Source organism: Streptomyces sp. NPDC005202 (assembly GCF_040608235.1).
Taxonomy (GTDB): domain Bacteria; phylum Actinomycetota; class Actinomycetes; order Streptomycetales; family Streptomycetaceae; genus Streptomyces.
The window spans coordinates 1-56726 of sequence record NZ_JBEXHW010000019.1; the positions used below are offsets into that span (position 1 = coordinate 1).

The 56726-nt window shown below is 69.7% G+C and carries 52 protein-coding genes, 1 tRNA gene and 4 pseudogenes (1 of these 57 running past the window's edge); 43 read left to right on the forward strand and 14 right to left on the reverse strand.

The genetic code is table 11. The features are described 5' to 3' along the window. Window positions 1-575 precede the first annotated feature (575 nt). Both ABZV31_RS24275 and ABZV31_RS24280 read left to right on the forward strand, forming a co-directional pair. Window positions 576-1229 carry a hypothetical protein gene (locus ABZV31_RS24275; RefSeq protein ID WP_355897485.1) on the forward strand — a complete coding sequence of 218 codons (654 nt, stop codon included), beginning with the start codon at window positions 576-578 and terminating at the stop codon, window positions 1227-1229. Window positions 1230-1264: 35 nt separating this feature from the next. Beyond that, a complete protein-coding gene (locus ABZV31_RS24280) occupies window positions 1265-2419 on the forward strand; it encodes an ImmA/IrrE family metallo-endopeptidase (RefSeq protein ID WP_355897488.1) in 1155 nt (384 codons plus the stop codon). 546 nt (window positions 2420-2965) lie between these two features. Here the strand turns inward: ABZV31_RS24280 and ABZV31_RS24285 are convergent. Beyond that, window positions 2966-3442, reverse strand: a complete 477-nt coding sequence (locus tag ABZV31_RS24285) for a hypothetical protein (protein WP_355897491.1) — start codon at window positions 3440-3442, stop codon at window positions 2966-2968. Between the two features lie 494 nt (window positions 3443-3936). Here ABZV31_RS24285 and dnaA point away from each other — a divergent pair. Then, window positions 3937-4674 (forward strand): annotated as a pseudogene (dnaA, locus tag ABZV31_RS24290) (chromosomal replication initiator protein DnaA); the annotation flags it as partial. A gap of 1334 nt (window positions 4675-6008) precedes the next feature. Here dnaA and ABZV31_RS24295 read toward each other — a convergent pair. Then, the gene (locus ABZV31_RS24295; protein WP_355897493.1) at window positions 6009-7103 is read right to left on the reverse strand and encodes a DUF1152 domain-containing protein; all 1095 of its coding nucleotides are present in this window, start codon (window positions 7101-7103) and stop codon (window positions 6009-6011) included. Window positions 7104-7183: 80 nt separating this feature from the next. Between ABZV31_RS24295 and ABZV31_RS24300 the strand changes: the two genes are divergently transcribed. From ABZV31_RS24300 to ABZV31_RS24375, 16 genes are all read left to right on the forward strand, one after another. Beyond that, on the forward strand, window positions 7184-7924 hold the full coding sequence (locus tag ABZV31_RS24300) for a GntR family transcriptional regulator (RefSeq protein WP_355897496.1): 741 nt from the start codon (window positions 7184-7186) through the stop codon (window positions 7922-7924). 278 nt (window positions 7925-8202) lie between these two features. Next, window positions 8203-8640 (forward strand): ATP-binding protein, encoded by a 438-nt coding sequence (locus ABZV31_RS24305; protein ID WP_355897499.1) that lies wholly within the window; start codon window positions 8203-8205, stop codon window positions 8638-8640. Between the two features lie 89 nt (window positions 8641-8729). Further along, window positions 8730-9458, forward strand: coding sequence for a GntR family transcriptional regulator (locus tag ABZV31_RS24310; RefSeq protein WP_355897502.1), 729 nt, complete (start codon window positions 8730-8732; stop codon window positions 9456-9458). A 116-nt stretch (window positions 9459-9574) separates the two neighbouring features. Next, window positions 9575-9925 (forward strand): hypothetical protein, encoded by a 351-nt coding sequence (locus ABZV31_RS24315; protein ID WP_355897505.1) that lies wholly within the window; start codon window positions 9575-9577, stop codon window positions 9923-9925. Window positions 9926-10184: 259 nt separating this feature from the next. Then, a complete protein-coding gene (locus ABZV31_RS24320) occupies window positions 10185-10622 on the forward strand; it encodes an ATP-binding protein (protein WP_355897499.1) in 438 nt (145 codons plus the stop codon). A gap of 89 nt (window positions 10623-10711) precedes the next feature. Next, complete coding sequence (locus ABZV31_RS24325; RefSeq protein ID WP_355897502.1) at window positions 10712-11440, forward strand: GntR family transcriptional regulator; 729 nt, start codon at window positions 10712-10714, stop codon at window positions 11438-11440. 116 nt (window positions 11441-11556) lie between these two features. Continuing rightward, window positions 11557-11907, forward strand: coding sequence for a hypothetical protein (locus ABZV31_RS24330; protein WP_355897505.1), 351 nt, complete (start codon window positions 11557-11559; stop codon window positions 11905-11907). Window positions 11908-11912: 5 nt separating this feature from the next. Further along, a complete protein-coding gene (locus ABZV31_RS24335) occupies window positions 11913-13286 on the forward strand; it encodes an FtsK/SpoIIIE domain-containing protein (RefSeq protein WP_355897508.1) in 1374 nt (457 codons plus the stop codon). A gap of 83 nt (window positions 13287-13369) precedes the next feature. Beyond that, a complete protein-coding gene (locus ABZV31_RS24340; protein WP_355897511.1) occupies window positions 13370-13999 on the forward strand; it encodes a DUF2637 domain-containing protein in 630 nt (209 codons plus the stop codon). A gap of 19 nt (window positions 14000-14018) precedes the next feature. Next, window positions 14019-14210 (forward strand): hypothetical protein, encoded by a 192-nt coding sequence (locus ABZV31_RS24345; protein ID WP_344016206.1) that lies wholly within the window; start codon window positions 14019-14021, stop codon window positions 14208-14210. Continuing rightward, entirely contained in the window at window positions 14210-14401 is a 192-nt protein-coding gene (locus ABZV31_RS24350; protein ID WP_355897515.1) for a mobile element transfer protein, read from the forward strand. Before ABZV31_RS24345 ends, ABZV31_RS24350 begins: the two co-directional genes overlap by 1 nt. Before the next feature lie 9 nt (window positions 14402-14410). After that, window positions 14411-14605: a hypothetical protein gene (locus ABZV31_RS24355; RefSeq protein ID WP_355897518.1), complete on the forward strand. Its 195-nt coding sequence runs from the start codon at window positions 14411-14413 to the stop codon at window positions 14603-14605. A gap of 14 nt (window positions 14606-14619) precedes the next feature. Then, entirely contained in the window at window positions 14620-14871 is a 252-nt protein-coding gene (locus ABZV31_RS24360; RefSeq protein ID WP_355897521.1) for a SpdD protein, read from the forward strand. Window positions 14872-15001: 130 nt separating this feature from the next. Then, window positions 15002-16303 carry a replication initiator gene (locus tag ABZV31_RS24365; RefSeq protein WP_355897524.1) on the forward strand — a complete coding sequence of 434 codons (1302 nt, stop codon included), beginning with the start codon at window positions 15002-15004 and terminating at the stop codon, window positions 16301-16303. Next, window positions 16300-16512 carry an excisionase family DNA-binding protein gene (locus ABZV31_RS24370; protein ID WP_355897527.1) on the forward strand — a complete coding sequence of 71 codons (213 nt, stop codon included), beginning with the start codon at window positions 16300-16302 and terminating at the stop codon, window positions 16510-16512. The genes ABZV31_RS24365 and ABZV31_RS24370 overlap by 4 nt, the downstream gene beginning before the upstream one ends. Next, window positions 16512-17681, forward strand: a complete 1170-nt coding sequence (locus tag ABZV31_RS24375) for a tyrosine-type recombinase/integrase (RefSeq protein ID WP_355897530.1) — start codon at window positions 16512-16514, stop codon at window positions 17679-17681. Before ABZV31_RS24370 ends, ABZV31_RS24375 begins: the two co-directional genes overlap by 1 nt. A 49-nt stretch (window positions 17682-17730) precedes the next feature. Here the strand turns inward: ABZV31_RS24375 and ABZV31_RS24380 are convergent. Further along, window positions 17731-17804, reverse strand: a tRNA-Gly gene (locus ABZV31_RS24380). Between the two features lie 521 nt (window positions 17805-18325). On the opposite strand from ABZV31_RS24380, the gene dcd reads away from it, so the two are divergent. After that, the gene (gene dcd / locus ABZV31_RS24385; RefSeq protein WP_355897533.1) at window positions 18326-18901 is read left to right on the forward strand and encodes a dCTP deaminase; all 576 of its coding nucleotides are present in this window, start codon (window positions 18326-18328) and stop codon (window positions 18899-18901) included. Window positions 18902-18971: 70 nt separating this feature from the next. Continuing rightward, window positions 18972-19481, forward strand: a complete 510-nt coding sequence (locus ABZV31_RS24390) for a phosphoribosyltransferase (protein ID WP_355897749.1) — start codon at window positions 18972-18974, stop codon at window positions 19479-19481. A gap of 290 nt (window positions 19482-19771) precedes the next feature. On the opposite strand, the gene ABZV31_RS24395 is transcribed toward ABZV31_RS24390, so the two are convergent. From ABZV31_RS24395 to ABZV31_RS24410, 4 genes and pseudogenes are all read right to left on the reverse strand, one after another. Next, on the reverse strand, window positions 19772-20293 hold the full coding sequence (locus ABZV31_RS24395; protein WP_355897536.1) for a hypothetical protein: 522 nt from the start codon (window positions 20291-20293) through the stop codon (window positions 19772-19774). A gap of 547 nt (window positions 20294-20840) precedes the next feature. Next, window positions 20841-21851, reverse strand: a complete 1011-nt coding sequence (locus ABZV31_RS24400; protein WP_355897539.1) for a Yip1 family protein — start codon at window positions 21849-21851, stop codon at window positions 20841-20843. Window positions 21852-21959: 108 nt separating this feature from the next. Then, a pseudogene (locus tag ABZV31_RS24405) lies at window positions 21960-23182 on the reverse strand (hypothetical protein); the annotation flags it as partial. A gap of 17 nt (window positions 23183-23199) precedes the next feature. Further along, window positions 23200-24062: pseudogene (locus ABZV31_RS24410) on the reverse strand (VCBS repeat-containing protein); the annotation flags it as partial. 132 nt (window positions 24063-24194) lie between these two features. Here ABZV31_RS24410 and ABZV31_RS24415 point away from each other — a divergent pair. Next, window positions 24195-24521 carry an antibiotic biosynthesis monooxygenase gene (locus ABZV31_RS24415; RefSeq protein WP_355897542.1) on the forward strand — a complete coding sequence of 109 codons (327 nt, stop codon included), beginning with the start codon at window positions 24195-24197 and terminating at the stop codon, window positions 24519-24521. 163 nt (window positions 24522-24684) lie between these two features. Here ABZV31_RS24415 and ABZV31_RS24420 read toward each other — a convergent pair whose 3' ends face one another. After that, complete coding sequence (locus ABZV31_RS24420) at window positions 24685-26961, reverse strand: (Fe-S)-binding protein (RefSeq protein ID WP_355897545.1); 2277 nt, start codon at window positions 26959-26961, stop codon at window positions 24685-24687. A 197-nt stretch (window positions 26962-27158) separates the two neighbouring features. Here ABZV31_RS24420 and ABZV31_RS24425 point away from each other — a divergent pair, with 197 nt between their 5' ends. The 5 genes from ABZV31_RS24425 to ABZV31_RS24445 all read left to right on the forward strand — a co-directional run bounded on the left by ABZV31_RS24425 (window position 27159) and on the right by ABZV31_RS24445 (window position 32751). After that, the gene (locus tag ABZV31_RS24425; protein ID WP_355897548.1) at window positions 27159-28427 is read left to right on the forward strand and encodes an MraY family glycosyltransferase; all 1269 of its coding nucleotides are present in this window, start codon (window positions 27159-27161) and stop codon (window positions 28425-28427) included. Window positions 28428-28520: 93 nt separating this feature from the next. Further along, window positions 28521-30365, forward strand: coding sequence for a molecular chaperone DnaK (gene dnaK, locus ABZV31_RS24430; RefSeq protein ID WP_355897551.1), 1845 nt, complete (start codon window positions 28521-28523; stop codon window positions 30363-30365). Further along, on the forward strand, window positions 30362-31084 hold the full coding sequence (gene grpE, locus ABZV31_RS24435; protein WP_355897554.1) for a nucleotide exchange factor GrpE: 723 nt from the start codon (window positions 30362-30364) through the stop codon (window positions 31082-31084). Before dnaK ends, grpE begins: the two co-directional genes overlap by 4 nt. Before the next feature lie 39 nt (window positions 31085-31123). Continuing rightward, window positions 31124-32293, forward strand: a complete 1170-nt coding sequence (dnaJ, locus tag ABZV31_RS24440; RefSeq protein WP_355897557.1) for a molecular chaperone DnaJ — start codon at window positions 31124-31126, stop codon at window positions 32291-32293. Window positions 32294-32298: 5 nt separating this feature from the next. Further along, window positions 32299-32751, forward strand: a complete 453-nt coding sequence (locus ABZV31_RS24445) for a helix-turn-helix domain-containing protein (protein ID WP_355897750.1) — start codon at window positions 32299-32301, stop codon at window positions 32749-32751. A gap of 138 nt (window positions 32752-32889) precedes the next feature. Here the strand turns inward: ABZV31_RS24445 and ABZV31_RS24450 are convergent. After that, window positions 32890-33458, reverse strand: a pseudogene (locus ABZV31_RS24450) (PA14 domain-containing protein); the annotation flags it as partial. Between the two features lie 295 nt (window positions 33459-33753). On the opposite strand from ABZV31_RS24450, the gene ABZV31_RS24455 reads away from it, so the two are divergent. Together ABZV31_RS24455 and ABZV31_RS24460 are read left to right on the forward strand one after the other, a co-directional pair. Next, window positions 33754-34860, forward strand: a complete 1107-nt coding sequence (locus ABZV31_RS24455; RefSeq protein WP_355897753.1) for a substrate-binding domain-containing protein — start codon at window positions 33754-33756, stop codon at window positions 34858-34860. A 586-nt stretch (window positions 34861-35446) separates the two neighbouring features. Further along, window positions 35447-36370, forward strand: a complete 924-nt coding sequence (locus ABZV31_RS24460; protein WP_355897560.1) for a helix-turn-helix transcriptional regulator — start codon at window positions 35447-35449, stop codon at window positions 36368-36370. Between the two features lie 38 nt (window positions 36371-36408). Here the strand turns inward: ABZV31_RS24460 and ABZV31_RS24465 are convergent, their stop codons facing one another. Further along, window positions 36409-37506 (reverse strand): helix-turn-helix transcriptional regulator, encoded by a 1098-nt coding sequence (locus ABZV31_RS24465; protein ID WP_355897563.1) that lies wholly within the window; start codon window positions 37504-37506, stop codon window positions 36409-36411. Between the two features lie 116 nt (window positions 37507-37622). Between ABZV31_RS24465 and ABZV31_RS24470 the strand changes: the two genes are divergently transcribed. Then, window positions 37623-37808 (forward strand): hypothetical protein, encoded by a 186-nt coding sequence (locus ABZV31_RS24470; protein WP_355897756.1) that lies wholly within the window; start codon window positions 37623-37625, stop codon window positions 37806-37808. Further along, the gene (locus ABZV31_RS24475; RefSeq protein WP_355897566.1) at window positions 37805-38140 is read left to right on the forward strand and encodes a hypothetical protein; all 336 of its coding nucleotides are present in this window, start codon (window positions 37805-37807) and stop codon (window positions 38138-38140) included. The genes ABZV31_RS24470 and ABZV31_RS24475 overlap by 4 nt, the downstream gene beginning before the upstream one ends. Before the next feature lie 148 nt (window positions 38141-38288). On the opposite strand, the gene ABZV31_RS24480 is transcribed toward ABZV31_RS24475, so the two are convergent. Next, window positions 38289-38705 (reverse strand): TIGR03618 family F420-dependent PPOX class oxidoreductase, encoded by a 417-nt coding sequence (locus ABZV31_RS24480; RefSeq protein ID WP_355897569.1) that lies wholly within the window; start codon window positions 38703-38705, stop codon window positions 38289-38291. A 131-nt stretch (window positions 38706-38836) separates the two neighbouring features. Between ABZV31_RS24480 and clpB the strand changes: the two genes are divergently transcribed. Together clpB and ABZV31_RS24490 are read left to right on the forward strand one after the other, a co-directional pair. Then, window positions 38837-41434 carry an ATP-dependent chaperone ClpB gene (gene clpB / locus ABZV31_RS24485; protein WP_355897759.1) on the forward strand — a complete coding sequence of 866 codons (2598 nt, stop codon included), beginning with the start codon at window positions 38837-38839 and terminating at the stop codon, window positions 41432-41434. A 250-nt stretch (window positions 41435-41684) separates the two neighbouring features. Then, window positions 41685-42215, forward strand: a complete 531-nt coding sequence (locus ABZV31_RS24490; RefSeq protein ID WP_355897572.1) for a YbjN domain-containing protein — start codon at window positions 41685-41687, stop codon at window positions 42213-42215. A 12-nt stretch (window positions 42216-42227) separates the two neighbouring features. Here the strand turns inward: ABZV31_RS24490 and ABZV31_RS24495 are convergent, their stop codons facing one another. Together ABZV31_RS24495 and ABZV31_RS24500 are read right to left on the reverse strand one after the other, a co-directional pair. Next, the gene (locus ABZV31_RS24495; protein WP_355897762.1) at window positions 42228-43340 is read right to left on the reverse strand and encodes a hypothetical protein; all 1113 of its coding nucleotides are present in this window, start codon (window positions 43338-43340) and stop codon (window positions 42228-42230) included. A 142-nt stretch (window positions 43341-43482) separates the two neighbouring features. Continuing rightward, window positions 43483-44691 (reverse strand): pyridoxal phosphate-dependent aminotransferase, encoded by a 1209-nt coding sequence (locus ABZV31_RS24500; RefSeq protein ID WP_355897575.1) that lies wholly within the window; start codon window positions 44689-44691, stop codon window positions 43483-43485. Window positions 44692-44820: 129 nt separating this feature from the next. Between ABZV31_RS24500 and ABZV31_RS24505 the strand changes: the two genes are divergently transcribed. The 8 genes from ABZV31_RS24505 to ABZV31_RS24540 all read left to right on the forward strand — a co-directional run bounded on the left by ABZV31_RS24505 (window position 44821) and on the right by ABZV31_RS24540 (window position 53409). Beyond that, the gene (locus ABZV31_RS24505; RefSeq protein ID WP_355897578.1) at window positions 44821-45138 is read left to right on the forward strand and encodes a hypothetical protein; all 318 of its coding nucleotides are present in this window, start codon (window positions 44821-44823) and stop codon (window positions 45136-45138) included. Between the two features lie 339 nt (window positions 45139-45477). Then, on the forward strand, window positions 45478-46077 hold the full coding sequence (locus ABZV31_RS24510; RefSeq protein ID WP_355897580.1) for a DUF2617 family protein: 600 nt from the start codon (window positions 45478-45480) through the stop codon (window positions 46075-46077). A gap of 144 nt (window positions 46078-46221) precedes the next feature. Next, window positions 46222-47862, forward strand: a complete 1641-nt coding sequence (locus ABZV31_RS24515) for a polyamine aminopropyltransferase (RefSeq protein ID WP_355897583.1) — start codon at window positions 46222-46224, stop codon at window positions 47860-47862. 306 nt (window positions 47863-48168) lie between these two features. Next, on the forward strand, window positions 48169-49179 hold the full coding sequence (locus tag ABZV31_RS24520) for an SRPBCC domain-containing protein (RefSeq protein ID WP_355897586.1): 1011 nt from the start codon (window positions 48169-48171) through the stop codon (window positions 49177-49179). 50 nt (window positions 49180-49229) lie between these two features. Beyond that, window positions 49230-50018, forward strand: a complete 789-nt coding sequence (locus tag ABZV31_RS24525) for an aldose 1-epimerase (protein WP_355897589.1) — start codon at window positions 49230-49232, stop codon at window positions 50016-50018. A gap of 33 nt (window positions 50019-50051) precedes the next feature. After that, window positions 50052-50600: an orotate phosphoribosyltransferase gene (gene pyrE, locus ABZV31_RS24530; protein ID WP_355897592.1), complete on the forward strand. Its 549-nt coding sequence runs from the start codon at window positions 50052-50054 to the stop codon at window positions 50598-50600. 177 nt (window positions 50601-50777) lie between these two features. Further along, window positions 50778-51809, forward strand: coding sequence for a class II fructose-bisphosphate aldolase (fbaA, locus tag ABZV31_RS24535; protein ID WP_355897595.1), 1032 nt, complete (start codon window positions 50778-50780; stop codon window positions 51807-51809). A 97-nt stretch (window positions 51810-51906) separates the two neighbouring features. Continuing rightward, on the forward strand, window positions 51907-53409 hold the full coding sequence (locus tag ABZV31_RS24540; protein WP_355897597.1) for an MFS transporter: 1503 nt from the start codon (window positions 51907-51909) through the stop codon (window positions 53407-53409). Between the two features lie 657 nt (window positions 53410-54066). On the opposite strand, the gene ABZV31_RS24545 is transcribed toward ABZV31_RS24540, so the two are convergent. Next, the gene (locus tag ABZV31_RS24545) at window positions 54067-54483 is read right to left on the reverse strand and encodes a DUF3151 domain-containing protein (RefSeq protein ID WP_355897598.1); all 417 of its coding nucleotides are present in this window, start codon (window positions 54481-54483) and stop codon (window positions 54067-54069) included. A 572-nt stretch (window positions 54484-55055) separates the two neighbouring features. Here ABZV31_RS24545 and ABZV31_RS24550 point away from each other — a divergent pair. Together ABZV31_RS24550 and kynU are read left to right on the forward strand one after the other, a co-directional pair. Beyond that, complete coding sequence (locus ABZV31_RS24550; RefSeq protein ID WP_355897601.1) at window positions 55056-55988, forward strand: tryptophan 2,3-dioxygenase family protein; 933 nt, start codon at window positions 55056-55058, stop codon at window positions 55986-55988. After that, on the forward strand, window positions 55981-56726 hold the 5' portion of the coding sequence (gene kynU / locus ABZV31_RS24555; protein ID WP_355897604.1) for a kynureninase. 490 nt of this gene lie beyond the right edge of the window; only the first 746 of its 1236 coding nucleotides appear in the window; its start codon is at window positions 55981-55983; its stop codon lies off the right edge, out of view. The genes ABZV31_RS24550 and kynU overlap by 8 nt, the downstream gene beginning before the upstream one ends.

The following is a 56726-nucleotide window of genomic DNA, read 5'->3' on the forward strand; positions in this document are numbered from 1 at the left end:
CAGCTACCTCGCCGGCCTCCACCTGCGCGCCTCAATGATCTGGATCAAGGACCTCACCCGGACCACCAATTGATCACGACTCAATACGCGCCCTAGTGGAGCAGAGCCCGGCGCCTACGACCGTTGTGGCCCCGCAGTGGCGTGTGATCGAACTCGTCACTGTGGCCCACGTCCAGATGCTTGCCGAGGATCGCAGCGGTGCAGCCCAGTCGCTGGACATCGCCATCCAGGAGGCGGTTACACAGCGGCTCCCTCACCAGCTTCAGCGCACTCGACGGCGAAGCACCAGCGCAAGCTGGCCCAAGGCATCGACGCCGAGGTCCGTGCCCAGCGCCAAGATGCTGCGGCGGCCAAGCAACACGCCCGAGAGGCGTAAGAGCTGGCTCCCGCGTGTGGGATCCGGCTCGCTTGGCCGGATCCCTGGGGCGCTGAGCTGCCCGTTTGAGCCAGAGAGTGACCTCTGCACCTGCATGCGGGCTGGCTGCCGCACTGCTGACCTGCCCAATTTCTTGATTTTCCACCTCATCTGAGGGAGGATTTCCGGAAGTCGAGTAGGGACCGTCGAGAGGCTGGTCATGACTGTCGTGCATGCAGAGGACCTCGGGGTCCGTGATCGGCTCGCCGAGCTGGGGCTGTCGGTCGACGAGATCGAGAACGCCCTGCGTCGAGCCGAGGCGGAGCGCAACTTCTGCACGCCGCTGGATCCGGTCTCGCTGCCCGGCAACATCTTCTGGGGGCGCACCATCCGCTTCCTACGGGAGGCGTACATCCCTGAGGGGTGGACCAGCGTCAGCCCCTGCAACGTTCCGCTGCTCGTCGCACCCTCTGGCAACTTCGCGATCACTGCCTCCAGCGGCAGTGCGGAGACCGGGTACGCGGCGCTCACGCCATCCACCCGCTACCCGAAGGGCAGTGCGGTGATCAAGCGGGTGGAGACCAACCGCCAGCTGCTGCTGCCGTTCGGCGAGACCGAGGTGCAGCCCGAGCCGCACGACGCCGGCGACGGCATCCCGACCTGGTTTCTGCTGTACCACCACTCGAAGACCGATCAGGGAACCCGGCTCCACGCGGAGCTGTCGTTTCCCAATGACACGGGCAACCGTGGCAAGATCAGCAGCTGGTACGAGCGGATCATCCTGCCCTGGATCGACTTCGAGGGCTTCACTCCGTTCGTCGATGACTCCGACGACCAGGGCGGCATTGACATCCCGATCGAACGCCTGGCCTGACCGTCCCACCCCGACCTCCCTACTTGGCTCCTCCCATGACCACCGCATCCCGGCTGGTGCTCGCGCGCAAGCGCCGAGGACTGACCGTCACCCGACTCGCCCAACTGGCCGGCCTGACGCCGCGCAGGCTGTCCGACTTCGAGAACGGACGGGCCACACCCAGCCCTCCGTCGCTGGAGGCGATCGCGACAGCGTTGAAGTTCCCCTCGTCGTTCTTTACCGCCGAGGAGGTCGCCGAGCTGACCGTGGACTCGGTCAGCTTCCGCGCGCTGAGCAAGATGACTGCCTCACAGCGGGACATCGCCCTCAGCTCCGGGCGGCTTGCTCGTGTGCTCCAGGACTGGATCGGCGGGCACTTCCGGCTGCCCGCTCCCGACATCCCATCGTTGACCTCCTTCAGCCGTCTGGGCTCGAACGAAGACCAGATTCCCCACCCAGGGGAGGCAGCGGGCGCTGACTGGCCGGCGGAGGAAGCCGCCGCCCTTGTGCGCGCCCGCTGGGGCCTCGGGAACGCACCGATCCCGAATGTGGTGCACCTCCTGGAGGCGCATGGCGTCCGTATCTTCTCCCTGTCCCGGGACTGCCTCGAGGTCGATGCCTTCTCCTTCTGGGACCGCGGTATCCCGTTCGTGCTGCTCAGCACCGAGAAGACCGCGGAACGCGGCCGCTTCGACGCCGCCCATGAACTCGGCCACCTCGTCCTGCACGGCGAGGAGCAGATGCCTCACGGTCCGCAGGCCGAGGCCGAAGCCCACCGCTTCGCCGCCGCCTTCCTCATGCCGCGAGCGGACGTGCTCGCCCATGCCCCGCGCGGCGCGAGCACTCAGTGGATCCTTCAGGCCAAGCGTCGCTGGAAAGTCGCCGCCATGGCCCTGGCCCACCGGCTGCATGAACTGGGCCTGACCACCGAGTGGCAGTACCGCACTCACTGCGTGGAACTCGGCCGCCTCGGCTACCGCAAGGCTGAACCTCGTAGTGGGGTGGCTCGTGAGACCTCCCAGGTGCTCGCCAAGGTGTTCACCGCCCTGCGCAACGAGGGGACGCGACGCGCTGATGTGGCCCGCGAGCTGCACCTCCAGCCTGCCGACCTCAATGACCTGATCTTCGGGCTCGTGGTAACCGCTCAGGAGGGGGAGGGGCAACGCCACGGCGGCACGGTAGGCCGGCCCCGACTGTCGGTAGTCCGCTGAGGTCCGCGGCGAGGGACCAGACTTAGCCCGTCCAGTGGAGCACCTGGAAAGTCGGCGCCCCGTCTCGGGTGCTCGTCCAATGCCGTCCTGCCGTGGCTACGGTCAGATCCTCGGCGGTTCTTGCAGTGCCCACCATCGCGGGCAGCCTCAGGTCAGGCGAACTGGCGCTTTGCATACGTGATTTCACAAGAGAGTGGCGCAGCTCACACGGAACGCGTCTCACTATTCGAGACGATCCGCCTGTGCGGCTCGCCCAATCGTCCTGCAAGGGCTGCTTGCGGCGAGGTTCATCTGCCCTTAGGGCACGCGGAGGGCACGCCGCCCCAGAATTGGACTAGACAACAAACAACACTGACCTGGGGTTTCAATATGGAGCGGGTGACGAGAATCGAACTCGCGCTCTCAGCTTGGGAAGCTAAGATGATCTACGGGGCACCCCTGTCTCTGACGTGCTGAAAGACCTTGATCGCTGCATCTCGTGGTGCTGTCGCTTTCCCTGTGATTCTCCGCTGGTCCCCGCCCGTTCTGGCACGCATGTGGCACGGGCTATGCCGGGTTCCCGTTCCAGTCATCGAGGTGATCACGGGCTACGTCAAGGAACTGTGCGACCGCGGTGGATGCAGCTCCGAGCGAGGCCGCTACCTCGCGGTATCGAATCAGGGGCCCTTCCGTAATGATCGTCAGATCGTCACTGTCCACTGACATGAAGGGGCTACTTCTGACCAGTCCGATGTAGCTTTCCAAGTTGCCCAACGCGTCACCGCACTTTTCAAGAACGGCATACGCCTCCTCGGCTACGACCTTCGGACCGGCAAGCCTCACGCGGATCGCGGCATCCCCCATTGGGTCGAGTCGGGTGAGCAGGTCCTGTAGCGCCGGAATCTCGCCGCGACGCTCATCTTCCCCGATGCTTTGGCTGTAGGCCGCCACCGAGTTGGCGGCGTCTTGGATCTGGCTTACTGCCAGACGGGCCGTTTTGGCGAACTCCTGGTACGAGTCCATCCGTGTCTGCCGGACGGACATGCCGTAACCGTCGGCACCCGTTCTCGCGGCAGCACCCACGGTCCCTCGGCTGGAGTGACGCGCGGCGGCGACAGTGGCCACCCCTCCTACCAGGGCGCCCCCCAGGGCTGCAATGGCGGCGATGAAGGCCGTGTTCACGCCCTCAGATGCAAGTTGAACAGCTATCACAGATCTTGCTCCAGTAGCCCTGAGATCCCAAGTATGCGGATCGCACGGTACAGAGTCACTCCGGTGCTGTAGAGAGCGCGATTTCGCCATGCACGGGCGGCACCTTCACGAGCCCAAGGCATTGAAGTCTGGCCTCATCCTTATCAGGTCGATCATTGGGCACTGGCGACGTAGGTCAACCCGTCCCGGCTTTCGGCTGACTGGCCGCTGGGGTTCTGCGTTGGCCGACGCTGTTCGTGCTTGTTGGTGTCAGCCGCTGATGTCAGGAATCGAGGCACTCTTGACACGGTTGGCTTGTGCCCTCTGGCCTTGCGTTTAACGAGGGCTCCGAGGAGTTCACCAACGAGTTCATCAACTCCATCCGCGACGGCACAGCTTCCGCAAGCGGTACCGCGAGATGGACATCCTGCTCGTCGACGACATCCAGTTCCTCGCGGACAAGGAGTCGACCCAGGAGGAGTTCTTCCACACGTTCAACACGCTCCACAACGCGAACAAGCAGATCGTGCTCTCCAGCGACCGGCCGCCCAAGCAACTGGTCACGCTGGAGGGCCGGCTGCGGAACCGTTTCGAGTGGGGTCTGATCACCGACGTACAGCCGCCCGAGCTGGAGACCCGTATCGCCATCCTTCGTAAGAAGGCAGTGCAGGAGCAGCTCAACGCCCCGCCGGAGGTCCTGGAGTTCATCGCCTCCCGCATCTCGCGCAACATCCGCGAGCTGGAGGGGGCGCTGATCCGGGTGACGGCGTTCGCGTCGCTCAACCGGCAGCCGGTGGACCTCGGTCTCACCGAGATCGTCCTCAAGGACCTCATCCCCGGCGGCGAGGACTCGGCCCCGGAGATCACCGCGACCGCGATCATGGGCGCCACCGCCGACTACTTCGCCTCACCGTCGAGGACCTGTGCGGCACCTCGCGCGGCCGCGCCCTGGTGCGGCGCGCCAGATCGCCATGTATCTGTGCCGCGAGCTGACGGACCTCTCGCTGCCGAAGATCGGCGCGCAGTTCGGCGGCCGTGACCACACGACCGTCATGCACGCCGACCGCAAGATCCGCGCGCTGATTCGAGCGACAAAGGCTTTGACCTGCCGCGTTTTGTCGCCGCCGTGGTTTCTCGGGCACGTCCTTGATATCGGAGGCGAAGGATCTACAGCAATGACCCTCGAAAAGACCATGATCACAATAAAAACTTCGGAACGAGGGGCTTGAGGGTGCACGTTTTCCGGAACGATCAGGCATCATGGGGGTGTCGGCGCGGTTCGCGCCTTCCGATCGCCTTGCGGAGCGCCCTTCGGGGTACGAGCGGGGCTGATCGCTGCGAGTCAGGGGCCGATCATGCTTCAAGGAGGCTCTATAGACCCGCTGCTGGTCGGTGACGCTTGATCGTGGGTCCGGTTGTCAGTGCCGACCGATATGCTTCTGCCGTCCACTTCCGGTCCATCCCGAGCTTCGGACACGAGAGCCGAAGACCCCCGGTACGCCAGGGGTTAGCACGACCGGACTGGAAGTGTGACATGGCAGATCTGCGAAAGCCGGAAGAGCCGGACCGTGATCACGGGCGTGGCCCCACAAAGGCCGAGATCCTGATCGCGATCCTCACGGCTATCACGGCGCTCGCAGGCTGTGTGGAGCAGCTGGCGCGATAGCGTGCCGAACGTTTGATGGTAAGCCGGACGGTGGCAGGCCCAAGCAAAGCGGGCCCGGCCGTTACGTAGTCGGCCGGACCCACTCAACGACTCCACGCATGAGCCCGGCTCTGGTCTCTCACCACCAGGGCTGGGCTCTTCTGCCTGGAGCCCGCTTGTGACTCGCTCGCTACCGCGTTTCCGCTGGCAGCGTCGAAGTGGAAACTTCACTTCGTGTAGCTACAGCTCCGACTATAACTCGCTGGTCCCCGCTGGTCCTACCTGGTCCTCACAGGTTTTGGAGTGTCTTCGGTGCCTTGTCAAGCGGTATCGGGCTCCAGATTGCAGGCCGCACCTGCTGTTCTTCCCTCACCACTGCCCTCCCCAGCTTCCATCCCGTCTGCCGTCGACCCACACACCGTGGAGCGGGCGTGGTTCCTGGCGTCCAGGTGGAGCGCGCCACTGTACGAACGACCTGGACGCCAGGAGCCGCGTCTGCTCGGCTTCGCCTGGGTCGACGGCAGACGGGATGGAAGCTCCCGCGCACGCCACTACTCGGCCGGCACTCGCGAACGGCGCCCCGTCCATCTCGGAGCCTGAGCGCCCCCGCCGGAGGCATGTCTTTGGCCCGCGGTGACTTCCTCGCATCTGCCCGCAGCCCGCAGCGCGCCGCTTGGCGCGGCCAGCCGGGGCGAAGACAGAGGCAGGCCGCGCCGTCGAGCGGCGCGCGCCCGCGCCGTGCGCGGGCCTTGAACCCGTGAAGAAGGTTGTTACTCAGGCGACCGCTGGGATGCGCCACAGGGGCGCGTCGTACTGCTCCGGCCGGCTGTTGATGAGGAGTTGGCGCAGGTCATCGCGCTGCGAGCCGCTGAGGTTCAGGGCCTCGGTGATGCGGCGGAACGTCGTGTGGGTGACTCCGCGGGCTCGGGCTTCGGCCTCGAACTGGTCGAGCTGGGCCGAGATTGCTTCCGGGCCCAGCTTTGTCGGCTGCTGGTCGTTGAGCCACAGGGCCTTGTTGCGCTCGTAGTCGATCTCCGAGTAGCCGCAGATCTCGCGGCTGTGGGCTTCGGCCTCGTCGAGAGTCTCTGTCGCCATGATGGCTCGGGCTAGTTGGTTGCGGCTGACGGCGTCGTCCAGGTCGACCTTATGCACCCTGGGGCTGTCGTCCGTGAGTGGAACGGGAAGTCCCGCGTCCCGGATCTCGCACGTTCCTCGGACGCCCCTGGCCGCTGCCGCGAGCACCCCGGTGGCCTCGGATGGGTGCCATTCCAGGACGGAGCTGATCGCGTCCACGTCTCTCGCGGTGAACGTGTGGATGACGGGGCCCAGCATGCCGTCCACGTCTTCCGGCGGAAGTTCGCCGTCCAGGCCCGGCCCCGCCACCAGGAGCCGCACGGGCGCGTTCACCTGGCAGCACGCGGCAAGCGTGAGGGCGTCGGCGAGTGGGCTCTTCAGCGTGGGCTCGTCGCCCCGCGCGAGGATGTCCCCGCCCACGTCCAGGAGGTCGATCGACTCGGGCTCCAAGTGGCTCACCAAGTCTTCGAGTTGGTGCGTGAGGCCTTCGGCTCCTTGGTAGGGGTCGAGTAGCGCGAACGTGTGCGGGAGCTCCGCTGCGAGTCGGGGGAGCGTGGAGCCTGCGGGTGCGATCGGGCGGGCTTCCGCCGGCACTGACCAGACGGCCGGGGTGATGCGTTGCAGGCCGGTGAAGTCGGAGGCTCGCCGCGGGCCCGGTAGAGGGTCAATCAGGAGGCGGTCCCACGCGTACGTGAGGATCACCGCCTGGTCCTCGTCGCCGTACAGGGCGGCGTGAAGCATGGCGGCGGCGACTGCGTCGCCTCCTCCTCCTGCTGCGACGATCAACCGCGTCATGCGATCAGCCTACGGGGTCCCAGGTTGACCACTCACCCTATAGTGGCCAGAGGCCATAGCCACTTGGACTAGGAGGGCAGATGCCTCAGATCGAAGAGGCTCAGCCGAAGTATCTCCAGATCGCGCACTACATCCGCGATCAGATCCTTCGGGGTGACCTGCGACCGGGGGACGAGGTGCCGTCGGAGCGGCAACTCGCCGCGGACTGGAAGGTGTCCCGGCCCACGGCCGCGCGGTCGCTGGAAGCGCTGAGTCATCAGGGGCTGGTCGAGAAGCGCCAGGGGTCGGGTACGTATGTGCGGAGCCTGGAGGTCAATCGGCGGGCCCGTGAGCTGTACGGGCGTGCCCGGCAGACCGGGAAGATCTACACGCCCGGTGAGTACGCGGTGATCACTTCGGCTGGTTGGCTGGAGGCGCCGGACTACGTGGCTGAGGCCTTGGGCCTGGTGAAGGACCGACGAGCCGTGCACCGCCGGCGCGTGACGAACAACCAGGACGGTCCCATCACCCTGTCCACCTCGTGGTTCGCTCCGGAGGTCGGGCAGCGGGCGCCCAAGCTGATGGATCCCGAGCGGATCCAGGAAGGGACGCTCATGTACGTCGAGAGGATGACTGGGCGTCAGGGGAGCTACGCCGAAGACCGGATGTGCGCTCGGGCCGCTACCGAGGAGGAGGCGGCCGACCTGCGGTTGGAGCAGGGATCCGCGGTGCTCATCGTCCATCACGTCGTCTTCGACCTCCAGGACCGGCCTCTGGAGTTCGCCGAAGCCACCTACCCGCCGCACCGCTGGGCGTTCGAGCAGGGCTATCCGCTCACCTGACGGCTCGCCAGTTGAGGCGAACCGCTTGCGCGTCGCAAGTGGCTAATGCCACCATCCAGGAAGTGGCTAAGGCCACTTGGATTGGAAAAGGGCACGACGTGACGAGTCGGCGGCCGGAACAGGGTGCGCGGTTAGCCTGCCGAGGATGCCGGGGGCGTGGGTGGAAGCGCGTCGGCTCCCGAACGGCGCTGGCGCTCTCCACGGCCCATGACCGCAGCCGTGCCACGTCGAAGCGGCGCTGTCTCGACTGCGACGGCAGCGGCAAGGAGTGAACACCCATGGCCTTTGTGATCGACCGCTACAGCGGGCCCGGCTCGGCGCGACTCGGAGCGATGACCTTGCACCCGGAGCCTGAGTCGGTACCGCGGGCCCGGCGCTGGTTCCGGCGGTTCATCGCTCCCTACGACCCGGCCTGTTCCGTCGACGACTGCGTACTGATGATCTCGGAGCTGGTGACCAACGCGATCCGCTACGGGCGGTCGGATGAGCCCTGGCTCGTGCGGGTGGAGTGGTTCCGCGAGGGGGCCTCGCTCCGGGTGGAGGTGCACAACCCGGGTTTCCCGGCGCACGTGCGGATGCGGCATCCGGAAGCCAACGACGCCCACGGGCGAGGGCTGCTCTTGGTCGACTCCATCGCCGACTCCTGGCACTCCGGACCCAGCTATTTCGGCGGAACCGTCGTCTCCTTCGTTGTGGCTGATGCTTGGCCGGCGTGACGGGATTGCCCACCTCGTCTACTGCCGGTGTGCAAGTGTCGCTAGTCTGGTTGACCAGTTGACTTGGCCAATCTCGACAGGCGGCGTTCATGGCGTATGAAGTGGAGCCACCGAAGTACGTGCGCCTCGCGCAGACGATCCAGCGTCGCATCGAGGACGGCACGTACGCGCCGGGTACCCGCGTCCCCAGTGAGAACCAGTTGGTGCAGGCCTTCGGCATGTCCCGTCCGACCGTCGTGCGGGCGCTGGAGCTGCTGAAGCGGGACGGGTGGCTTGAGTCCCGGCAGGGGTACGGCACGATCGTCCGCGGGCGCCCGGAAGTCGTCGAGCAGAAGGACCGGCGGGGCCGTGAGGCGCTGGAGCGTGACGAGTCGCAGAGTCCGGGCCGATTGATCGAGGTCAAGCATGTGGCTGTCCCGGCTCGGGTCGCCTCGGCGCTTGGCCTGCCGAAGAAGGCTGAAGGCCTGGTGCGCCGCTTCTTGGTCGAAGAGGACGGCGAAGCGGTCGAGTTGGTCTCGTCGTACTTCCCCGCCGGCCTGGTCGAGGGTACCGAGTTGGGGGTCGCTGAACCCCTGAGCGGCAGTGCCCGAGAACACGTCGAAGCGCGGAAGAAGGTCCGCTACGACCACGTGATCGAGCGGGTGTCCGCTCGCCTGCCCGAAGCTCGCGAAGCTGAGTTGCTCGATCTGCCGGACGGCGTGCCCGTGCTGAGCGTCCTGGTCGTCGCGTGCGACGCCTCCGGTCGAGCCTTGCAGGTCACTGACGTGCTGCTCCCGGCTGACCGGCAGGAACTCGAAGACACCTACCGCCTGAACTGACCCGCGTGGGGCGACTTGCGCGCGATAGCAACTTGACAAGTCAACCTGGTATTCGAACTTGCTAAGTCAACGTGTCAGGTCGGCGGGTTGATCGACTTCAAGAAGGAGCAATCCCTGTGCGTGTGATCCGCGTTGACGCCTCGACCGCCACGATCCTCCTCACCGAAGCCCCGGCGCCGAAGGTGCGCGACCGGCAGACCGGTGAGATCGCCAAGGATGCGATGACCGGTGAGGCGCTGATGACCGTCGGCGTCGTCTACATCGACGAGGGCGAGTCGTCGCTGATCCAGGTGACCGACCCGGAGAGTGGCGTGACCGAGGGTCTGACCGTCGGCGCTCCCGTCTCGCTGCCGGGTCTGGTGGCGCGGCCGTGGGAGAGCGTGTTCAGCGGTCAGCAGCGGCACGGCATCGCCTACCGGGCGACCGCCGTCGCTCCGGGCGCCTTCCCGATGGCTGAGGCGGGCTGATCGCCGTGACGGACCTGGTGACGCTGGCTGAGCTGGGCGGTCCGCTCGCTGCGATAGGCGGCGCCGCGTAGGGCACGACGTGACGAGTCGGCGGCCGGAACAGGGTGCGCGGTTAGCCTGCCGAGGATGCCGGGGGCGTGGGTGGAAGCGCGTCGGCTCCCGAACGGCGCTGGCGCTCTCCACGGCCCATGACCGCAGCCGTGCCACGTCGAAGCGGCGCTGTCTCGACTGCGACGGCAGCGGCAAGGAGTGAACACCCATGGCCTTTGTGATCGACCGCTACAGCGGGCCCGGCTCGGCGCGACTCGGAGCGATGACCTTGCACCCGGAGCCTGAGTCGGTACCGCGGGCCCGGCGCTGGTTCCGGCGGTTCATCGCTCCCTACGACCCGGCCTGTTCCGTCGACGACTGCGTACTGATGATCTCGGAGCTGGTGACCAACGCGATCCGCTACGGGCGGTCGGATGAGCCCTGGCTCGTGCGGGTGGAGTGGTTCCGCGAGGGGGCCTCGCTCCGGGTGGAGGTGCACAACCCGGGTTTCCCGGCGCACGTGCGGATGCGGCATCCGGAAGCCAACGACGCCCACGGGCGAGGGCTGCTCTTGGTCGACTCCATCGCCGACTCCTGGCACTCCGGACCCAGCTATTTCGGCGGAACCGTCGTCTCCTTCGTTGTGGCTGATGCTTGGCCGGCGTGACGGGATTGCCCACCTCGTCTACTGCCGGTGTGCAAGTGTCGCTAGTCTGGTTGACCAGTTGACTTGGCCAATCTCGACAGGCGGCGTTCATGGCGTATGAAGTGGAGCCACCGAAGTACGTGCGCCTCGCGCAGACGATCCAGCGTCGCATCGAGGACGGCACGTACGCGCCGGGTACCCGCGTCCCCAGTGAGAACCAGTTGGTGCAGGCCTTCGGCATGTCCCGTCCGACCGTCGTGCGGGCGCTGGAGCTGCTGAAGCGGGACGGGTGGCTTGAGTCCCGGCAGGGGTACGGCACGATCGTCCGCGGGCGCCCGGAAGTCGTCGAGCAGAAGGACCGGCGGGGCCGTGAGGCGCTGGAGCGTGACGAGTCGCAGAGTCCGGGCCGATTGATCGAGGTCAAGCATGTGGCTGTCCCGGCTCGGGTCGCCTCGGCGCTTGGCCTGCCGAAGAAGGCTGAAGGCCTGGTGCGCCGCTTCTTGGTCGAAGAGGACGGCGAAGCGGTCGAGTTGGTCTCGTCGTACTTCCCCGCCGGCCTGGTCGAGGGTACCGAGTTGGGGGTCGCTGAACCCCTGAGCGGCAGTGCCCGAGAACACGTCGAAGCGCGGAAGAAGGTCCGCTACGACCACGTGATCGAGCGGGTGTCCGCTCGCCTGCCCGAAGCTCGCGAAGCTGAGTTGCTCGATCTGCCGGACGGCGTGCCCGTGCTGAGCGTCCTGGTCGTCGCGTGCGACGCCTCCGGTCGAGCCTTGCAGGTCACTGACGTGCTGCTCCCGGCTGACCGGCAGGAACTCGAAGACACCTACCGCCTGAACTGACCCGCGTGGGGCGACTTGCGCGCGATAGCAACTTGACAAGTCAACCTGGTATTCGAACTTGCTAAGTCAACGTGTCAGGTCGGCGGGTTGATCGACTTCAAGAAGGAGCAATCCCTGTGCGTGTGATCCGCGTTGACGCCTCGACCGCCACGATCCTCCTCACCGAAGCCCCGGCGCCGAAGGTGCGCGACCGGCAGACCGGTGAGATCGCCAAGGATGCGATGACCGGTGAGGCGCTGATGACCGTCGGCGTCGTCTACATCGACGAGGGCGAGTCGTCGCTGATCCAGGTGACCGACCCGGAGAGTGGCGTGACCGAGGGTCTGACCGTCGGCGCTCCCGTCTCGCTGCCGGGTCTGGTGGCGCGGCCGTGGGAGAGCGTGTTCAGCGGTCAGCAGCGGCACGGCATCGCCTACCGGGCGACCGCCGTCGCTCCGGGCGCCTTCCCGATGGCTGAGGCGGGCTGATCGCCGTGACGGACCTGGTGACGCTGGCTGAGCTGGGCGGTCCGCTCGCTGCGATAGGCGGCGCCGCGTATGCACGGCACGCCTACCCGGCGGCGTACTGGTCCACGGTCGGGCTGCCGCTCTCGGTGGCCCGGCTGCTGGCCTCCTACTCCTCGACCATGGACGCCTGCGGCCTGACCGTCGAGCCGTCTCGGTGGCGGGCGCTGGTCGTCCGGGCGGCCACCCGGCGTGAGGTACGGCCGGTGCCTCCTCGGAGGGGCATCATCCGTCCGACCTCGACCGGCCTCCGTATGCGGCTGCGGCTGGCTCCGGGACAGGAGCCGGCAGACGTGGCGGTCTCGGCCGAACGCCTTCGGCACGCCTGGGGCGTCCATGCCGTCCACGTACGGGACGTCAAGCCGGGTGTCGTCGAGCTGCGGCTCGTCGGCTTCGATGTGCTGCGGAAGGTGCGGATGCCCCGTCGCCTCGATGGCGGGCCGCTTCGGGTGCCGGTGGCGTTACGGGAGGACGCGACCGCGTTCGTACGGGACTACCGGACCGTGCCGCATGAGCTGGTGCTCGGCGCCACGCTCTCGGGCAAGTCCATGTACCTGCGGAACCTGCTGACCGGGCTGGCCGCTCAGCCGATCGTCCTGGTCGGGATCGACTGCAAGCGCGGGGTCGAACTGGCGCCGTTCGGCGCCCGGTTGTCCGCTCTGGCGACCGACCCCGAGCAGGCGGCCGAGCTGCTTCCCGTACTCGTGAAGGAGATGGAGGACCGATACGACCTGATCAAGGCCCGGCAGGGCATCGCGCCCGGCACCCCGGAAGAGCTGATCACCTCGGACATCTGGGGCCTGCCGGAGGACGAACGCCCCGCTCCCATCGTGCTGTTCGTCGACGAGGTGGCCGAACTCTTCCTCGTCGCCACACGGAAGGAGGAGGAACGGCGCGACGAGATGGTCACCCAGCTCATCCGGCTCGCCCAACTCGGCCGGGCCGCCGGGATCTACCTCGAAGTCTGCGGGCAGCGCTTCGGCGCCGAGCTGGGCAAGGGCGCGACCATGCTCCGCGCTCAGCTCACCGGACGCGTCTGCCACCGCGTGAACGACGAAGCCTCCGCCAAGATGGCGCTCGGCGACATCGCCCCTGAGGCCGTCCTGGCGGCCTGCGCCATCGCCCCCGAGCTGCCCGGCCTGGCCGTCGTCGGTGACACCTCCGGCGGCTGGTCCCGGATCCGCACCCCCTACCTCTCCCTCGCCGACGCCGCGGCCACCTGCCGCGAGACGGCGCACCTCGCCCCCGACGTACCGGCGCTCGATCCCTTCCGGCCGTACGCCCCGCCGACGCCGGTAGAGGCTTCAGGGCCCGTGGTCACGGCTCGCCCGGTCACCGAGTAGGCCCACCAGTTCCCACGGCCGGCACGGCCGTCCCGTGCCAAGTCCCTACCCCCTCCATGCCCGGAATCGGAAGGAGTCGCGCCGTGCGTGCCCTGCCCGTCCGCCTCGACGCCGTACTCGTCCAAGCACTGATCGCCGCCGCGCTGTCCTTCGCCCACCTGCACGACCTGGCCTCGGCCGCCGGACAGCACGGATGGAAGGCATGGGCATACCCCGTCTCCGTCGACCTGCTGTTGGTGGCGGCCTGGCGGCAACTCCGCTCCGGCGGGGCGAAAGCGGCCGGTTGGGGTTGGTTCCTCGTGGCCCTGACCGCCTCACTCGGCGCCAACGTCGCCACGGCCGGGCTGCTCGACCTGGGCGCCGTACCGGCCTGGCTGCGCATCCTCGTCGCCGGATGGCCCGCGGTCGCCTTCCTCGGCGGCACGCTGCTCGCCCACGGAGGAACCGCGGACGTTCCAGCGGAGGAACGCGAGTCGGCCCCGGAACCTCCAGTGCCCGAAGCACCTGCCACTGCCCCCGAATTGCCCGCCGTGGATCCGGTACCGGCTCCGCCCTCGACAACCCCCGTTCCGCCGGCGCTCGTCACGCTCGCGCGCAAGGTCGCCGACGAGCACCGCGCCCGGACCGGAACGCCCATCGACACCCCGACCCTTCGCGCCCGGCTCGGCGTCCCGCTGCCACTGGCCGAAGCCATCTCCGCCCAACTCACCTGACCCCGGAGGACTTTCCACCGTGCGCCCGTCCACGCTCCGCGCGCTGAAACGCGCCGCCGAGCTGACCCGACAGAACCGCCTCACCGAAGCCGTGCTCATCGCCGAACCGGTGATCCTCGCCGCCGACAGCTACGAGGGCGACGAGATCTTGCGATGGCTGGCCGAGCACGTCACCGACTTCACCGGCGAGAACGACAAGGAGACCCCGTGATGCCCGCCAACCGCCGCTTCCGCAACGTCGTCCGCATCGGTCCCGTCCAGGTCGCCACCTACTACGACGGCCGGGGCCGGGAGAAGCACACCGCCGCCTGCACGGCTCCGTGCTGCGGATTCGCCATGGACTACGACAGCCGCGCCGCCGCCGAGCTGGCCGCCCGCACCCACCGCTGCGCCGTCCGCTGAGGAGCCCTCGTGACCCTCTCGCTGCCGCTCGTCTTCGTCCTGGGCCTCATCGCCTGGGCCGCGATCAAGTTCCTCGGCATCCGGCTCTGGGTCGCCGTCGTGATCGCGCTGTTCGGCTTCTGGCTCTCGCACACCTTCCTCGCCCCCGCCATCGAGTCCGGCACCCGTTCCGGGGTGGGGGTCGTCAACGGCACCGACAAGTGACAAGGAGTACCGCGATGTTCCGCCCGAAGCTCCCCGAGACGCCGTGCGTCCCGAGCATCACCGCGCACAACCCGCAGGACTGCACCCCGGCTTACCCGGCCAGTCGCCCGGTTGCCCCGTACGTGGGTGTCGGCGCGGTCGCCGCCGTGGTCGTCGTCGGCATCGTGCTCACTGCGCTCCTGGCGGCAGTCGCCATCTCGGCCGTGTCCGTGGCCATCGCCGCCGTGGTCCTGCGCTCCCTCATCAGCAGCGCCAACAAGCGCTGACCGGCCGCCGGGGCGGCAAACGCCGCCAAGCATCCCGCCGTCCCGGGGCCGTCCCTCCCAACCGCCGAAACAGCCGAAAGGAAGCACCATCATCGCCCGGCAGACTCCGCCACCGCTGGCGGAACTCTCCATGCTGGCCTCCCTCGGCACCATGCCCGAGCTGGCCCGCCAACTCTCCGGCCTGGGCGGCTGCACCCACCCGGTCCGCCTCGACGGCCACCGCACCGAGTACGCGGTCAACGCGACGACTGGCGAGATCGGCCGCGTCGTGCACCACCTGGACTCCACCACCCTCCCCGCCGGGAACCTCCTCGTCCGCTGCAACAACCGCCGCGCCACCCGGTGCCCGGCCTGCGCCGAGACTTACCGCCGCGACACCTACCACCTGATCACCGCCGGACTCCGAGGCGGCAAGGGCACGCCCGAACAGGTCGCCAAGCACCCGCGCGTCTTCGCCACCCTCACGGCCCCCAGCTTCGGCCCGGTCCACAACCGCCCCTCCAGCGGCCGGGACTGCCGCTGCGGTGTCCGGCACGAGGAAGGTGACGCCGTCCTGGGGACGCCCCTCAACCCGGACACCTACGACTACGAAGCCGCGGTGCTGTGGAACGCACACGCCGGAGCCCTTTGGCGGCGCTTCTCGATCTACCTCCGCCGGGAGGTCGCCAAGCGCGCCGGCCTCACCCAGCGCGCGTTCCGGCACCATGCCCGGATCTCCTTCGCCAAGGTGGCTGAGTACCAGAAGCGGGGCGCCGTCCACTTCCACGCCGTGATCCGCCTCGACGGCCCGGAGGGCGGCGACTCCCCGCCTCCCGCTTGGGCCACGGCCGAGCTGCTGACCGATGCCATCCGGGCTGCTGCCACCGCCGCGCGGATCGACGGACCGGTGATCGACGATCGGGCCCACACCTTCGTCTTCGGCCGTCAGCTCGATGTCCGCACGATCCGTTCTGCCGACTTCGACGACGGCCAGGAGCTGACCGAGCGGGCCGTAGCGGCGTACATCGCCAAGTACGCCACCAAGGGCGCCGAAACAGCGACCGGCACCTTGGACCGTCCGATCAGGTTCCTCGCCGAGCTCTCCCAAGCACGGATCACCGAGCACGCCCGGCGCATGATCCGCACCGCCTGGGCCCTCGGGGCGCGCCCCGAGCTGGCAGACCTACGCCTGCGGGCCTGGGCCCACATGCTCGGCTTCCGCGGCCACTTCTCCACCAAATCCCGCCGCTACTCCACCACCCTCGGCGCCCTCCGTGACGCTCGCGCCGACTGGCGCCGGGCCCAAGCGGCTCCGCCCGTCCCGCAGGACGGCGAAACCACGCTCGTCCTCGCCCACTGGGTCTTCGCCGGTACCGGCCTCTCCCGCGCCGAAGCCTGGCTTGCCGAATCCCTCGAACCCGCCCCCGGAACGGAAGGAGAGCCGACCACATGAACGACCGCTATCTCTCGGTGGACCAGGTCGCCGAGCTGCTCGGTACGACTGCCCGTTTCCCCCGGCGGCTCATCGAGGAGCGGCGCATCCGGTACGTGAAGGTCGGTCGGCACGTCCGCATCCCGGTGAGTGCGGTCGAAGAGTTCATCGCGTCCCACACGGTGGAGCCGCGCAGGCGGCCCGGTGCCCGTTACGGGAGGGCTGCCTGATGGCCAACAGCAAGGGCAGGCGGCGCCGGTTCGGGGCGATCAGGCGGCTTCCCTCCGGTCGGTACCAGGCGCGCTATCCCGGCCCGGACGGTGTGATGCGTCCGGCTCCCTTCACCTTCGAGACGACGGCCGATGCGGATGACTGGCTCGCTGAGAAGCAGACTGAAATCCGCCGGGGTGAGTGGAGGGACCCGGAGGCCGGCGCGGTGAGCTTCCGGGCCTACGCCGACAAGTGGGTGGAGGAACGCGAGTTGGCTCCGCTCACCCGGGACCTCTACCGCTACCTCCTCGACAAGCACCTGACCGCCTTCGCGGACCTGGACCTGGACGAGATCACCGCACCCCGCGTCCGTGAGTGGCGAGCCGAACGGCTGCGACTCACCGGCGCCAAGACGATCACCGCGAAGGCGTACCGGCTCCTGAAGGCCATCATGGAGACGGCCGTCGACGACGAACTGATCCAGCGCAACCCGTGCCGGATCAAGGGCGCCGGTAAGGAAAAGGCGGCCGAGCGGCGCATCGCCACCGTCGCCCAGGTCGATGCGCTCGCCGACGCTGTGGGGATGCGGTGGCGGCTGATGGTGTACCTCGGCGCCTACGGTCCGATGCGACCGGAGGAGCTGGCCGGTCTCCGTCGCCGGGACGTCGACGTCGACAACCTGCGCATCAGAATCCGCCTCGCCGAGCCGGAGCGGATGAACGGCCGGCGGGTCCAGGGCGACACCAAGTCGGAGGCCGGGACCCGGACTGTGATTCTTCCCGCGTTCCTCCGCCGGGAGCTCCGTTGGCACTTGGAGAGCTACGCCGAGCCGGGGCCGGACGGGCTGATCTTCGTCGGGGAGAAGGGAGCTCCGTTCCGGCGCAGCACCTTCGGGCGGAAGTGGCGCAGGGCGCGGGAGATCGTCGGCATGCCCGAGGGCTTCCGGTTCTACGACCTCCGCCACACGGGGCACACGCTGTCCACGCGGTCCGGTGCCACCCTCAAGGACACGATGGTCCGCTCCGGGCAGTCCTCCGAGAAGGCCGCGCTGATCTACCAGCACTCCGACGAGGAGCGGCAGGAAGAGGTCGCCGCCGGCCTCGACGCCACCGTCCGGAAGGCTCGGGCTGAGGCTGCCAAGAAGGCGGCCGAGGAGCCTTCTGGCACGAATCTGGCACGCGGCGAGTGATCACCGAGGACAGCAAAAAGGCCCGGGTCTCTGACCTGGGCCTTCATCGTGGAGCGGGTGACGAGAATCGAACTCGCGCTCTCAGCTTGGGAAGCTGATGTTCTACCATTAAACTACACCCGCGTAAGACGCCGACCGTAGTCGATGTCCAAGCGCTCGCCTACTGTACCTCATCACGGGCCCCCGGTCTCAAGCCGAGGGGCCCGAGCGTGTTTCGGGGGGTGATGGGGCTGCGGGGGGCCGGAGTTGGGGCGTACGGTGGAGGGGTGGGTGAGGGTCCCGGTGGGGCCGGAGTGCCGCCTGGAGGGGCGTCCCTTTGATCCCGTACTGTGGCTTTTGTCGTCGGGCAGGCCAGCCAGACGCGGCTCTTTGGGGAAGGGACTCTAGGACTTGATGGAGCGCACCGTCGTCCGTTGTGCCGATGGGCACGTGTTCAGCACCGCTTCGTTCCCGATGCAGCAGGCCGAGCGGCTCGGCCCCGGTCGGCTCGTGAGGTGTCCACGGTGTGCCCGGCTCCGCAGTGTGGTGCCGGTGGCTTTGGAGAAGCGGTAGGGCTGCAGTAGAGCAGCGATAGCACGAAGAGACACAGCGCGCGGCGTCGCCACGATTGTGGGGGCTCCGCGCGCCTTGCGTATCCTCAGGGCGTGCTTCTCTCAGACAAGGACATCCGGGCCGAGATCGACGCCGGGCGGGTACGGATCGATCCCTACGACGAATCCATGGTGCAGCCGTCGAGCATCGACGTGCGGCTCGACCGCTACTTCCGGGTGTTCGAGAACCACCGCTACCCCCACATCGACCCCTCGATCGAGCAGCCGGACCTCACCCGGCTCGTCGAGCCGGACGGGGACGAGCCCTTCATCCTTCATCCCGGGGAGTTCGTCCTCGCCTCCACCTACGAGGTGATCACGCTCCCCGACGACCTCGCCTCACGGCTCGAGGGCAAGAGTTCGCTCGGGCGGCTGGGGCTGGTCACTCACTCCACCGCCGGGTTCATCGACCCCGGGTTCTCCGGGCACGTGACCTTGGAGCTGTCGAATCTCGCGACCTTGCCGATCAAGCTCTGGCCCGGGATGAAGATCGGGCAACTGTGCATGTTCCGGCTCAGCTCCCCCGCCGAGTTCCCCTACGGCAGCGACCGCTACGGGTCCCGCTACCAGGGGCAGCGCGGGCCCACCGCCTCCCGGTCCTACGTGAATTTCCACAGGACGCAGGTATGAGCGACGCAGGTATGAGCGACGCAGGTATAGCGACGCAGGTATGAGCTACGCAGGTATGAGCCATGCAGGAATGAACGACGCGCGCGAGAGCCTCACTTACGAACAGTTCGGCGACGCCGTGCGCCAGCTTGCCCAGACCATCGCCGACGACGGGTACGAGCCGGACATCGTGCTGTCCATCGCCCGGGGTGGCGTCTTCGTCGCGGGCGGGCTCGCCTACGCCCTCGACTGCAAGAACATCCACCTCGTGAATGTGGAGTTCTACACGGGGGTGGGGACCACGCTGGAGATGCCGGTCATGCTCGCGCCCGTCCCCAACGCCATCGACTTCTCCGACAAGAAGGTCCTGATCACCGACGACGTCGCTGACACCGGCAAGACGCTCAAGCTGGTGCGCGACTTCTGCCTCGACACCGTCGCCGAGGTGCGCAGCGCCGTCATCTACGAGAAGTCCCACTCCCTCGTGAAGTGCGAGTACGTCTGGAAGCGCACCGACAAGTGGATCAACTTCCCCTGGAGCGTGTTGCCTCCAGTACGTAAGTCTGGGGAGCCGATCACTCCCTCGAGGGAAGCGCTCTGACCTGCGGCTGCGTCTGCATGCTCAAGAAGGGAGCGCTCACCCTGCTCGGTATTCCCGAGCATCCCCGCCGGCTGATTGCATCCTCGCCCACTGGACCTACGCCGGCCACGGCCACGTCCCCGGCGAATCCTGGCTGGCCGCCAACATCCGCCGGGGCATCCGACTCAAGTGCGAAAGGGCACGTGAGGAACTGGCTGGGGGTGTTCGAGGAGCAGCCTGCTAGGCGGCCTCAGTCGCGTGTGGGTACCTGGGGCGCTCCTTTCGCGGGGGTGGGCTTGTTGCCGGCCGCGTCAGTCGGCGCGACGAGTCCTTACGCCGTCGGCCTCGAAGTCGTAGATGTTCCGATTGATCCGGAGACCGTCGACAGCGCCGATCCACATGTGGTCGCGGCCCTTGCCTACCGAGACGGTGTAGATGGTCGGCGCCTCGCCGCCGTCATTGAGCGAGGCCTTCATCTGCTCGAAGGAGCACCTGGCGGCCTGGGTACAGGCGGTCTCGTTGCCCGTGAGGTACCAGTAGCCGGTTGAGGTGGCGTCGATGAACGGGCTCCAACGGCCCGTCACCGGGGCCGCATCCGGCACCCACACCATCGTGGAGTAGTTGTCGCTTGGGTGCGCGTCCACGTTCGGATCGATCTCGAACCTGATGTTCGGCATGTTGTCCGGGCCGCCGTAGCCGATGTTCTCGCTGGTCTGGAAGACGTGGAAACCGAGGTTCTTCAGGCCCAGCACCGGGTCGCCGAGGAAATCGACCTCGTTGCCGAAGTCGACCTTCTCACTGGGAGGAGTCTGCGAGGTGGACCGGTCCGCCACCTCGATTCCAAGGCTGCCCTGTCCGTAGGGCGGCCTGGCGGAGGGTCCCTGCACGTCGAACGAGCCGAATGGGCCATTCCTCAGAGCGGCGACGGGAGAGCCCATCGTGTTGCGGGTGATCACGCCCCAGTGTTCTGAGCGTGCTTGGTTTTCGTCTGCGGCGGCAGACACCGATCCTGGGACGGTCGAGGCGACGATTGCGGCCAGTGCTGCGACCGCAAGCGCTCTTGCCCCCTCATGCCAAAGCGAGCGTTCACACTCACTCCTTCCGGGTAGTTGACGGGCCGGACATGCGCCGGTGCCCGTCCGGCGCGACGCACGCCACCGTATATGACTCTCAGTAGTGGCACGGCCATGGCACGCTATATATATCTGGATATTTACGTCTCTAACGCAGCGATTCATCTGGGCTTCAGTCACTCTCCGTGTGACTTCTCGGGGTGATGAGGACGTCCTTGACCAGCAGCGGCAGGACGCGCTGACTCCCGCGCATACGAGAGGGGCTCCCTGCCGGCCGGCAGGGAGCCCCTCTGTCGTACGGAAACCCCTAGAACGTGCCCAGCTTCACGATCGACAGCAGCGCGATGAGCTGGATCGCCGAGGCAGCGAGCGCCTTCGGCCACGGCAGGTCGTGGGAGCGGCTGACCATGAGGGTCAGCAGGGCGCCGGCCGCCACCCAGGTGGCCCAGCCCAGGAGCTGGACGAAGCCGGCGTCGCCGCCGAAGAACATGGCGAAGAGCAGGCGCGGTGCGTCCGTGATGGACATGATCAGCATGGACAGGCCGACCGTGGGCTGCCAGGCGCCGTCGCCACCGAGCTGGCGGGCCAGGGTATGGGTGACCACGCCCAGGATGAAGGAGCTGATCACCATCGCCACGGCTGTGATCAGGACGATCGGGACCGCGTTGGAGAGTGTGGCGTGGATCGCGTCCTGGCGGGCGCCGTCGAAGCCGAAGACGGCCAGCAGACCGTAGAGCAACGTCACGATGAGGGCGGGGCCCCACATCGTGTAGTCGCGCATCTGGAGGAACGTCTGGTTGGGGGACAGGACGATGCCCCTCAGCAGCTCCTTCCAGTGCAGGCGGGGGCCGATCGGCCCGGCCGGGGCCGAGCCCGCGTGGTAGGTCCCGCCCTGGCTGTAGGGGTCCTCGCCGATTGCGAAGGCCTGGGTGTGACCCGGCTGGTTGGCCGCGTACGGGTCGGGGCCGACCTGCGGGTAGGAGCCGTCGCCGAAGTACTCCGGCTCGCCCTGGCCGCCGTAGGCACTGTTCTGGCCGCCGTAGCCGCCGCTTGCCTGGGGCCACTGGCCGGCCCTGCCGCCTCCGTACGGCGGTTGCTGCTGCGGGTACGGCTGCGGCGCCGGGGGGTAGCCGTACGACGGTCCCCGCGGGGCCTGCTGTCCGTACGGGGGTTGTTGCGGTTGCGCTTGCGGGGCGCGGTCGTCCCGGCCGCCGCGTCCGATCCTGAATCCAGCCACGTAATCGAACGTACCTGGTCCCACAGAGTGACGTGCCGGACCCGGGTGTCCGGGCCCGCCTTTGCGGCCGACCTGTGACATCCCCTCTAGGGGATGTCATGGGGGGACGGCAGTGGTGGTTCAAGGTTTGGCGTACGGAGGCTCGCTCGGCGAAGTTCAGTCGGCGAGGCTCGGTCCGGTCGGCTAGGTTCAGCCGGCGGAGTCCAGCCGGCGAAGTTCAGTCGGCGGAGTCCAGCCGGCGAAGTTCGCGCCGAAGTACGGCGTGCCCGTCGTCGAGATGCCCGAGTCGCCCGGCCAGATGCTGCGTGCGCCGGTCGTGGTGATCTTCGTGCCGTTGGACGGCAGGTAGGTGACCGCGTCGTCGCCGCTGTTCTCGGCCGAGCCCGCGATCAGGTCCGCCTTGCCGTCGCCGGTGACGTCGCCGAGCTTGACGTCCAGGCCGAGGTTGTCGTCCTTCTCGTCGTTGCCGCGGACGCCCGGGTCGTTCTGCCCGAAGGCCTGGGCGCCGGAGGTGCTGATGCCGTACGCCGAGCCGTAGAGGACGGTGAGCATGCCGGTGTTGGCGACGCCGTTCAGGTTCTCGCCGGGGGCGCCGATCACCAGGTCCAGGTACTTGTCGCCGTTGATGTCGCCGAGGTCCAGCTCGTAGCCGAAGTTGTCGCTCTTCTCCGAGCTGCCGGGGACGCCCGCCGTGTCCTGGGTGATGCCGGTGGCCGAGCCGGGGCCGCTCGCCGTGCCGTAGGTGATCCAGACCTTGCCGCCCTTGGCGGCGTCGGGGATCGTCGTGCCGTCGCTCGTGGTGGAGTCCCACTCGGCGCCGCTGACGATGTCGCCGTAGCCGTCGCCGTGATGTCGCCGATCGCGGTGATGATGCCGGGCTTGAGGGCCTTGGCGGACGCCGTGCTCAGGCCGCTCGGCGTGCCGGGCACCCAGTAGTTGCGGTTCCAGCCGTACTCGGTCTCGGTCTCCAAGCCGTCGACCACCAGGTCGGTACGGCCGTCGCCGTTGACGTCGCCGGCGGTCAGGTTCAGGGCGCCGATGCCGTCGCCGGAGTAGACCGGGGGCTTGATCGTGTAGTGGCCGTCGGCCGTGCCGGACGAGTTGAAGCCGCCCTTGAAGACGTAGATCGTGGAGTGGTTGCTGCCCACGGCCAGGAAGCGGCCCCAGTTGTCGTGGGCGGACGGGGCCGGGTCGGCGACGGTGACACCCTTGCCGGTGATGCCGGACGCCGAGCCCCACAGGATGGCGACGCCGCCGCCGTCGACGTCGTTGCCGACGTCCTCGCCCGGGGAGCCGACGGCGAGGTCGTCGTAGCCGTCGTGGTTGAAGTCGGCGTACGCCGAGTCGGAGCCGAACGCGTCGCCGGTCTCGGCGGTGCCGGGGTTGCCGGCCGTGTCCTGGCTGATCGTGGAGCCGTGGCCGTCGCGCTGAAGCGGCCCAGGGCCACGTCGACGCCGGCCGGGAGGACGGTGCCGGCGCGGGTGGGCCCGTTGGGGCCGCCGAGGAGCACTGCAGACGTGGCGGTGCCCTCCGTCGCACGGACCACGAGGTCGTCGTATCCGTCGCGGTCGACGTCGGCCGCCGGGCCGGTGGGGACCTCGCCGGGGGACGGGATCGGGGCGCCGGCCGCGCGCGGGGCCCCCGTACGGCTGAACGGGCCCCGCAGAAAGCTGAGTCGGCCTCCTGAGGCGTGGACGACGAGGTCCTTTGCGCCGTCGCCGTCGAAGTCGCCGCACACCGGCTGGTCGGGCCAGTCGTTGCAGAAACGGGCCCGGGCGGGGACGGCGAGCTGCACGGCGCGGCCGGTCAGACCGTCGGGGGAGCCGAAGAGGATCTGCAGCGGTACGGGCGGCTGCCCCTGCCCGTCGTACGGCGGGTCGGTGGACACCACCAGGTCGGTGAAGCCGTCCCTGTCCAGGTCGCAGCTCGCCTCCGCGTCGAAGACGGCGGGGAGCCGGCCCTTCGTGCGGGCCGCGTTCCTCGGCGGGCTCAGCAACTGCCGGGCGCCGGGGTGAGTCCGTGCGGGCCGCCGTAGACGACGCCGATGCCGGCGTTGTCGGCGTGGCTCTGCTCCTTCACCAGGTCGTTGAGGACGAGATCGCGGTGGCCGTCGCCGTTGAAGTCGTCGGGGGTCCTGCTGCCCGTGCCGCGCGGGACGGGGAGTCGAGCCGGGGCGCTGGCGGCCTTTACGGGCTGGTGACCGGCTCCGGCGTCCGTGGCCGGCCCGCAAGCGGCGAGCAGCAGCAGGCAGCCCACGGTCGCCGTTCCCGTCCCGCCTCTTCGCACGCGCATCGTTGACCTCGCCAGGACCAGGGACAACAACCCCGTCATGATGCACGTGTTCGAGTGGTGCGACAGCCGATGTCGGCCACGGGCCTGGGGTGTCCTGGTGGGCTCTGCGGCGGCACCGGGCAGGATGGGACCATGAGCGTAGTCAAGATCAACGTACTGACCGTGCCGGCCGAGCAGCGGGAGACGCTGGAGAAGCGCTTCGCCTCCCGCGCCCATGCCGTGGAGAACTCCGACGGGTTCGAGTGGTTCGAACTCCTCCGCCCGGTCGAGGGCACCGACACCTACCTGGTCTACACGCGGTGGCGTGACGAGGAGTCGTTCCAGGCCTGGCTCGAGGGCCCGATGAAGGCCGCGCACCAGGGCGTCGGCGAGGGAGGGGAACGGCCCCGGCCCGCGGCCACCGACTCCACCCTGTGGTCCTTCGAGGTGGTGCAGCAGGCAGGGCCGAAGAGCGCATAAGAAGGGCGCAGGAGGGCACGAACGCACAGGCGCACAAGCGCATAACGCCAGGGCGCGAGAAGAGCCCCCAAGAAAAGCGCCAAGCAGTGCCGTAACGCACAGCGACGCCCCCGTGCTGCCAAGGCAGGGCACGGGGGCGTCGGTGGTGTCCAGGCGGTGCCGGTTACTTCACCGGCTCCGGCTCCGGCTCGCTCTCGGACGCGGCCGCGCCCGCCGGGGGCTCGTCGTCGACCGGTGTCTTGACGGAGTCGAGGAGGAGCTGGGCGACGTCGACGACCTGGATGGACTCCTTGGCCTTGCCGTCGTTCTTCTTGCCGTTGACCGAGTCGGTCAGCATGACCAGGCAGAACGGGCAGGCGGTGGAGACGATGTCCGGGTTGAGCGAAAGAGCCTCGTCGACGCGCTCGTTGTTGATGCGCTTGCCGATCCGCTCCTCCATCCACATCCGCGCACCACCGGCGCCGCAGCAGAAGCCGCGCTCCTTGTGGCGGTGCATCTCCTCGTTGCGCAGGCCCGGGACCTTGCCGATGATCTCGCGCGGCGGCGTGTAGATCTTGTTGTGGCGGCCCAGGTAGCACGGGTCGTGGTAGGTGATGATGCCCTCGACCGGGGTGACCGGGATCAGCTTGCCCTCGTCGACGAGGTGCTGGAGCAGCTGGGTGTGGTGGATGACCTCGTAGTCGCCGCCGAGCTGCGGGTACTCGTTGCCGAGGGTGTTGAGGCAGTGCGGGCAGGTGGCGACGATCTTCTTCGCCGACTTCGGCTTCTTCGTCTCCGGGTCGTCGTCGTCCTCGCCGAACGCCATGTTCAGCGCGGCCACGTTCTCCATGCCGAGCTCCTGGAACAGGGGCTCGTTGCCGAGGCGGCGGGCGGAGTCACCGGTGCACTTCTCGTCGCCGCCCATGATCGCGAACTTGACGCCCGCGATGTGCAGCAGCTCGGCGAAGGCCTTGGTGGTCTTCTTCGCGCGGTCCTCCAGGGCGCCGGCGCAGCCGACCCAGTACAGGTACTCGACCTCGGACAGGTCCTCGATGTCCCTGCCGACCACCGGCACCTCGAAGTCGACCTCCTTGGTCCACTCCAGGCGCTGCTTCTTGGCCAGGCCCCAGGGGTTGCCCTTCTTCTCCAGGTTCTTGAGCATCGTGCCCGCCTCGGACGGGAACGCCGACTCGATCATCACCTGGTAGCGGCGCATGTCGACGATGTGGTCGACGTGCTCGATGTCCACCGGGCACTGCTCGACGCAGGCGCCGCAGGTGGTGCAGGACCACAGAACGTCCGGGTCGATGACGCCGTTCTCCTCGACGGTGCCGATCAGCGGGCGCTCGGCCTCCGCCAGCGCGGCCACCGGGACGTCCTTCAGCTGCTCGGCCGAGGCCTTCTCCTCGCCCTCCATGGTCTTGCCGCCGCCGGCCAGCAGGTACGGGGCCTTGGCGTGCGCGTGGTCCCGGAGGGACATGATCAGCAGCTTGGGGGAGAGCGGCTTGCCGGTGTTCCAGGCCGGGCACTGCGACTGGCAGCGGCCGCACTCGGTGCAGGTGGAGAAGTCCAGCAGGCCCTTCCAGGAGAACTGCTCTACCTGGGAGACACCGAAGACGTCGTCCTCGCCCGGGTCGGTGAAGTCGATCGGCTTGCCGCCGGAGGTCATCGGCTGGAGGGCGCCGAGGGCCGTGCCGCCGTCGCTCTCCCGCTTGAACCAGATGTTCGGGAAGGCCAGGAAGCGGTGCCAGGCCACACCCATGTCCGTCTTCAGCGAGACCGTGATCATCCAGACGAAGGACGTCCCGATCTTGATCATCGCAACGAGGTAGGTGAGGTTCTGCAGCGTGGAAAGGCTGAGCCCCTTGAAAGCCGTGACCAGCGGGTACGAGACCAGGTACGACGCCTCGTAGCCCTCGACGTGGTGCAGGGTGCCCTCGAGGCCACGCAGCATGAGGATCGCGATGCCGATGATGAGGATGACGGCCTCGACGAAGTAGGCCTGGCCGATATTGGAGCCCGCGAACCGCGACTTGCGGCCCGGGCGGTCCGGCCGCGACAGCTGGCGGATCACGATGAGCGTGAGGATGCCGAGCGTGGTGAGCAGGCCGACGAGCTCGGTGAAGATCTCGTACGGCGGCCAGTCACCGATGACCGGGATGTACCAGTCGGCCTGGAAGAGCTGGCCGAAGGCGTTGACCAGGGTCAGGATCAGGGTGAAGAAGCCCACCGCCACGAACCAGTGCGCCACGCCGACGATGCCCCAGCGGTTCATGCGGGTGTGGCCGAGGAACTCCTTGACCACGGTGAGGGTGCGCTGCTTGGGGTTGTCGGTGCGGGTGCCCGCGGGCACGTTCTGTCCGAGCCGCACGAAGCGGTAGATCTGACCGATGGCTCGGGCGAACAGCGCCACGCCGACCACGGCCAGGACCAGCGACACGATGATCGCGGCGAGTTGCATGGGGGCTCCTCGGGCCTGCGAGGTGGTTCTTCGAGGGGAAATTACTAAGCGGTAACTTATGCAGTCCGTCTGAGACTACCCCCATCTTCCGTCGCAATGTAGCCGCGTGGTCGGTGATCTGCGTCGCTGAGGGTTGCCTGAGGATCCGATCGTGTTATTCACACCCAATCGTCCCATTCACCCCTAATTTAAGAACCGTGCTCTACGGGATCGTCACCGCCACCACCGCCCTCTTCCTCGCCGCCCTGCTTTCGGCGCTCCTCCGGGTGCCCGCGCTGCGGCTCGGGCTCGTCGACCGGCGGCGGGTGCGGCCGGTGCCGCTGCTCGGCGGCGTGGCTGTGGTGGTCACCACCTGTCTGGTCGCGGCGGCCGGAGGCTGGACGGGCGCCGCCCCGCTCGGCGACTGGGTCGGAAAGCTGCTGGCCGCGGGCGCGGGGGTCGCTGTTCTCGGGCTGGCCGCGGACGTGTGGCGGCTCAAGACGCGGTTCCTGCTCGTCGGTACGGCCGTCGCGGCGGCCTTCGTGGTGCCGTACGACGAGACCGGGCTGCCCGCGGGGATCCTCGCCGTGGTCTGGATCGCCTGCGTGGCCGCCGCCTTCCGGGGGCTGGACCACGCGGACGGCCTGGCGGGCACGGTGGGGGTGCTCACCGCCTTCGGGGCGGGTGCGTGCGCGGCGGTGGAGGTGATGGACGACCTGGCGGTGCTGCTGAGCGTGCTGGCCGCCGCCCTCACCGGCTTCCTGATGCACAACTGGCATCCCGCGCGGACCACGTTCGGGGCCTGCGGCTCCCTGTTCACCGGCTTCGTGGTCGCCTCGGCGGCCGTGCTCACCCGCACCGGGTACGACCCGGTCTCCAGTGCGGCCGTGCTGTTCGCGCTCACCGCGACGGCGGTCGCCGACGCCGTCCTCGTCGTCCTCTCCCGGCGGCTGGCCGGGCGCCCGGTGCTGCGCCGCGGCCCCGACCACCTCGCGCACCGGCTGCGCCGGCTCGGGCTCACCCCGCAGGGCACGACCGTCCTGCTCGGCATCGGCACCTTCTCCGCGGTACTCGTCGGCGTGCTCGTGCACACGGGATGGCTGACGCGGACGAGCGTGCTGTGGGTGGCCGGCGCGACCCTGGTCGTCGTCCTCGGACTGCTGCGGGTGCCGGTGTACGGCCTGAGGCGCCCGACCGAGGTCCGCACCACCCGACGGCACACCGATGTCCACGGCACCCGGCGTCAAGCCGATCCTTACGGCACCCGCCGCCAACCCGATCCTTACGGCACCCGCCGCCAACCCGATCCCTACGGCACTCGGCGCCAACCCGATCCTTACGGCACCCGCCGCCAACCCGATTCCGACGGCCTCCGACGTCAACCCGATTCCGACGGCCTCCGACGTCAACCCGATTTTCCCGCGAGGCCTCCCCGGCAGTCCACATCCCCGCAGGTCAGCGCGCCCTTGCGTGTACGGGATGGATAAGAGTTGAGCCGGGTTGACTCAGCTCTGTTGACCACGGAGTGAGCCTCAGGCACACTTGAGTCCGTTCCACTCAAGTCAGCTGGAGGAATCACAATGGCACGTGCGGTCGGCATCGACCTGGGCACGACTAACTCCGTCGTCAGCGTTCTGGAGGGCGGCGAGCCCACCGTCATCACCAACGCCGAGGGCGCCAGGACCACGCCGTCCGTCGTCGCCTTCGCCAAGAACGGCGAGGTGCTGGTCGGCGAGGTGGCCAAGCGCCAGGCCGTCACCAACGTGGATCGGACCATCCGGTCGGTCAAGCGCCACATGGGCACCGACTGGAAGATCAAGATTGACGACAAGGAGTTCAACCCGCAGCAGATCAGCGCGTTCGTGCTGCAGAAGCTGAAGCGGGACGCCGAGGCCTACCTGGGCGAGAAGGTGACCGACGCGGTCATCACCGTCCCGGCGTACTTCAACGACGCCGAGCGTCAGGCCACCAAGGAGGCCGGTGAGATCGCCGGTCTGAACGTGCTCCGTATCGTCAACGAGCCGACCGCGGCCGCCCTGGCCTACGGCCTGGAGAAGGACGACCAGACCATCCTGGTCTTCGACCTCGGCGGCGGCACCTTCGACGTCTCGCTGCTGGAGATCGGCGACGGCGTGGTCGAGGTGAAGGCCACCAACGGTGACAACCACCTCGGTGGTGACGACTGGGACCAGCGCATCGTCGACTACCTGGTCAAGCAGTTCCAGTCCGGCCACGGCGTGGACCTCTCCAAGGACAAGATGGCCCTCCAGCGCCTCCGTGAGGCCGCGGAGAAGGCCAAGATCGAGCTGTCCTCGTCCACCGAGACCTCGATCAACCTGCCGTACATCACCGCCTCGGCCGAGGGCCCGCTGCACCTGGACGAGAAGCTCACCCGGGCGCAGTTCCAGCAGCTGACGGCCGACCTGCTGGAGCGCTGCAAGACGCCGTTCCACAACGTCATCAAGGACGCCGGCATCTCCATCAACGACATCGACCACGTCGTGCTCGTCGGTGGCTCCACCCGTATGCCCGCGGTCGCCGAGCTCGTCAAGGAGCTGACCGGCGGCAAGGAGGCCAACAAGGGTGTGAACCCGGACGAGGTCGTCGCCATCGGCGCCTCGCTCCAGGCCGGTGTCCTCAAGGGCGAGGTCAAGGACGTCCTGCTGCTCGACGTCACCCCGCTGTCCCTCGGCATCGAGACCAAGGGCGGCATCATGACCAAGCTCATCGAGCGCAACACCACGATCCCGACCAAGCGCTCGGAGATCTTCACCACGGCCGAGGACAACCAGCCGTCGGTGCAGATCCAGGTCTACCAGGGCGAGCGTGAGATCGCGGCCTACAACAAGAAGCTCGGCATGTTCGAGCTGACCGGTCTGCCGCCGGCGCCGCGCGGTGTCCCGCAGATCGAGGTGTCCTTCGACATCGACGCCAACGGCATCATGCACGTCACGGCGAAGGACCTCGGCACCGGCAAGGAGCAGAAGATGACCGTCACCGGCGGCTCCTCGCTCCCGAAGGAAGAGGTCGACCGCATGCGCGAGGAGGCCGAGCGCTACGCGGAGGAGGACCACAAGCGCCGCGAGGCCGCCGAGGCCCGCAACCAGGGCGAGCAGCTCGTCTACCAGACCGAGAAGTTCCTCAAGGACAACGAGGACAAGGTCCCCGGCGAGATCAAGACCGAGGTCGAGGCCGCCGTCGCCGAGCTGAAGGAGAAGCTCAAGGGCGAGGACACCGCCGAGATCCGCACCGCCACGGAGAAGGTCGCGGCCGTCTCCCAGAAGCTCGGCCAGGCCATGTACGCCGACGCCCAGGCCGCGCAGGCCGCCGGCGGCGCCTCCGCCGGTGCCTCCGAGGCCAAGGCCGACGACGACGTCGTGGACGCCGAGATCGTCGACGACGAGCGGAAGGACGGTGCCGCGTGACGGAGGAGACCCCGGGCTTCGACGAGCAGCAGCAGGCTCAGCAGAGCCAGCAGCAGCCGCCGCAGCAGCCCGACGTCCCCTCCGGCGCCACCTCTGACGACGCCGAGCCGAAGGCCGCCTCCCCCTCCCCGGAGGAGGGGGCGGCCCCGGCCGGGGACGCGGCTCAGCTGGCCGCCCTGACGGCCCAGCTGGACCAGGTGCGCACGGCGCTCAACGAGCGCACGGCGGACCTCCAGCGGCTGCAGGCCGAGTTCCAGAACTACCGCCGCCGGGTCGAGCGCGACCGGGTCGCGGTCAAGGAGATCGCCGTCGCGAACCTCCTGACCGAGCTCCTGCCCGTGCTCGACGACATCGGGCGCGCGCGGGAACATGGCGAACTGGTGGGCGGTTTCAAGTCCGTCGGCGAGTCGCTGGAGACCGTGGCGGCGAAGTTGGGGCTGCAGCAGTTCGGCAAGGAGGGCGAGCCCTTCGACCCGACGATCCACGAGGCCTTGATGCACAGTTACGCACCGGACGTCACGGAGACGACGTGCGTGGCGATTCTGCAGCCCGGGTATCGGATCGGCGAGCGCACCATCCGCCCCGCGCGGGTGGCGGTGGCCGAGCCTCAGCCGGGCGCCCAGACGGTCAAGCCGGCGGACGAGACCGGCGCGGCCGACGCGACCAAGGCAGCGGAGCAGGCCGAGGACAAGGAGAACGGTGGCCCGGAGGAGGGCTGACGTAGAGACGAACGACGCAGGAGAGGAGGGACGTCGAGGATGAGCACCAAGGACTTCATCGAGAAGGACTACTACAAGGTCCTCGGCGTCCCCAAGGACGCCACCGAGGCCGAGATCAAGAAGGCGTACCGGAAGCTCGCCCGCGAGTTCCACCCGGACGCCAACAAGGGCAACGCCAAGGCCGAGGAGCGCTTCAAGGAGATCTCCGAGGCGAACGACGTCCTCGGTGATCCCAAGAAGCGCAAGGAGTACGACGAGGCCCGCGCCCTCTTCGGCAACGGCGGCTTCCGCCCGGGGCCGGGTGCCGGCGGCGGCTCCTTCAACTTCGACCTGGGCGACCTCTTCGGAGGCGGCGCCCAGGGCGGGGGCAGCTTCGGCGGCGGACTCGGTGACGTCTTCGGGGGCCTGTTCAACCGCGGCGGTACGGGCACCGCGCGGACCCAGCCCCGGCGCGGCCAGGACATCGAGTCCGAGGTCACGCTGAGCTTCACGGAGGCCATCGAGGGCGCCACGGTGCCGCTGCGCATGTCCAGCCAGCAGCCGTGCAAGGCCTGTTCGGGCACCGGCGACAAGAACGGCACGCCGCGCGTGTGCCCGACCTGCGTCGGCACCGGCCAGGTGGCGCGCGGCTCGGGCGGCGGGTTCTCGCTGACGGACCCCTGCCCGGACTGCAAGGGCCGTGGGCTGATCGCGGAGAACCCGTGTGAAGTCTGCAAGGGCTCGGGGCGCGCCAAGTCGTCCCGGACGATGCAGGTGCGCATTCCCGCGGGCGTCTCCGACGGCCAGCGCATCCGGCTGCGCGGCAAGGGTGCACCGGGCGAGCGGGGCGGACCGGCCGGCGACCTGTACGTCGTCGTGCACGTCGCCGCGCACCCGGTCTTCGGCCGCAAGGGCGACAACCTCACCGTCACCGTCCCGGTGACGTTCGCGGAGGCCGCCCTCGGCGGTGAGGTCCGCGTGCCGACCCTCGGTGGACCGCCGGTGACGCTGAAGCTGCCCCCGGGCACGCCGAACGGCCGTACGATGCGGGCCCGGGGCAAGGGCGCGGTCCGTAAGGACGGCACTCGCGGCGACCTGCTGGTCACCGTCGAGGTGAGTGTCCCCAAGGACCTGTCGGGGAAGGCTCGTGACGCGCTCGAGGCGTATCGCGAGGCGACCGCGGGCGAGGACCCGCGGGCGGAGCTGTTCGAGGCCGCGAAGGGAGCATGAGTGAGATGGACGGCCGCCGTCGCAACCCGTACGAACTGACGGAAGACACACCGGTGTACGTCATCTCGGTGGCCGCCCAGCTATCCGGACTGCACCCGCAGACACTCCGTCAGTACGACAGGCTGGGCCTGGTCTCCCCGGACCGCACCGCAGGGCGGGGCCGTCGTTACTCGGCCCGCGACATCGAACTGCTGCGCCAGGTGCAGCAGTTGTCGCAGGACGAGGGCATCAACCTCGCCGGCATCAAGCGGATCATCGAACTGGAGAACCAGGTCGCCGCGCTCCAGTCCCGCGTCGCGGAGCTGGAAGCGGCCCTGGACGGCGCGGCGGCCGCCATGCGTCAGCGCGAGGCCGCCGTCCACGCCTCCTACCGCCGGGACCTGGTCCCGTACCAGGAGGTCCAGCAGACCAGCGCGCTGGTGGTGTGGCGCCCGAAGCGGCAGCAGCAGGCGGACTGACGCGTACGCGAGTGGAACAGGGGCCCGGAGGTTCGGCGAACCTCCGGGCCTTTTGGGCTGTGCGCTCGTACCCTGTGCGCTCGTGCCCGGGCGGACCAAGCGGGGCGTGAGCGCGGTGTGATCACGGTTCCAGGATCAGGAGAGCACGGCCTGCGCGGTGGCGACGTCGTACCGCCCGGTCACCTTCGTGGGCACCAGCGGCCTGACCTTGTCGACGTCGGCGGAGGTGCGTGGCCTGTAGTCGAAGGTGACGTTCGCCGTGCCGATCCAGTTGACGAAGTCCACGCGCAAGGTGTGCCTGCCCGATGGGACGGTGAGGTTGACGGTCTTCTTCACCGTCGACTACACGTTCTTCCACAGGTCGACCTTGCGGGTGCTGTCCAGATACATCCGTATGCCGTCCCGGGCGGTCACCGGCAGCGCGAACGGACCGCCGAAGCCGAAGTCCCGGGTCACCTTCCAGCGGACCCGAAGTTGTCCTTGGGCAGGCCCGAAGCGGGGGCGCCCGTGCCCCAGTTCCGATCGATAACGGAGTCGCAGTCCGTCTTCTTCGGAGTGCCGGAAAACGTGGTGTTCGCGTGGAACTGCCGCTGGTAGACGGGCGGGCTGCAGGTTGTCGCCGCGGACGCGGGTGTGGCGGTCGTGAGCAGACCGCAGGCGGCGGTGAGCACGAGGGCCGCGGCCGTCGTGCCTCTGGCTGGGATCATTCGGTCCTCTGGTCGGGATCGGAACGGCTGAGCGAGGCTGCCATGATCACGACTCGCGAGGAATGGCGTTGGTTGTACGGATCTTTGCCCGCCGATTAACTGCCATTGGGTGGAGGGTCCGTAAAGAGCGTTTGGAGAGTATTCTGCAGTGCCTTCACATCGGAAGCGGAGCGTGGTGTTGTCATCTCGTTAAGTGGTTTCCCTTGACGCCGGTGGGCGCCTCCGCGTTGGCTTTTCAGTCACCTGGGCCCAATGCTGCGCCCACGTCCGGAAGGCACCAGAAGTGAGCACCTCCATGCGTCGTATCGCCATAGCCGTGGCCGCGCCCACGCTGACCCTTTCGCTGACCGCCTGTGGCGCGCTCGGTGTGTCAGGAAGCAGCAGCGATGCGAGCCCGACCAAGGGCAACGACATGACGGTGGGTCTGCTGCTGCCGGAGACGGCGAACACGCGGTACGACAAGTTCGACTACCCCATCATCAAGGAGCGCATCGCCGCCCTCACCAGGAACCAGGGCCGGGTGGAGTACGCCAACGCCGCCGCGGACGCGGCGAAGCAGGCCGACCAGATGCAGAAGATGATCGACGACAAGGTCGACATCATCCTGCTCGACGCGGTCGACTCGCACGCCATCGCCGGCGAGGTGAAGAAGGCCAAGGACGCGGGCATCCCGGTCATCGCCTACGACCGGCTGTCCGAGGGCCCGATCGACGCCTACATCTCCTTCGACAACGAACTGGTCGGCGAGGTGCAGGGCCGGGCCCTGCTCGAGAAGCTGGGCCCGGGCGTCGACACCTCCGACAAGATCGTCATGATGAACGGCTCGCCCACCGACCCGAACGCCAAGCAGTTCAAGCAGGGCGCCCTCTCCGAGCTCAACGGCAAGGTGACGATCGCCAAGTCCTACGACACCAAGGACTGGAAGCCGGAGAACGCCCAGGCCAACATGACCGAGGCGATCAACGAGATCGGCAGGAGCAACATCGTCGGCGTCTACGCGGCCAACGACGGCATGGCGGGCGGCGTCATCAAGGCCCTCAAAGCCGCGGGCGTCACCAACCTGCCGCCGGTCACCGGTCAGGACGCCGAACTCGACGCCGTGCAGCGGATCGTCGCCGGCGAGCAGTACATGAGCGTGTACAAGTCCTACCCGACGGAGGCCGAGAACGCGGCCGAGATGGCCGTCGCCAAGGTCCAGGGGAAGGACATCCAGTTCGACTCCCTCACCCGGGACAAGGTCAGCAGCCCGACCAACAAGGACATCCCGGCGCAGCTCGTCTCCGTCGTCGCCCTGACCAAGAAGAACATCAAGGACACGGTCATCGCCGACGGCATCTACAAGGTGTCCGACATCTGCACCCCCAAGTACCAGTCGGCCTGCTCGGCCATCGGCCTGAAGTAGGCGCCCGCCCGGGTCCACCACGGGGCCCTCGACGGCGCCGTACGCGTACGGCGCCTCCGTCGTCTGCACGCACAACGCGAGAGGCGGCGGTGCCGCCCACTTCGCCCCCGCTGTCCTCCAGCATCCGGAAGGCCCCGGCCTCGTCCAGCACGGTCCCGTCCCACCCGTCGGCCACCGCGTAGGTGTCGAACATGTCTGCCATGAGGGGATGTTGCACGCGGCTTCCAACGCGGCGATCGCTCACGGTTTCCGGCAGCTCACGTGGTCATCGTCCGGGCCGCGGACCCGGCCCGGCGGGGGAGCCCGGCCGGTCATCTTGCTGCAATGCGACAGTCGGAGGCCGGGAGGGAACGGTCGATACCGGTGGTTTCCGGCGGTCACACCGGGGGGAGCCGTGTTGCACAGCCGGTCCGGTCCGCGCATAGTTGCGCTGCGGAAGAGGCGGAAACCGGGGGTGTGATGGGCCATGGCCGGGCACGGGACGGACGAGCATCCACACGGTGCTGACCGACTGTGCGAGGCCGGGGATCGCGTGTATTCCCGGGCCGTACGGCGGGGCCGCGTGCCGCGCCGGGACGCTGGGACGGTGCCCTGTCTGCTCGAACTGGCCCTGCTGCACCCGGACCCCGACGACATAAACTTCCTGGTGCCGACCGCACCGCAGGAGGTCATGACCCGACTGCTGCGCGGGATGTACGACGAGGTCAGCGAGAGCCACCGGCGGGTGGGCTCGGTGGTGGCGGCCTTCGAGCGGTACGCCGGCCTCGGCCGCCAGGTCCAGGTGCCGTCGGCCTCCGTGGAGGGCACAGCGATCCGCGTTCTGGACGGCCTGTCCCGCATCCAGGCCGCCATGGACGAGGCGACGGAGGCGTGCACCACCGAGGTGCTGACCGTCCAGCCCGGCGGCATCCGCCGCGAGCACGAACTGTCGGAGGGCCTGCACCGCGCCCTGGCGCTGCGCGGCCGCGGCGTCCGCATGCGCGACCTGTACACCCACGTGGCCCGGCACGGCCAGGGCCTGCTCACCTACCTGGAGCTGATGGGCGACGCGGTCGAGGCCCGCACGCTGGACGAGGTCATCGACCGACTCATCCTCTTCGACCGCACGGTCGCCTTCATCCCCGCCAACGCCGACCGCACGATGGCGCTGGAGCTGCGCCATCCGGCGCTGGTCGGGTACCTGGTCACGGTCTTCGAACGCCTCTGGCGGCTGGCGATCCCGCTGACCGCGCCGCTGCCGGACACGGGCATCGAGGGCATCTCCCACCGCGAGCAGTCCATCGCCGCGCTGCTGGCGGAGGGCCACCAGGACGCGGTCATCGCCGAACGCCTCGGCATCAGCGTGCGCACCTGCCGCGCCCACATCGCCCGCCTGTCGGAGACGCTGGGCGCGGCCAGCCGCACGCAGCTGGGCGTCCGCATCGCCCAGGCCGGCCTGGACGGGCCGCCGCGCACCTCCGAGGTGGCCTCCCTCACCGTCCCTGATCAACAATCCCCGACTGTCCGATGAGGTAGCCGCGGTGGCCGGGGCGACCGGTTCCAGTCGGCTCAGGTCGTCGACTCCCCCTGGCTTCGGTGCTCCTGGCTTCGGTGCTCCTGGCTTCGGTGCTCCTGGCTTCGGTGCTCCTGGCTTCGGTGCTTCTGCTCCAGGATCCCGGACTGGGCGATGAGATAGCCGAGTTGGGCGCGGCTGCCGCTGCCGAGGATGGCGGCGAGCTTGGCGATGTGGGCCCGGCAGGTGCGGACGTTCATCCCGAGGCGGCGGGCTATGGCCTCGTCGACGTGGCCCTCGACGAGGAGCTTCGCGATGGAGTGCTGGATGTCCGTGATGCCGCCCGGAGCGGTTTCGTACGGAGCGCCGGCGCTGAGGGGGACCGATCGGCCCCACATGAACTCGAAGACCTTGATCAGGTAGCGGACGAGGCCGGGGTGGCGAAGCTCGAGGGCGACCTGTTGGTCGTCGCGGGTGGGGATGAAGGCGACGGTCTCGTCGCAGACTATGAGGCGTTCCGCCACCTCGTCGATCGTGCGGTACTCCACCTTTCCGTTCGAGAGCTGGGATACGTAGGCCAGCTTCTCGGGGCTGTAGCGGGCCGTGTGCTGGTAGAGGGTCCGGATCCGCACGCCGCGTTCGATCAGCGGCCTGTCCCGTTCGAGTCCCTGGGTGATGCTGCGCTCGGAGAAGCGGTCGTCGCTGGGCTGGATGGTGAGCATCTCGGTGTGGCACTGGGCGGTGGCCAGGTTGAGCGCCGCGTTGATCCGTTCGCTGCCCTCCAGCACCGTGATCGAGTGGTCAGTCGTCGCGGACTGCGCGCTGAGTGCCAGGAACGGCTCAAACGTGTCCGCGAGTTGGATGGACAGCCGCCGGCGTTCCGTGATCTCCCGTTCGAGGGGGTGGAGCCGCTCGGCCAGGGCGACCGACGGGGGTACCGGGCGCAACCAGTCCGCGTCGTCGGGGTCCGGGTGGAGAAGGGCGAACTCCATCAGGCAGGGGGCGGACTCCACATCCGCACGGGCGACCCTTCCCAGGCGGAGCGCGTTCGCATAAAGTCGGCCACCTTCCTCACATAGTTCGGTCACCGCATGGGGATGCGCCGCCTTAGTCCGATTTGCCACGAAATCTCCACCCCCCAGGGTCCTGAACATGCAGGAACATGATGCATCGATCCTGTGGCCATGACGTGTCGGAATGAGCCATCGTCTTAGCCGACGGGGGGAGAGGAGACTTTCAAGTGAGGACGAAGCCGACTATGCGTAAGAGAATGCTTCGCTCGGTGCTTGTGGCCGCCTTCTTCGCCGTCGTGGCCTTCGGGGCGCTGGGTGGTCACTCCGATGCGAAGGGCGACGTTCGGGCGGACAGCCACTGGCCGGCGGTAGTGGCCGCGAGTGCCTCCGACTCGCACTGGCCGGTGTCTCCCGCAGAGGATGAAGCCGGAGAGCTGATGTGACCACACCACCCGACGACCGTTCCTTCCGCCGCGAAATGGCTACCGCCTACCGCTCCGGCTGGCACTTCATCGACCTGGTCACCGCCATCCCCCACAGTGGTGATTCGCTGATGGTGACCGTCTTCGGTGAGCCGGTCGTCGTCACGCGGGACGAGGACGGAGACGTGCGGGCGTACCGGTGTCTGCGGCGGCCTCGGGGGGCGCCGCAGCCCGTGCGGTGTGCCATCCGATACGGAATGATCTTTGTGAACCTGGACCAGCGGGACCACCGGCAGGTGGCGCCGGAACCGTCGACCCCCACGACCATCTCGGCCACCCCCCGCAGTGCCTGACGCGATTCCCCCGTCGTAACAGATCGCGCAGGTGCTTCCCCCCGCAGCGGCGTCACCGTGACCTGAACACGGTGACGCCGCTGCAGTTTTCCCCGAAACATCCGGGTATCGGCCGATTGGCTGGGTGGCCGAAAGTGGCCGTGCCCGCTCAGCCGCGTCCCAGCGCCCGCGTCAACTCGATCTCGATCACCACCCGGGACGGATTCGGCCCCGGTGTCCGCTCGTAGCGCTCGGCGTACCGCCGCTCCGCCTCCGCGATCCGCTCCGGCTCCGTCCGGACGAACGCGCGCCCCTCCAGCGTCGCCCACCGCCGCCCGTCCACCTGGCACACGGCGACCGGCGCGCCCTGCGGCCCGGCCGCCAGCACGTGCCCCACCTTCGCGCTCGCCTTGTTGGTGATCACCCGAGCCAGTCGTGCCTCCGGGTCGTATGTCACTCCGACGGGAACGACGTGCGGGGTGCCGTCGGGACGGAGGGTCGTCAGCGTGCACAGGTGCCGCTCGCGCCAGAAGCTGAGGTACGGCGCGTCGGGAGCGCCCGGGTCCAGGGAATACGTGGTGGCCATGGAGCCGGAACTTAGCCCGCCAGGGCCTCCCGCCCCACCCTTGAGTGGATTAGACTCAACTTTGTGCACGTTGATTGAGTCAGCACTGGGAGACGAGGCAGAGCGCTGACGCCAAGGAGGAGAACGCGACCGTGGACGCCGAGCTGACCAACAGGAGCCGGGACGCGATCAACGCGGCCAGCAATCGGGCCGTTACGGAGGGACACCCGGACCTCACCCCCGCCCACCTGCTCCTCGCGCTGCTCGAGGGGCGGGAGAACGAGAACATCATCGACCTGCTGGCGGCCGTCGACGCCGACCAGGCCTCCATCCGTTCCGGCGCCGAGCGCGTGCTCGCGTCGCTGCCGAGCGTGACCGGGTCCACCGTCGCGCCCCCGCAGCCCAACCGTGAGCTGCTCGCCGTGATCGCGGACGCGCAGACCCGGGCCAAGGAGCTCGGGGACGAGTACCTGTCCACCGAGCACCTGCTCATCGGCATCGCCGCGAAGGGCGGCGCGGCCGGCGAGGTGCTCGCCGGGCAGGGGGCCAGTGCGAAGAAGCTGCAGGAGGCCTTCCAGAAGGCGAGGGGAGGACGCCGGGTGACCACACCCGACCCAGAGGGCCAGTACAAGGCCCTGGAGAAGTTCGGGACCGACTTCACCGCGGCCGCCCGCGAGGGCAAGCTCGACCCGGTCATCGGCCGGGACCAGGAGATCCGCCGCGTCGTGCAGGTGCTGTCCCGCCGTACCAAGAACAACCCCGTCCTCATCGGTGAGCCCGGCGTCGGCAAGACCGCCGTCGTCGAGGGACTCGCCCAGCGGATCGTCAAGGGCGACGTGCCCGAGTCCCTCAAGGACAAGCGGCTGGTCGCCCTCGACCTCGGCGCGATGGTCGCCGGCGCGAAGTACCGCGGTGAGTTCGAGGAGCGCCTGAAGACGGTCCTGGCCGAGATCAAGGAGTCCGACGGGCAGATCATCACCTTCATCGACGAGCTGCACACCGTCGTGGGCGCCGGCGCCGGCGGCGACTCCGCCATGGACGCCGGCAACATGCTCAAGCCCATGCTCGCGCGCGGTGAGCTGCGCATGGTCGGCGCCACGACCCTGGACGAGTACCGCGAGCGGATCGAGAAGGACCCGGCGCTGGAGCGGCGCTTCCAGCAGGTGCTGGTAGCCGAGCCGAGCGTGGAGGACAGCATCGCGATCCTGCGCGGTCTGAAGGGCCGGTACGAGGCCCACCACAAGGTGCAGATCAACGACTCCGCGCTGGTGGCCGCCGCGACCCTGTCCGACCGCTACATCACCTCCCGCTTCCTGCCGGACAAGGCCATCGACCTCGTCGACGAGGCGGCCTCACGGCTGCGCATGGAGATCGACTCGTCCCCGGTCGAGATCGATGAGCTCCAGCGCGCCGTCGACCGGTTGCGGATGGAGGAGCTGGCGCTCAGCAAGGAGACCGACCAGGCCTCCAAGGAGCGGCTGGAGAAGCTGCGCCGCGACCTCGCCGACAAGGAGGAGGAGCTGCGCGGCCTGAACGCCCGCTGGGAGAAGGAGAAGCAGTCCCTCAACCGCGTCGGTGAGCTGAAGGAGAAGCTCGACGACCTGCGCGGCCAGGCCGAACGCGCCCAGCGCGACGGCGACTTCGACACCGCGTCCAAGCTGCTGTACGGCGAGATCCCGGCCGTGGAGAAGGAGCTGGAGGCCGCCTCGCAGGCCGAGGAGGTGGCCGCCAAGGACACCATGGTGAAGGAGGAGGTCGGCCCGGACGACATCGCGGACGTCGTCGCCTCCTGGACCGGGATCCCCGCCGGCCGCCTGCTGGAGGGCGAGACGCAGAAGCTGCTGCGCATGGAGGAGGAGATCGGCAAGCGGCTCATCGGCCAGACCGAGGCCGTGCGGGCCGTCTCGGACGCCGTACGCCGCAGCCGCGCGGGCATCTCGGACCCCGACCGTCCGACGGGTTCGTTCCTCTTCCTGGGCCCGACGGGCGTGGGCAAGACGGAACTGGCCAAGGCCCTGGCGGACTTCCTCTTCGACGACGAGCGGGCCATGGTCCGCATCGACATGTCGGAGTACAGCGAGAAGCACAGCGTCGCGCGGCTGGTCGGCGCCCCGCCCGGGTACGTCGGATACGAGGAGGGCGGCCAGCTGACGGAGGCGGTGCGCCGCCGCCCGTACAGCGTCGTCCTGCTCGACGAGGTGGAGAAGGCCCACCCCGAGGTCTTCGACATCCTCCTGCAGGTGCTGGACGACGGCCGCCTGACGGACGGTCAGGGCCGCACGGTCGACTTCCGCAACACCATCCTGGTGCTGACCTCGAACCTGGGCAGCCAGTATCTGGTCGACCCGATCACGAGTGAGGTGGAGAAGAAGGAGCAGGTCCTGGAGGTGGTGAGGGCCTCCTTCAAGCCGGAGTTCCTCAACCGTCTGGACGACCTGGTGGTCTTCTCGGCGCTGACGAAGGAGGAGCTGCAGCGGATCGCCCAGCTCCAGATCAACCGGCTGGCCAAGCGTCTGTCGGAGCTCCGCCTGACCCTCGAGGTCACGCCGGAGGCCCTGGCCTGGCTCGCCGACGAGGGCATGGACCCGGCCTACGGCGCCCGCCCCCTGCGCCGCCTGGTCCAGACCGCCATCGGCGACCGCCTCGCCAAGGAGATCCTCGCCGGCGAGGTCAAGGACGGCGACACGGTCCGCGTCGACCGCTTCGGCGACGGCCTCCTGGTGGGCCCGGCGACGGGCAAGACGCTGTAGACCGCGCTGCCGCTGCCGACGTACGGCCCCCTTCCCCGGTCGGCGGGGGAGGGGGCCGCGGCCTTCCTTACCGGCGGGGCCGGGGATTCCCGCCGCATCCCTGGGGGCGATGCGCCCATCCGGGTACTCGGAGCACGGCCGTCCCGGTGACCGGATCGTGTCAGCCGAGGGCTGACAGGGCCGCCGGGGCTTGCCACCACCCTCCCCGGATGGGGGAGGATGGCGGGATCCGTACGAAGGGAAAATCACGGTGAGCATCGACCCGTCCTCGATTCCGAACTTCGGGGGCCAGCCCGAGCCGCAGCCCCAAGGACCGGCGGGCCCCGTCGTCCCGGATCAGGACCTCGTGAAGCAGCTCCTCGACCAGATGGAGCTCAAGTACGTCGTCGACGACGAGGGCGACCTCGCGGCGCCGTGGGAGCAGTTCCGCACCTACTTCATGTTCCGCGGCGAGGGGGACCAGCAGGTCTTCTCGGTGCGGACGTTCTACGACCGGCCCCACCAGATCGACGAGAAGCCGCAGCTGCTGGAGTCCATCGACGACTGGAACCGGCGCACCCTGTGGCCCAAGGTCTACAGCCACACCCACGACGACGGCACCGTCCGCCTCATCGGCGAGGCGCAGATGCTGATCGGCATGGGCGTGAGCCTCGAGCACTTCGTCTCCTCGACGGTCAGCTGGGTGCGGGCCGCCATCGAGTTCGACAAGTGGCTCGTGGAACAGCTCGGCCTCGAGCAGGAGGTCAACGGAGCCGACAAGCCCGAGGACGACGAGGAGTAGTCCTCCGCGGACCTACAGCGGCGTGTGCGTCATGACGACCAGGTACGCGCCGTAAGCGAACGAGAGCCCGGCCAGGGCGCAGGCCACCACGGCCGCGTGCCAGGGCCGGGCTCTCGCCGTGCGCACCAGGGCCCGCGCGAGGGGCAGCAGCAGCGGGAAGGCGGGCAGCAGGAAGCGGGGCTTGCACTGGAAGAAGCCCGAGTCGCCGCAGGCGACGACCACGAGGACGCCGCTGTAGACGACCAGGGGCAGGGGCGCGCGGTCCACGAGGAGCAGCGCGTACAGCAGCGCGCCCGCCGCCATGAGCATCAGTGTCACGGAGAACAGGAAGGCGTCGCGGTGCAGCAGCACGTGCCGGGCGAAACGCAGCGAGCCCTCCCCGAAGTCGAAGCGCGACCCCCACAGCCGCTGCACCTCGAGGTACCCGCCGAGCAGGTCCCCCTTGCGCCGTCCCACCCACAGCACGTACGCCGTCCAGCCCAGTGGCGCGAGCGCGACGCCCGTCCACAGCCTGTGGGAAACCCGGCCACGGGTCCGCCAGATCTCCAGCGCCGCCGCCGCGAGCACCGCCACGGCCACCGCGAACCCATTGGGCCGGGACAGCCCCGCGAGCGCGGCCAGTGTCCCCGCCCACAGCCAGTGCCCGGCGAGCACCGCGTACAGCGACCACGCGGCGCAGGCGGTGAGCACCGGCTCGGTGTACCCCATCGACAGCACGACCGAGTGCGGCAGCAGGCCCCACAGCAGCACCAGGGCGGTGGCGACGGCCCGCCCGTGCAGCCGGGCGCCGACGGCGTAGATCCCGCAGGCGGCGACGGCGGCCGACAGCCACGCCACCACCAGTCCCGCCGCGCCCACGGTCAGCGGGGCCACGGCGTGGACGGCGCGGATCAGCGCGGGGTAGAGCGGGAAGAAGGCCAGGTCGCTGTGGACCACGCCGGGCCGGGGGCGGAGCGTGCGGCCGTAGCCGTGGGCGGCGATCGCCAGGTACCAGATCGAGTCCCAGGACCGGCCGAGCAGGGTGAGCGGATGTCTGCCCTCGGCCCGGGCCGTGGCGGCGAGCACGGCCGTCCCGGCGATCCGGGCCGCCGCGAACAGGCCGACGGCCGCGGCCGCGCACGGCAGCCGGAGCCGGACCGTCCTGTCAGCGTCCGGCTCGGTGAAGGCGGGGGAGGGGACGGGGGTGCCGACATGGGTCACATCAGCATCTTGCGGTACGAATCGGGCGCAATCGGCTATTGTCCGCCCGAGCCCGCTGCCGAGTCGGTCAGACCGCCAGCGTCCTCAGCCGCTGCGCCGCCTCCTGGAGGACGGTCGTCCGCTTGCAGAAGGCGAAGCGGACGAACGGGGCGCCCTCCTCCCGGTGGTCGTAGAAGACCGCGTTCGGGATGGCCACCACCCCCGCCCGCTCCGGCAGGGCCCGGCAGAAGGCGAAGCCGTCCGTTTCGCCGAGGGGGCGGATGTCGGTGGTGATGAAGTAGGTGCCCGCGGGCCGGAACACCTCGAAGCCCGCCTCCGCCAGGCCCGCCGCCAGCACCTCCCGCTTGGCCCGCATGTCGTCGCGGAAGGCGGTGAAGTACGACTCGGGCAGGGACAGAGCCTCGGCGACTGCGTACTGGAACGGGCCCGAGGCCACGTACGTCAGGAACTGCTTCGCCGAGCGCACCGCCGTGACCAGCCCGCCCGTGGCCGTGACCCAGCCGACCTTCCAGCCGGTGAAGGAGAAGGTCTTGCCGGCCGAGCCGATCGTCACCGTCCGCTCGCGCATGCCGGGGAAGGTGGCGAGGGGCAGGTGCTCGGCGTCGTCGAAGACGAGGTGCTCGTACACCTCGTCGGTGACCACCAGCAGGTCGCGCTCGACGGCCAGTTCCGCGATCGCCGTCAGCTCCTCGCGCGTGAGCACGGTGCCAGTGGGGTTGTGCGGGGTGTTGATCAGCAGCAGCCGCGTCCGCTCGGTCACCGCGTCGCGCAGCTCGTCGAGGTCCAGTCGGAACGACGCACCGTCCGCGCCTTGGCCGTGGTGCGGGCGCAGCGTCACCGGCACCCGCTTCCCGCCCGCCATCGCGATGCAGGCCGCGTAGGAGTCGTAGTACGGCTCGAAGGCGATGACCTCGTCCCCGGGCTCCAGCAGTGCGAGCAGCGAGGCGGCGATGGCCTCGGTGGCGCCCGCCGTGACCAGCACCTCCGTGTCCGGGTCGTACGACAGCCCATACCGACGCTGCTGGTGCGCCGCGACCGCCGCACGCAGCTCGGGGATGCCCGGACCCGGCGGGTACTGGTTGCCGCGCCCGTCGCGCAGTGCGCGCACGGCCGCCTCCCGGATCTCCTCGGGGCCGTCGGTGTCGGGGAACCCCTGCCCCAGGTTGATCGCGCCGGTCCGCACGGCCAGGGCGGACATCTCGGCGAAGATCGTCGTCCCGAACTCGGCGAGCCGGCGGTTGAGGAGCGGGCGTGCGCTGGAGGTCATGCCGGCCATCCTGCGTCGAAGCTCTGGACTTCCTCAAGTGTGCTTTGGCCGGTGAGGCGGCCGGGCATCCCCCGGTCACGCAACGAGCGAGGCGCCCACGGGGGGCTGCTTCGGGGGAATCGGAAGGAGGGTGACGCCATGGGTATCGGCATCATCCTGACGGTGATCGGGGTGCTGTTCGTGGCCGCCCTGGTCACCGCCGCGAACACCCGCAGGAACCGGTACGCCAAGCGGTACGGGGGCCGGCCTGCACGGTCGTACAGCGGGCGCGGCGGCAACGACGGGGGCGTCGGCTGGTGGGCCATGGGGGACAGCGGCTTGTCGTCCGGCGGGCACCACTCCGGCGGGCACCACTCCGGCGGGCACCACTCCTGCGGGGGCCACTCCTCGTGCGGCGGCGGATCCTCGTGTGGCGGCGGTTCGTCGTGCGGGGGCGGATGCGGTGGAGGCAGCTGACACGGGGCAGCCGAGCTCCGAAGGGGGAAGCGCATCCGTACAGGCGCCCGTCGGGAAACAGTTCCCGGCGGGCGCCTTGGCGTGCGCACGCGCGCCCTGGCGTACGCCGTGGTTGAACAGTTGAGCTGTGGGGCCCTCGGAGGGATGGAAACCCCACGAAGTTGGGTAAAGACGCTGTGGCGAACCGCTGTTCATGATTCCCTCTACTTCACCGACGCAGCCCCTCGGACGTCCTGCACACATCCCTCCCGAACTGGGCTGACCGGGCCGCCTCCCTGTGGCAGACCGGGGTGCGCCGGCCCTTGCCTCCCTTTATTTGCGTGCTAGCGGAGCCGATCCATGCTCACGACCCTCAACACCTCCTACACCGACACGCGTGCGGCCGACCTCGCCTGGGCCCTGGGGCGCGAGCCGCTCCCCGCACTGGCCACGCTGGACCTCGAACTGGCGGACGCCAAACTGCAGTTGAGACTCCTCGGCGCGTCCCACCAGGTACTCCTGGAGGAGGAGCGGGGCAACTGTTCGGAGACGGTGGCGTGCATCCCGGGCTCCAGCACGCCCCTGCCGCTCGGGGTCGCCAAGCGGGCCGGCGACTGGGAGTACGAGTTCGCGGCGCGCGTCGAGGTGCTCTCGCCGAGATCGTTCGCGGGCCGCGCCCAGGAGTTGCTGGCCCTCGTCTCCGGCCACCCGCACGGCCTCGCCGGCGTCTTCCCCGGCAGCCCGCACGCCTTCACCGCGCTGCTGGCGCAGCGGCACGAGGGCCAGGTCCACTGGCGCACCTGGCACGCCTACCCGCAGGACGGCCAGTTGGTGGCGACGCGGACGCGGGTGGGTGTTCGGGTGTCCGTGACTCAACTGAGCTGGCCCAACGGGCGCCGGTCAGCACAGTCTCAGCCCGTCTGGGGGTCCCCCCTGCTCGAAGAGCTGGGGGGAGTCTGAGGACGAGGCCGTGCAGACCGAAAGCGGGGGCCTGGAGGTGCAACCCCCAGCGGCGCCCGCACAAACGCCGGGTTCCTCAACAACCCCCGGTTCCACACGTGTGGGTGACAAAACGGACCGCACCCGTGACGTAACGTCGCAGTCGTGATCGAACAGCACGCCCCGGCCCCGCCCGGCACGGCGCCGCCCCGGGGCGGCCCCGCGAGGTTGCCCGTCCGGCCGGGAACCGGCCGGTTCCTCGTCCTCGCGGGCGTGTTCGTCTGCGCGGCCTGCGGACTCGTGTACGAACTCGAACTCGTCGCGCTCGCCTCGTACTTGATGGGAGACCCGGTCACCCAGGCGTCCGTCGTGCTGTCCGTCATGGTGTTCGCGATGGGCGTCGGCTCACTCGCCGCGAAGCGGCTGCGCCGGCACGCCGCCGCAGGCTTCGGCGCGGTCGAGGCGGCGCTCGCGCTCATCGGCGGCTGCAGCGCCATGGCGCTGTACGCGGTCTTCGCCTGGACCGGCGACTGGGGCGGCATGTGGGCGGACGGCCCGCGCTGCCTGCTGGTCGCCTTCTCCCTCGCCATAGGGCTGCTGATCGGCGCCGAGGTGCCGCTGCTGATGGAGCTGATCCAGCGCATCCGCCGGCAGGACGCGGGCGGCGCGGTCGCCGACCTGTTCGCGGCGGACTACGTCGGCGCCCTCGTCGGCGGCCTCGCCTTTCCCTTCCTCCTCCTGCCGATGCTGGGCCAGTTGGCCGGCGCCCTGCTCACCGGCACGGTCAACGTCGTCGCCGGCGGCGCCCTCGTCCTCGGCCTGTTCAGGCGGGACCTGACCCCGCGCGCCCGCTGGCTGCTGCTCGTCGCCAACCTCACCGTGCTCGGCCTGCTCGCCTCGGCCTCTGCCCTGGTCGGCGACTTCGAACAGGCCGCACGGCACGAGGTGTACGGCAAGGACGTCCGTGTGGCGCTGCAGACCGGCGTCCAGGAGGTGGTCCTCACCGGCGGCGCCCACGGCAGCCCCCTGGACCTGTTCCTCGACGGCCGGCTGCGGGTCAGCGGCGGCGACGAGCGCCGCTACCACGAGGCACTCGTCCACCCCGCGATGACCGGCCCGCACGCGCGCGTGCTCATCCTCGGCGGCGGCGACGGCCTCGCCGCGCGCGAGGTGCTGCGCCACCGCGGCGTGTGCCGCGTGGACGTCGTCGAACTCGACTCGGAGGTGGTGCGGTTGGCGCGCAGCGACCCGGCGCTCGCCCGGCTGAACGAGCACGCGTACGGCGACCCGCGCGTGCACGTGACCACGGCCGATGCCTTCCGCTGGCTGCGCGGGGCGCCGCCGGCGACGTACGACGTGGTGATCGAGGACCTGCCCGACCCGGGCATCACGGCGAGCACCAAGCTGTACGCGCAGGAGTTCTACGGCCTGGCCCGACGCGCCCTGGCGGCCGGCGGCCGTCTGGTGGCGCACGCGGGCCCCGTCTCCACCCGCCCGCACGTGTTCTGGACGGTGGAGGCGACGATCCGCGCGGCAGGGCTGCGCACCCTGCCGTACCGCGTGGGCGGCCGCGACTCCGGCTTCGCCGCCGGCCCCGACCGTACGACCGGCGCCTCCCGCGCACCCCGCGACTGGGGGTTCGTCCTGGCCGCCCGTACACCCCCTGCGCTCCAGTTGGACCCGCGCGCACCGCGCCCGCGCACGCTCACCCCGGCCTCGCTCGCGGCCGGCGGCCGCGCCGCGGCCCGCACCCGGATCCCGGACCTGCCGCCGTCGACACTGGTGCATCCGCGGTACACGCAGTGACGAACCGTTCCGGTGGCCGAACAGGAACGAACCTCTTCACCGCCGGCCGGGCAATCTCAGCCCGCCTTGGGGTCCCCGGCAGCCCGTTGTGGGGTCCCACCGGCAACCCGTTGTGGGGTCCCACCGGCAATCCGTTTTCGGGGTTCCCCGGCTCGAAGAGCTTGGGGGAGTTTGAGGACGAGGCGCCGTTGAGGTCGAAGCGGGGGCTGGTGGGCGCAGCGCCCAGTGAGGCCCGCACCAACAGCGGGCAAGTTGACGGCGACGAAAGCGTATTCCCGGCCCCCAAACTGGGTACCCTCGGCTGACATGGAGCACGAGGTGTTCGTTCCGGTTCCGGCCCGTCGGCTGAGGGAGGCGCTCGCCGACCCCGCACGGGTTGCCCGGGCGGTGCCCGGGCTCCAGCAGGACGCGGGCACCGAGCCCGTCGCCGGACGCCTGAAGGTGCGGATCGGCAGCCACTCCATCACCTACCGCGGCACTCTCCGCGTCTCCGCCCACGACGACGGTTCGTACGCCGTCGAGGGCGATGCGACCGAATCCCGCGGCACCGGCTCGGTCAAACTCGCGCTCACGCTCCGCGTCCGCGACTCCGACGGCGGCTCCGCCCTCGCCTTCGACGGCACCGCCTCCGCCGACGGCCGCGTCGCCGAGCTGCCCCCGGCGACGGTGGACTCCGCCGTGGCCCGCCTGCTGAACCGTTTCGCGGAGAACCTGGCCGCCGGGACCGGGGAGTCGCCCGCCGAGCCGGAGAAGGGCACGCCGACGTCCGAGACGCCGACGTCCGCGCCCGCCGAGCCCGTGACCCCCGAATCCCTGGCCACCGAGGACTTCGCCCCCCTGTCGACCGGCGACTTCGAAGCCACCCCGGACGCCGACGACGCCCCGGCCCCCGCGCCCGGCGAAGCCCCCGAGCCCCCCTCCGTCTTCGAAACCGAGGTCGCCCCGTCCTCCCTCGACCCGCTCGCCGACAGCGACGCGGACGCGGACGCGGCAGACGACGCGAACGCGGCAGACAAGGGGAAGAACGGAGAGGACGGAGTGGAGGGAGAGGTGGGAGAGGAGGGCGCCGACGTACCCCGGCGCCCCGTCTCCGAAGACTTCGCCGACGCGCCCGCCGAGGCGGCACACGCGCGGCGGACCATGATCGGGCGCAGCGCGGAGGAGGTCGACCACGCCCCACCGCGCGGCCGTTACGCCCCCGTCCCCGCACCGCTCACCATCTCCACCAACCCCGCCCTGCGCTGGGCGGCCCCGGCGGCCGCGCTGGTCGTGGCGTCGGCGATCGTGCTGGGCCGGGCCCTGAGACGACGCCGCTGAGCGGCGGCGGCAGCAGAACGCCCTCTTGATCGGCCCAGTAGCCTCGTCCCGTGAGTAACGAAGACATCACGCTGACCGCGGGAGACGCGGAAGCGACCGTGCAGCCGGGCAACGGAGGCCGCATCGGAGGACTCCGCATCGGAGGCCTGGAGCTGCTCCGCCAGGGCGAGCGCTTCGGCTGCTTCCCGATGGTCCCCTGGTGCGGACGGATCCGCGACGGCCGCTTCCGGGACGGCGCCACCGTCCACCAGATGCCGCTCAACTCCCCGCCGTACGCGATCCACGGCACCGCCCGCGACGGCGCCTGGCGCACCGCCCGCACCTCGGCGAACGAGGCGGTGATCACGTACGACCTCGTCGACCCCTGGCCCTACGCCGGCCGCGTCACCCAGGCGGTCGCCCTGACCGAGGACGCCCTGACGCTCACCATGTCCGTGGAGACGTACGACTCCTCCTTCCCGGCCCAGATCGGCTGGCACCCGTGGTTCAACCGGAACCTCGCCGGACAGGACGTACGCCTCGACTTCCACCCCGCCTGGCAGGAGGAGCGCGGCGAGGACCACCTGCCCACCGGCCACCGCATCGACCCCGGGCCCGGGCCCTGGGACGACTGCTTCGGCATGCCCGGCGGCGTCGACGTGACGCTCACCTGGCCCGGGCAGCTGGAGCTGAAGGTGACCAGCCCCGAGGAGTGGGTCGTCGTCTACGACGAGCAGGAGGCCGCCGTGTGCGTGGAGCCGCAGACCGGCCCGCCCAACGGGCTGAACACCCTCCCACGCCTGGTCACGCCCCTCGAACCGCTCGAGGCCACGACGACCTGGGCCTGGCGCCGCCTGTGAGCAAGGCTGCCGTGCGCCCGTAAGCTGGCTGCCATGAGTGACGTACGCGGCGAGCTGCTGCAGCAGATCAAGGACAAGGCCGTGGTGCACGGCAAGGTGACCCTGTCGTCGGGCAAGGAAGCCGACTACTACGTCGACCTTCGCCGCATCACCCTCGACGGTGTGGCCGCCCCGCTGGTCGGTCAGGTCATGCTCGACCTGACCGCCGACCTGGACTACGAGGCGGTCGGCGGCCTGACCCTGGGCGCCGACCCGGTGGCCACCGCGATGCTGCACGCCTCCGCCGCGCGCGGGAAGACGCTCGACGCGTTCGTCGTCCGGAAGGCAGGCAAGGCGCACGGCCTGCAGCGCCGCATCGAGGGCACCGAGGTCGCGGGCCGCCGCGTCCTGGCCGTCGAGGACACCTCCACCACCGGCGGCTCGGTGCTGACCGCCGTCGAGGCGCTGCGGGAGGCCGGCGCCGAGGTCGTCGCGGTCGCCACGATCGTGGACCGGGCGACCGGCGCGGCCGAGGCGATCGCCGAAAAGGCCGGTGTGCCCTACCTGTTCGCGTACTCGAAGGACGACCTGGGTCTGGACTGAGGTCCGGGCTGAGGGCCGGACTGAGGGCCGGACCGAGCGACCCGGTCATCCACAGGCTGGCCAGGGTGTCCGAAGCATCCGGCCACGTCTGGAAAGATGGGGTCGACGATGACGTCACTCCCTAGGTCAGGGCCGTAAGTACGCAGAACGCAACCCGCACATACAAGGAGCGGACAGATGCCCATCGCAACCCCCGAGGTCTACAACGAGATGCTCGACCGGGCGAAGGCAGGCAAGTTCGCCTACCCGGCCATCAACGTGACCTCCTCCCAGACCCTGCACGCGGCCCTGCGCGGTTTCGCGGAGGCGGAGAGCGACGGCATCATCCAGATCTCGACGGGTGGCGCCGAGTTCCTGGGCGGCCAGTACAGCAAGGACATGGTCACCGGCGCCGTGGCCCTGGCCGAGTTCGCGCACATCGTCGCCGAGAAGTACCCGGTCAACATCGCGCTGCACACCGACCACTGCCCGAAGGACAAGCTCGACGGGTACGTACGTCCGCTGCTCGCGATCTCCGAGGAGCGTGTGAAGGCCGGCCGGAACCCGCTGTTCCAGTCCCACATGTGGGACGGCTCCGCGGAGACCCTCGCCGACAACCTGGCGATCGCCCAGGAGCTGCTCGCCCGCACCTCCGCCGCCAAGATCATCCTCGAGGTGGAGATCACCCCGACGGGTGGCGAGGAGGACGGCGTCTCCCACGAGATCAACGACAAGCTGTACACGACGGTCGACGACGCGATCCGTACGGCCGAGGCGCTGGGCCTGGGCGACAAGGGCCGCTACCTGCTGGCGGCGTCCTTCGGCAACGTGCACGGCGTGTACAAGCCGGGCAACGTCGTGCTCCGCCCCGAGCTGCTGAAGGAGCTGAACGAGGGCGTCGCGGCGAAGTACGGCAAGTCGGCCGGCAGCCAGCCGTTCGACTTCGTCTTCCACGGCGGCTCCGGCTCCACGGAGGAGGAGATCCGCACCGCGCTGGAGAACGGCGTGGTCAAGATGAACATCGACACGGACACCCAGTACGCCTTCACGCGTCCGGTCGCCGACCACATGTTCAAGAACTACGACGGCGTTCTGAAGGTCGACGGCGAGGTCGGCTCCAAGAAGACCTACGACCCGCGCACCTGGGGCAAGCTGGCCGAGGCGTCGATGGCCAAGCGCGTCGTCGAGGCCTGCGGGCACCTCCGGTCGGCCGGCACGAAGATCAAGTAACGGGTGGTTCTGGACGAACCCGGCGTCCCCTGCGGGTGAGGGCGCCGGGTTCGTTGTACACCTGGCTCAAAAACAGCCGACGCGGGATGATCCGAACATGGCTGTCTCCGTACAGCAAACCCCGGACATCAGGATCTCCACCCGCACCGGGCGCTGGATCCTGCTGACCACCGTGCTCGGCTCCAGCATGGCCATGCTGGACTCGACCGTCGTCAACGTCGCCCTCCCCCGCATCGGGCGCGACCTGAACGCGAACCTCGCCGCGCTCCAGTGGACGGTCAACGCGTACCTGGTCACCCTGGCCGGCCTGATCCTCCTCGGCGGCTCCCTGGGCGACCACTACGGCCGCCGCAAGATCTTCGTGCTCGGCGTCGTCTGGTTCGCCACCGCGTCCCTGCTGTGCGGGCTGGCCCCCAACTCCGGCGTCCTCGTCGCCGCCCGCGCCCTCCAGGGCATCGGCGGCGCCCTCCTGACCCCCGGCTCCCTCGCCCTGATCCAGGCCTCCTTTCACCCCGACGACCGGGGCAGAGCCATTGGCCTCTGGTCCGGTTTCGGCGGCATCGGCGCGGCCGTCGGCCCGTTCCTCGGCGGCTGGCTGGTCGACGGCCCCGGCTGGCGCTGGGTCTTCCTGCTCAACGTCCCGCTGGCGCTGCTGTGCGCCCCCATCGCCGTACGGCACGTCCCCGAGTCCGCCGACGGCCGCAGCCACGGCCGCTTCGACGTGCTCGGCGCAAGCCTCTGCGCCCTCGCCCTCGCCCTCGTGACGTACGCCCTGATCGAGGCCCGCAGCGGCTCCCTGGCCGTCGCGCTCACCGCGACCGCGGGCGTGGCCGCGGCCGTCGCCTTCGTGGCCGTCGAGCGGCGCCGCCCCGATCCGATGACGCCGCTCGACATCTTCGCCTCCCGCCAGTTCACCGCGGTCAACCTGGTCACCCTGTGCGTGTACGCCGCCTTCGGCGGTTTCTTCTTCCTCACCGCCCTCCAGCTTCAGGTCGTGGCCGGCTACTCGGCGCTCCAGGCGGGCACCGCCCTCCTCCCGACGACCGTCCTCATGCTGCTGTTCTCGGCCCGCTCGGGCGCCCTCGCCGAGCGCATCGGCCCCCGCATCCCCCTCACCGTGGGGCCTGTGCTGTGCGCCGCCGCGATGCTGCTGATGCTGCGGGTCGGCAAGGACGCCGCCTACCTCACCGACGTCTTCCCGGCCCTGCTGGTCATGGGTGCCGGCTTGGTCAGCCTGGTCGCCCCGCTGACCGCGACCGTCCTCGCCTCAGTGGACACCGCCCGCGCGGGCCTGGCCAGCGGCATCAACAACGCGGCCGCCCGCGCGGCCGGCCTGATCGCCGTGGCCGCGCTGCCGCTGCTGGCCGGAATGGGACCGGAGGCGTACCGCTCGGCGGACGCCTTCGACGCCGCGTTCCGGCGGGCGATGCCGATATGCGCGGGCGTGCTGGTGGCGGGAGCGGTGCTGGCCTTCACGACGGTGCGCCGGCCGGCGCCGGACTGCCGCCACCCGCAGTGCCGGACCCACGGCTGCGTGACGGCTCCACCCCTGGAGCCCGGCCGTCATACCGCGTCCGGCGGCGCGGAGCGAGCTGCCTGATCGTGGCGGCGGGCCCTACCCGTAGGACGCGGACGGCAGTGGCGCTCTCGCAGCGGTGGCGTACGCTCCGCGGCAGCTGCCACGACCGTGATGGTGCGCAGGCCGCCGGGCCGGGTGGGGACGGCCCGGGTCCGGTGCGTGGGGCGAGCGGCTTGGGGCCTGCGGAGGGGACGGGTGGTGGGCGGTTCGGCGGACATGGGTGTGCCGGGCGGCGTGGGGCGAGCGGTTTGCGGCCTGCGGAGGGGGCAGGTGGTGGGCGGTTCGGCGGACATGGGTGTGCCGGGCGGCGTGGGGCGAGCGGCTTGGGGCCTGCGGAGTGGACGGGTGGTGGGCGGTTCGGCGGACACGGGTGTGCCGGGCGGCGTGGGGCGAGCGGCTTGGGGCCTGCGGAGTGGACGGGTGGTGGGCGGTTCGGCGGACACGGGTGTGCCGGGCGGCGGTGGACGGGGTGCCGCGGGTGCGCGGCGACAGGGTGCGCCGGGGTTCTGGGGCCCGCCGGGCTCGTGGGGCGGCGGTTGTCGTAGGGCGTCGGCGGCGTCCGGTGGCGCGGAGCGAGCCGCATGATCGTGGCGGCGGGCCCGGCCGGGCGTGGCGGCGGGCTCGGCCGGGCGTGGCGGCGGGCTCGGCCGGGCGTGGCGGCGGGCCCGCGGGGTGGGATCAGCCGAGCAGTTCCGTGAAGGCCTGCGGGTCGCTGTCACGCAGGAACTGCCGGCAGCGCTCGGCCTCGTCCTTCTCGTCGATCGCCTCCGCCGCGCGCGCGAGGGCGGCCAGGCAGCGCAGGAAGCCCTGGTTGGCGCGGTGGTTCCAGGGGATGGGGCCGTGGCCCTTCCAGCCGTTGCGGCGCAGGGCGTCGAGCCCCCGGTGGTAACCGGTGCGCGCGTAGGCGTACGACTCGATCACCCGGCCCGCCGCGAACGCCTCCTCGGCGAGCAGCGCCCACACCGGCGAGAACGTCGGGTGCTTCGCGGCGACCTCGGCGGGCGGCAGGGACTCGTCCAGCAGGCGGTAGGCCTCCTCGTTCTCGGGGAGGTAGGTCGGGTCGGGGCCGCCGAGCAGGTTCGTGTGGGTCGTCATGGGTGCAGTCTGCCACCGGCACCGCGGCCGTCGCGCCCAGGGCCGGTCCCCGCGGATCGCGCGGGTGGGCGGACCCCGTCGCCGCCGTCCGGCCCGCTGCGGCTGGGCCGGCCTGGGCCCGCGGACGCCTCAGGCGCGCGGCAGGACGGCCTCCAGAGTCACGTCGCGCAGCTCCTGCCAGCGGTCCATGAGGTCGATCCGGCGGTGCAGGACGTCGGAGACCGGCGTTCGGCGGCGACGCCGATCCGACCGCGCCCCCGGCCCGCCTGGCCCGCTGGTCGACCCGCACCCGCGGCCGCTTCGCCTGCGCCGCTACCCCGGCGACCACTTCTACCTGGCCGACACCGTCACGCGGGGGAGCTCGCGGCCGACATCGCGACGGACATCGCACGCGCCGGCGACTGACGTCTTCCCAGGCCAGGGCCGGGTGCGGTGGGGTCCGGGCGCCGCCTGTGACCGGATCGGGCTTGCCGCGGCGGGAGTGATTGCGGAGGATTCCAGTGGGGACCGGGGCCCCCGTGCCGGCATCGGCAGGGGCGGACCGCTACCCGGAGTGCATGCAGGAGACAGCGATGTCCCAACAGGCTCGTCAGTCGTACGAGACGTCGCACGAGACGTCGTACGAGACGTCGCACGAGACGTCGTACGAGACGTCGCACGAGACGTCGCACGAGAAGTCGTACGAGACCCAGGAGCCCGAGACCCCGCATCTCGATTTCGAAGGCACGACGCCGTACGAGGACTACGTCAAGGCGGACGTGCTCACCCACCTCCAGCACACCCTCTCCGACGATCCCGGAGAGATGGTCTTCCTGGTCACGACCCAGGTGATGGAGCTGTGGTTCACCGTCATCGTCCACGAGTGGGAGACCGCGGCCCGCGCCCTGCGCTCGGACGACGTGCCGACGGCGATCGCCGCGCTGAAGAGGTCCGTACGGGAACTGGAGGCGCTGAACGCCTCCTGGACGCCGCTCGGCCAGCTCACGCCGGCCCAGTTCAATTCCTACCGCAGCGCCCTCGGCGAGGGATCCGGCTTCCAGTCGGCGATGTACCGCCGCATGGAGTTCCTGCTCGGCGAGAAGTCCGCGTCGATGCTCGTCCCGCACCGGGGCGCGCCGCGCGTCCACGCCGAACTGGAGAAGGCGTTGCACGAGCCGAGCCTCTACGACGAGGTGCTGCGGCTGCTCGCCCGGCGCGGGCACGCCGTCCCGGACGCCGTCCTGCGCCGTGACGTGTCGCTGCGCTACGAGCCGTCGGAGGAGGTGGAGGACGCCTGGACCGCGATCTACTCCGGTGACCCGGCCGACGAACTCGCCCGGCTCGGCGAGGCGTTGACGGACGTGGCCGAGCTGGTGTGGCGCTGGCGCAACGACCACCTGGTCGCCACCCGCCGCGCGATGGGCGCCAAGCCCGGCACGGGTGGCTCCGCCGGGGTGGCCTGGCTGGAGAAGCGGGCCCAGAAGAGCGTTTTCCCCGAGCTGTGGACGGCGCGGTCCCGTGTCTGAACTCACCCTCAAAGCAGAGAAGTTGGACGCCGAGGACGAATTGGCCGCGCTGCGCGACCGGTTCGTCCTCGACGAGGTTGTCTACCTCGACGGAAACTCGCTGGGCGCGCTCCCGGTGACCGTCCCGGACCGGGTCGCGGACGTCGTCCGCCGCCAGTGGGGCGAGCTGCGCATCCGCTCCTGGGAGGAGAGCGGCTGGTGGACCGCACCCGAGCGGACCGGCGACCTGATCGCCCCGCTGGTCGGGGCGGCCCCGGGGCAGATCGTGGTGGGCGACTCGACAAGCGTCAATGTCTTCAAGGCACTTGTCGCGGCGGTACGGATGGCCCGGGGGACGGGCGGCGACGGCCGGGACGAGATTCTGGTCGACGCGACGACCTTCCCCACGGACGGGTACATCGCGCAGTCGGCGGCCCGGATGACGGGCTGCACCCTGCGACCGGTGACCCCGGCCGAGGTGCCCGGGGCGCTGACCGACCGCACGGCCGCGGTGCTGGTCAACCACGTCGACTACCGCACCGGCCGCCTGCACGACCTGCCGTCGCTCACGGCCGCGGTGCACGAGGCCGGCGCGTACGCCGTCTGGGACCTGTGCCACAGCGCGGGCGCCCTGCCGGTGGGGCTGGACCAGCACGGGGTCGACCTGGCGGTCGGATGCACGTACAAGTACCTGAACGGGGGCCCGGGTTCACCGGCGTACCTCTATGTACGACGTGATCTCCAGGACCGCTTCGACTC

Excerpts from the sequence above, each read along its gene's own strand:
- ABZV31_RS24275 (WP_355897485.1), top strand. The coding sequence starts at position 576 with ATGACTGTCGTGCATGCAGAGGACCTCGGGGTCCGTGATCGGCTCGCC.
- ABZV31_RS24280 (WP_355897488.1), top strand. The coding sequence starts at position 1,265 with ATGACCACCGCATCCCGGCTGGTGCTCGCGCGCAAGCGCCGAGGACTG.
- ABZV31_RS24285 (WP_355897491.1), bottom strand. The coding sequence starts at position 3,442 with ATGTCCGTCCGGCAGACACGGATGGACTCGTACCAGGAGTTCGCCAAA.
- ABZV31_RS24295 (WP_355897493.1), bottom strand. The coding sequence starts at position 7,103 with ATGACGCGGTTGATCGTCGCAGCAGGAGGAGGAGGCGACGCAGTCGCC.
- ABZV31_RS24300 (WP_355897496.1), top strand. The coding sequence starts at position 7,184 with ATGCCTCAGATCGAAGAGGCTCAGCCGAAGTATCTCCAGATCGCGCAC.
- ABZV31_RS24305 (WP_355897499.1), top strand. The coding sequence starts at position 8,203 with ATGGCCTTTGTGATCGACCGCTACAGCGGGCCCGGCTCGGCGCGACTC.
- ABZV31_RS24310 (WP_355897502.1), top strand. The coding sequence starts at position 8,730 with ATGGCGTATGAAGTGGAGCCACCGAAGTACGTGCGCCTCGCGCAGACG.
- ABZV31_RS24320 (WP_355897499.1), top strand. The coding sequence starts at position 10,185 with ATGGCCTTTGTGATCGACCGCTACAGCGGGCCCGGCTCGGCGCGACTC.
- ABZV31_RS24325 (WP_355897502.1), top strand. The coding sequence starts at position 10,712 with ATGGCGTATGAAGTGGAGCCACCGAAGTACGTGCGCCTCGCGCAGACG.
- ABZV31_RS24350 (WP_355897515.1), top strand. The coding sequence starts at position 14,210 with ATGCCCGCCAACCGCCGCTTCCGCAACGTCGTCCGCATCGGTCCCGTC.
- ABZV31_RS24360 (WP_355897521.1), top strand. The coding sequence starts at position 14,620 with ATGTTCCGCCCGAAGCTCCCCGAGACGCCGTGCGTCCCGAGCATCACC.
- ABZV31_RS24365 (WP_355897524.1), top strand. The coding sequence starts at position 15,002 with ATGCTGGCCTCCCTCGGCACCATGCCCGAGCTGGCCCGCCAACTCTCC.
- ABZV31_RS24370 (WP_355897527.1), top strand. The coding sequence starts at position 16,300 with ATGAACGACCGCTATCTCTCGGTGGACCAGGTCGCCGAGCTGCTCGGT.
- ABZV31_RS24375 (WP_355897530.1), top strand. The coding sequence starts at position 16,512 with ATGGCCAACAGCAAGGGCAGGCGGCGCCGGTTCGGGGCGATCAGGCGG.
- ABZV31_RS24390 (WP_355897749.1), top strand. The coding sequence starts at position 18,972 with ATGAACGACGCGCGCGAGAGCCTCACTTACGAACAGTTCGGCGACGCC.
- ABZV31_RS24400 (WP_355897539.1), bottom strand. The coding sequence starts at position 21,851 with ATGTCACAGGTCGGCCGCAAAGGCGGGCCCGGACACCCGGGTCCGGCA.
- ABZV31_RS24415 (WP_355897542.1), top strand. The coding sequence starts at position 24,195 with ATGAGCGTAGTCAAGATCAACGTACTGACCGTGCCGGCCGAGCAGCGG.
- ABZV31_RS24420 (WP_355897545.1), bottom strand. The coding sequence starts at position 26,961 with ATGCAACTCGCCGCGATCATCGTGTCGCTGGTCCTGGCCGTGGTCGGC.
- dnaK (WP_355897551.1), top strand. The coding sequence starts at position 28,521 with ATGGCACGTGCGGTCGGCATCGACCTGGGCACGACTAACTCCGTCGTC.
- dnaJ (WP_355897557.1), top strand. The coding sequence starts at position 31,124 with ATGAGCACCAAGGACTTCATCGAGAAGGACTACTACAAGGTCCTCGGC.
- ABZV31_RS24445 (WP_355897750.1), top strand. The coding sequence starts at position 32,299 with ATGGACGGCCGCCGTCGCAACCCGTACGAACTGACGGAAGACACACCG.
- ABZV31_RS24455 (WP_355897753.1), top strand. The coding sequence starts at position 33,754 with ATGCGTCGTATCGCCATAGCCGTGGCCGCGCCCACGCTGACCCTTTCG.
- ABZV31_RS24465 (WP_355897563.1), bottom strand. The coding sequence starts at position 37,506 with ATGTTCAGGACCCTGGGGGGTGGAGATTTCGTGGCAAATCGGACTAAG.
- ABZV31_RS24470 (WP_355897756.1), top strand. The coding sequence starts at position 37,623 with ATGCTTCGCTCGGTGCTTGTGGCCGCCTTCTTCGCCGTCGTGGCCTTC.
- ABZV31_RS24480 (WP_355897569.1), bottom strand. The coding sequence starts at position 38,705 with ATGGCCACCACGTATTCCCTGGACCCGGGCGCTCCCGACGCGCCGTAC.
- ABZV31_RS24500 (WP_355897575.1), bottom strand. The coding sequence starts at position 44,691 with ATGGCCGGCATGACCTCCAGCGCACGCCCGCTCCTCAACCGCCGGCTC.
- ABZV31_RS24505 (WP_355897578.1), top strand. The coding sequence starts at position 44,821 with ATGGGTATCGGCATCATCCTGACGGTGATCGGGGTGCTGTTCGTGGCC.
- ABZV31_RS24510 (WP_355897580.1), top strand. The coding sequence starts at position 45,478 with ATGCTCACGACCCTCAACACCTCCTACACCGACACGCGTGCGGCCGAC.
- ABZV31_RS24520 (WP_355897586.1), top strand. The coding sequence starts at position 48,169 with ATGGAGCACGAGGTGTTCGTTCCGGTTCCGGCCCGTCGGCTGAGGGAG.
- pyrE (WP_355897592.1), top strand. The coding sequence starts at position 50,052 with ATGAGTGACGTACGCGGCGAGCTGCTGCAGCAGATCAAGGACAAGGCC.
- fbaA (WP_355897595.1), top strand. The coding sequence starts at position 50,778 with ATGCCCATCGCAACCCCCGAGGTCTACAACGAGATGCTCGACCGGGCG.
- ABZV31_RS24540 (WP_355897597.1), top strand. The coding sequence starts at position 51,907 with ATGGCTGTCTCCGTACAGCAAACCCCGGACATCAGGATCTCCACCCGC.
- ABZV31_RS24545 (WP_355897598.1), bottom strand. The coding sequence starts at position 54,483 with ATGACGACCCACACGAACCTGCTCGGCGGCCCCGACCCGACCTACCTC.
- ABZV31_RS24550 (WP_355897601.1), top strand. The coding sequence starts at position 55,056 with ATGTCCCAACAGGCTCGTCAGTCGTACGAGACGTCGCACGAGACGTCG.